Raw genomic sequence first — 57,671 nt, forward strand, 5'->3', positions numbered from 1 at the left:
TAATCCCACGTCTGTATCCTCTGCGGATTCGCGTTGTCTAATGTGCTATATTTCACTTCCTTGATCTGCCCTATCGGATCATATTGATATAGATCCCTGACAGATGTGCCATTGTATTCCGTATTAATACGCCGGCCTAGCACGTCATAATCATATTCCTCCCAATACTCAGAGGCATTCCCTTTCTTGTGATTAATAATCGTCACCTGATTCGCTGCGTCATATCCATACTCAGTTGATGTGCCGTTGGACATCGTCCGTTTCACTCTCCGCCCACCGGCATCATAATCGTATATAGCTAAAAATGTTTGTTCTTGAACGTGGTAGACGTAATGCAATTCTCCTTTTATTGTCCAACCGTATGCATATACACCACTTGATGGGGTCACCATCCATTCTACCTGTCCATTAGGAGTATAGCCATACCAGAATTGTCTATATGCGGGATGACTGCCTTCTATTGGCTGCTGGGATTCGAAGGTCTTTTCTCCAGCATCGTTATAGGCCATGTGGACGTCGCTGACGGAGGATTGCACACGTATCAGCCGTCCAGCCGCATCATAAGTCCGCGTCTCATCCGGCGTTGTATCGCTAAAATCAGAGAGGACTAGACGGTGGCGGTTGTCGTAGGTGTAGGTGATCTGGGTGCCGTCGCGTCGAGTAAACTTTATTACGTTCCCGGCTTCATCATAATCCCATTTTTCAAATGTGCCGTCAGGAAAAGTAAGTTGAGACTTTCTACCTGCATTGTTGTAGCTGTAGGTATGAACTTGTCCCTTTGCATCAGTGATGGTGTGAATCGCATCAAGGGGTGTGTAAGTATATGTAGTCGCTTCGTTGTTTTCATTAATTTCTTTAACTTTTCGACCTAAAGAATCGTAATCGAAAGTCTTGACTTTACCATCAGGGCGTGTGATTTTGACCAGATCTCCACGTGCGTTGTATTCGAATTGCGTTTGTCTTCCCAGAGGGTCAATCTCTCGAATTTTAAGGCCGGCCGCGTTGTATAGATACTGAGTTTGATTTCCATTGGGATCAATCACTTTAGCAACCCAGCCTTGAGGATTATAGAAAAACTTTGTAGTAGCTGGTTGAGCTGATTCATGTCCCACGATGCGTTCCTTGATTCGTCCTTCACCTTCGATTATACTATAGACCTTTAAGCCGTTCGGGTAGGTAACCAATCGTGGGATGTCTCCATAATTAGCACAATTACATCCAGTAGAGCCACCACTTCCGGGGACTGCATCATAATCGTAGGAGTAGGATGTAGTGCGTCCGAGCGGGTCAGTCTTCGATTTCAAGCGACCAAACTCATCATAGGTATAGCGCCATTCTTTATTAAGCTCATTCCTTTCTGCAGTCATATAACCCATCGAGCTATAGAAAAATTGTCGCCGCGTAGCATTGTGATAAATCATAGAAGTAATTTTGCCACGGGGATTGTATGAATAAGTCGTCTTATAACCCTTCGGGTCTGTTACGCTTTCAAGAAGCCCAGAAGGATGATAAGTATAGGTCGTCACATGTCCAAGAGGATCGATATCTTTTATCTTTAACTTAGTAGTTGGATGATACTCACTTGTCCAAATTTGACCGGCGCGATCCCGTCGAGTCGCTACTTGACCAGACGAATGATAGGTATATTCCTCGTAAGTGCCGTCAGGATAAATTACCTTCTTTAGCCTTCTCCCGTCTGAGGTGTCTTCGTAAAAATATTGCTTTTGGAAGCCCATCGGGTCTATCTCCTTTTGGGGATAGAACGGAAAATTATCGTCGGTATAGACGGTCTGCGTCTCTCGAGTGTATGTCACACCGTTGAGTGTGCCTGTAAAGGTCGTTTTCTTGATTGCCCCAAAATGAGGTGTGCGCTCGTAGATCGTGGTGCCAGCAGGGGTCGTCACTGTCTTCAACCAACCGCCTCCAGGCTCGTAGGTGTAACTCGTCGTCATGCCATAGACATCTGTGACGGAAGCAATCTGTGCAGAACCCACATAGTAAGTGTATATGCCTTGTCCCCAAGGACTTTGTGTGCCACGCCAGCCTTCTGCTTGATTTACAGTCGTGGGGTTTGTGGGTAACATAATTTCTGCGACTATCTTCTCGTCCCAAGTTTTTTCATATTTAGCAAAGCCTTCCACCCCTTTTCGATGGTATTCATAACGCACTCGCTTCATCTTTCCCTCATAGCGTGGATCGTCTGCAGCAACTAATAACGGGCGATGCCCTACCTCAGAAACGTAGGAATAGTGTGCTTTTATCGTTTTCATCACAGGCCCATTGCCATCGTCCACAAATTCATAGCCGTAATCTACCTCTATCAACGTGGGATATAGCTTCCCTTGAGCACATATATAATTGTATCTATATTTCACCTGACGACCGTCACTGGTGATCACACTTTTGATAAGGCCATTTCCTGGAGCGACAGTGATCTTTGTATTGCCAGAAGGGTTATCATTACTGTTATTACTCGTATTTGAGAAGGGGTCAGCAAGCCAAAGATGACCATTAATAAAAAATTTATATTGGTGATCGCCGGGCGGTATCAAAAACGTGCCTTCCCAACGGTCAGGGGCTACCTTCTCAAGCTCCATAACATTATTTGTCCAATTGTTAAAAGTGCCGAGCAAATTTACTGATTTAGCCGTAGATAAATTCACAGCGCTACCCACGGAATTCACGGAATTCTGAGTAAGCACAAATCGTATTGGAATTTTTCCTGACTCTAAATCCACCCCTCCATATTGAAATGAGAGGAAACGCCCTGTCTGAGCATTGATAACTTGTGTTAACCGATATGGAGGTGACGTTTCATAAATATAGTTAAGCCCATTACCTGCCTTATCCATATGAGCCATTACTCGATATGTATCGTTCCCCAAAAACTTGATTAAATACCGCTCGCCATTAGCTTTATAGAGCATATATAAGGTAGGATCCCCCTTGTAGTTGAATTGAATCCGATCGGGCATGTCACTAATCGAAGTGAGAAAGATGTCCGTCGGAGACTTTCGCTCGAATATTTGACTCATTCCTGCTGAATCAAATACCCTAAGCCGCGGCTGTCCGTTCTTGCTGAAAGCATAAAATATCGGCATGTGAAAGTTATGTTGCCAACTCCCTGATATGCCGAGAGGATAATTAGCCAAATTAAAAGCGTGATAGGCAGCATCCGTCGGATCATTCAATTCACTCTGAGTAAACAAATCATTTCCGTAGCCTTCATCAGAAGTATAATCTTGCGGCTTCTGATAACGGCTATGGCTAGTTCTTTTGAACTCCAACGGAATATCCCCGACCACTCCCCAGACACGAATATCTGTGACCGTACGCATCACATTTCCCGAACGAACCTCGATCGGATTCGGCCCCGTGGTGCCTGCTCCACAAGGCCCATTGTTATTATTGACTGGTTTGGGAGGATTTCCGCATGGATTGGGATTATTCGCGTGAGCATTGTTCGTGATCCCAGTTAAAAACACAGCGATCAGCGAGGCCTTAAAGATATGTTCTAATTTGTTTATAGTTTATATTCATAAGCTAGATTTCCTTTCTATATTAGTTTATTTGTTACTTAAGGCGAGTGAGGAAATGTCCTGTGATTGTGACGTCCTTGACGTTTTAGTTTTGCGTTGAACCTCAAAACGTCTATTCGATATTGAAATGATTTTGTTCTTAGCGGACTTCTTAACTAAATTGCGCATGGGCGAGCTTTCCTTTGTCATAAAACTTGCTTTTCTGACTCTAAACTCGGCATCGTAAGAATTCTGACCTTCAACCTCTAATGGAACCCAAAATTCTATAGACCCCTGTCTACCTTCAGGAGTGGCTAATGTCACCTGATAAAGCCCAGGAGTTAAGCCACACTCGAATGTAAAGCTAAGCTTTCCTGATTGATCTAGCTCGATCCATTGTTGATGGAATTTTCCATTAACTTTGCCTCCATCTATAGCTCCGACGAACGCACCTCCATGTCCACCCCTAGCCGGTAGAAGTTCAGGCCAATCAATAGAAACCTCTATTTTCTGCCCCTCTGCAATCAATAACCTCGGTAGACGACCATTTATAGATTGAAAGTTGGCTGTCCTTCCGTCAGTAACCATCCTAGCAAATCGAGGCCCTTGATTTTTGATGACAGGAACAGGCATAGATTGTTCTAAGATCTTAAACGCCTCAAAGGGATCTTTCCCTGCTATCTTCTCAGCCATCCGTTTTGCTTTTTCATATACATCCGGAAGGGTTGGGGCTGAAGAGACCTCTTCACCTCGCTTACTAGCCAACCTAGATAATGATTTTACCAAGTTTTTACCTAGACTCGATATTTGTCCTGAGACAACTTGAAGAAAGGGTTCTTTTATAGATTCAGATTTAACCATTTGCTCTTCTGAGGTGTTTTCATTATCCGCTCCATAATAATGCAGAATCACAATCAGGGATAAACATCCCAAGGCTATCCCTATCATTATCCATCGATTAATGAGGCCTTTTTTATGAGCTGGGTGTATTGTTTGTTTTTTCATAGGTTTGGGTTTGTAGTTCAGTTTTTAGTCTTTTGTTTGAGGTTTGAAGGTTTTGATGGGAAAGTGTAAAGAGGACTAAACTCAAGCAAAACAGAGTTGCTCCAGACGCTGCTTGCAGATAATGCGTATGGCTTGCCGCAGCAACGTGTTTTTTCTTGACTCTATGATGCGCAACAATGCTGAAGCTTTTACCTTCAGTCTTGAGTCTTAACCTTTATGTCGTGGCGATGAGACGTGCTAAGATTATGATTTCGCAGTGAAAAATCTGAGAACCAGTCACGTCTCAGTGTGAAAATCATGCCGTGGATGATACTTTATGATCGATTTGTTTTGTCAACCAAAAAAAATCACCAAACTATTGGATGACAAGTATTTACTATTTTTTAGTAAAAATCAAGCGCCTTGTATAGATAAGCAAAGAGAAGCCAACGATCGCGGCTTTAGGCTTTAAAACTGGTGTAGAAATAAGGAGGCTTGATGGTTTACAGAAAAATAAAGTCTTGAAAATGATTGCACCTAGCGAGTCATAGATTTTATAAGACTCCTCATCCTTTAACTTTGCAGAGGCTTATAGATTCAAGATTGGAGAGATTAGCACAGAGAATGCTGCTACACAAAAATTTTTTTAAAATTTGGCTAGGATAACTCAGCAATAGTCTATCATAATTTATAACGTGACATACAGCGACTCAACTAGCAGCCCCCAAGATGCAAGGGGGACAAGAACTCAGACTCATTGCACATGAGGTGCAAGAAGAACAGACTGCAGAGAAGGATGCCGAGGGAGTGGCAGAGATGAGCGGTGCTGACAGTGTAGCTCCTGACGATGGGTGGGGCTTGAATTTTGGATAATCAGAAAGTGACGGACCGCAGCAAGCCGTTGATGGAGATCTGAATTGAATTCATTGTTTTTGTCTCTTGTAGAGTCCACATCTGCCTCGTCGAGAAAACAACTTTGCATCCTCAAGAAGGCTAGAAAATTGAGGCTCTACTCGTGGAGCTTATTATCCGTTTCACATGCAACCTGAAACAGTCTGCTACACTGGCTTTTTGAGTGTCTTGAGCGGTCCAACGTAAACAAAGACGCTCAAGCCCCTTGACTTGCTGGGTAACATACATACCTTATGAAAAACCAGTCTCTGACAAAGCATATTTGGCATGCTCTCCGTGATAATTTTTTGCGTGGACTTCTCGTAGTGGTTCCGATCGGTGTAACCTTATGGATCGTTCAATTTGTCTATCAACTCATCAACGAACCTTCCGATCAAGTGTTGCGCTGGCTAATCAGTCATAGTTGGCTTCCCGGGTCTGATTATTTCAGAGAACATCACGGTGGCACCATTCCCGGCGGTGGGTTTTGGGTCACACTGATTTTCGTATTACTTGTGGGGATTGGCGTTGGAAACTTCCTGGGGCGCACCATCGTCAAAGCTGTGGATACGCTATTTTTAAAAATCCCCTTAGTGAAGAGCATTTATCAGGCTCTAAAGCAGACGATGCATGCTGTGCAAGAGATGAGCGGGGAGGGGAGTGCCATGAAGTTTAACCAAATGGTTCTTGTGCCGCTCCTGGAAAATCACGGCACAGCAATCTGTGCAGTAGGATTCGTTACCGGCCGCGTGAAATTGACAGAGGAGGATGAATATTGTTCTGTTTTTTTGCCCAATTCTCCGACGCCAGTCACGGGCTTTACTTTGCTTATTAAAAGGGACGCTCTGATCTGGGAGCATGGGTTAAGCGTAGAGGAAGGATTGAAGTTTATTATTTCGTATGGTTTGGCGACTACCCTTCGGAAAACAACCGACGTAGTGCCTCACGCCGAAAGTTGAAAATCTCCTCAAGCCTCTTTTTTACAAGTAACGGATGGACTATGCGCGAAAACGGATCAAACGGAAGAGCATAGTGCACGATATCGTCCATCTGCGTTTTGTCTGGGGTGATCGGCGTCAAGTGATGCTCATGGTGCCACAATCGGTAAGGACCAAAACGTTGTTCATCCACAAAATAATTTGGCTCTCGCACGTGCGTGATCTCCGTGACCCAAGTCAAGGGAATTCCAAAGAGTGGCGCGACACGGTAGGTAATAATAAGTCCTGGATAAATCTTAGGTGGTGGCTGAGACGTAATTTTGAAAGCCATATCGCGAGGCGTGATTTGCGGAAGGTTGCGCGGATCGGATATAAAATCCCATGCTCGACCCAGCGAAAGAGGAAGTTCTTGAGAAACTTTAAGCACATAGATTTTCATAAGGCCAAGAATTTTAAGGGCTGGGATGCAGCATTTTGCTAATCAAGGTCATTTTTCATAAATTTCAAAATTGAATACATGAACACACTGAGTTTTGCAGATCGAATTCCGCAAGAGACCTGGCAATCCCTACTCAAAGGGATTGAACGAGCAGACCAGATTGATTGCAAGGGGTTGCCTCTGGCTGCTCAAGCCTGGCTGATGAGCGAGCTTGTGAAAAAAAACGTAGCCGGCAAAAAACAGCGCCCTCTTTTTTGGATATGCGAAGATGTGAAAACTCAAGAGGCCCTTGCATCCGATCTCATCTCTTGGGGAGTAGACTGTGTTTTTTATCCGCAGAGCGATTGGAAAGAGGAAATGGGGGTGCCCGACCTACAGATCGAGCTGGAACAGTGGGCAGCGTGGAAGCGATTGATACGCCTCGATGCAGACGTCGGCCTGATCACTCAGGCTTCGTTGAACCAAAAACAGATCGATTTGGAAACTCTACAGCGCCTGGTGATTTGCCTTACACGAGGAGATCGCATTTCGATTGAAAGTTTTATTCAACAACTAATCGATGCCAACCTTTTGCGAGAGCGCAAAGTTTATCAAGTCGGGCATTGGACTCAGAGAGGTGCAATCCTAGACGTCTGGCCATGGGACTCACTACACCCTATTCGGATAGAATGGGAAGATGATACGATAAGCTCGATTCGTTATTTTGATCCTGATCTACAACGCTCGCTCAATCCTATCGATCGAGTCGAGATGTTGATCCACCATCCTTCCCAAGAGCAAGGAATTGCCCCCTCTTTAACCCCTATAGAAACCTTACTCCACTCACTCGTAAAAGAAAAAAAAGCTATCTGGTGCAATCGCTACGACGTCGAGAGCACAACCTATACGTGTGGTATCGAGTGCTTTGAGCACAGTTTCCTTCTTGCAACACGCCCATTCGAGCATGACCAGGTCTTGCAAGTAAACCGTCGCCGACTCTTTTTTACACATTTAAAACACTGGATTGAAACGCATTGGCAGATAGACGTCTGTTGTAACAATGAAGGGGAAGAACAACGCTTGCGCCAAATCATCGAGGAAGAGTTGACCGCCGAAACACTGAAAAAACTGCGTTTCCATCAGATCCCTCTCCTACATGGATTTACCTATCCAGAGGGAAGATGGGTCTTAATTACCGACGCAGAAATTTTCGGGCGATACCAGACGTTGCGTGTCTTAAGAAAAAAGGAACGTCTAGCACGAGTGCGCGGGCAATCGTTAAGTTTTTCTCTGAGCGAGCTGGCACAGGGTGACTACGTGGTGCATCTCCACCATGGAATCGGACGTTATCGTGGATTGCAAACTATCCCCTCAGAAGATTCAAATTCTGGAGAAGAAGCCATCGTCCTAGAGTATGCTGAGGGAGCGAAGCTATACGTTCCCTTAAGTCAATCCTACCTCATTTCGAGATATGTAGGAGTCAATAAAAAAGCTCCCCAACTTGACACCCTCGGCGGAAACCGATGGGAACGCGCTAAAAAGAATGCCGAAAAAGCTATATGGGATTATGCGGCCAAATTATTGAAAATTCAAGCAGAGCGAGAGACCTTGCAGGGGTATGCCTTCCCAGAGGACGATGATTGGCAAAGGGAATTTGAAATGAGTTTTATCTATGAACCGACCCCTGATCAATCCAAGGCTATTGCTGCAACCAAAGCTGACATGCAGTCCACTCGTCCCATGGATCGCTTGATCTGTGGAGATGTAGGTTTCGGAAAAACCGAAGTCGCCATTCGCGCGCTTTTCAAATGCGCCATTTCAGGCAAACAAGCCGCATTCCTCGCTCCTACAACAGTGCTTGCCCAACAACATTATCGCAACCTATGCGAACGCATGGCCGACTATCCCATCAAAATCGAGCTGCTAAATCGCTTCAAAACTCAAAAGGAACAAAAGATCATCATTGAAGCAATTGCAGACGGCAAAGTGGACATTGTTGTCGGCACACATCGTCTGCTCTCCCCTGATGTCCACTTCAAAGACCTCGGCCTAGTCGTGATTGATGAAGAGCAACGATTCGGTGTCATACAAAAAGAAAAATTCAAAGAACGACATCGGCTCGTTCATATTTTAAGTCTTTCTGCCACCCCTATTCCCCGCACGCTTTATCTCTCGCTGGCCGGGGTCAAAGATATGAGCGTGATTGAGACACCACCGGCTAACCGTCTCCCCGTGGAAACTATCATCTGCCCCTATGACGAGCGCATCATCAAGGCTGCCATCGAGCGCGAACTCTCCAGAAACGGCCAAATTTACTTCCTCCATAACCGCATTGGCTCGATCTATACCCTTGCAGACCGTATCCGATCCCTCCTCCCTGAATGTAAAATTGATGTCGGTCACGGAAGGATGCCTAAACACCAACTCGAAGAGGTCATGCAGCGCTTTGTGGATGGGAAAACGGATCTACTACTCGCAACCTCCATCATTGAGAATGGCCTCGATATTCCGAACGCCAACACGATCATCATCGATCGCGCTGATCGTTTCGGTCTTTCAGACCTGTATCAACTCCGGGGACGGGTCGGCCGTGCTCATCATAAAGGCTATGCTTACCTCCTCCTTCCTCGCCATTTGATGAGCGTCACCAACGCAAGAAAAAGAGTCAACGCCCTCCAACAATACTCCAAGCTCGGAGACGGCTTTAAAATTTCAATGCGCGACCTTGAGCTCCGTGGAGCAGGAAATTTACTTGGTGTTGAACAAAGCGGCCACATTTCTACTATCGGCTTTGACCTTTACTGCCGCCTACTAAAAGCCGCTGTCAGCAGCCTAAAAGGTGAACGTCCCGCCTGGCAAAACGAAACACGCTTACGGATCGATTTTATAAGCCTCTCAGAGCCGAGTCATCCTTCCACAGATGGCGTTCATCATGCCTATCTCCCCAAAACTTACTTCCAAGACCAAGAGGGAATCATTGAAAATTATAAACGACTTAACGAAGCCCTCACTCCTAGTGAACTGGATCAACTCTGCGAGGAGTGGCGTGATTGCTACGGCCCTTGGCCTCTCCCCGTCACCCTACTCCTTGAGATACACCATATCCGCATACTCGCTGCGCAAGCTCAAATCTCCCACGTCGAAACGCAAAACAACAAAATCATTCTCAAGCGAAATAACGATTTCATCATGATAGGCGGAAAGTTTCCACGCTTGACCGCCCAAGACCCCCTTCTTAAGTTACAAGAACTCAAAAAATGGATTCGCAGTTTTATACAAAACGAAAAACTACACCCCTCTTCAAGCCACTAATTACGCTGGCCGTGATCGTTGCGGTTCTGAGCGCTTCCCCATCAGTTGCCCAATTGATGGTCAATGGAATTGCGGCGATTGTTAATGACCGAGTGATCACTTTCACAGATGTGCGAAGAATCGCTGATGCCTCGGAAATGATGCTCCGCGAGAATTACAAAGGACCAGATCTCGATAAAAAAATAAAAGAGCTTCGCCTTAGCGCCCTAAAGACACTCATCGACCGAGAACTCATTATTCAAGAATTCAACAAACGCGGCCTAACAATTCCTGACAATTTTATCGAAAACCGTCTCCAACAAATTATCCGCGATAAATTCGGCGGCGACCGCGCTGCTTTCATAAGAACGCTACAAAGCAACAACATGACACTCGAGGCCTACAAACGTGAGCTCCGAGATGAAATCATTGTCGCAGCAATGCGGGCTCGCTACGGTGGAGGCACTCCCGTCATCTCGCCCAAGCGCATCGAGCAGTATTACAAAAACAACATCCACCAATTTAAGACAGACCGCGAAATGCGCATCAGTCTCATCTTCATTCGTCGTGGGCTATTCCCGGAAAAACAAAACCTCCCCGACGGCACTACTCAAGAAATCGATCCCAATCTTGCACTAGCCAACGAAATTCACGACAAATTGGAAACCGGATCGAGTTTTGAAGAGCTCGCCCGCACTTACAGTGAAGCTTCAAGCAAAGACCAAGGTGGCGATATCGGTTGGGTTACTAAAAACACCTTACGCCCTGAGCTCATGGCCGCGGCCAACACCCTATCTAAAGGTCAGATAAGCCCAGTCATCACAACCAACGAAGGCTACTACATCCTCAAGCTCACAGATCTAAAAGCTGAGTCGGTGACTCCGCTTTCCAAGGTTCGTGAGCAAATCCACAATCAACTTCTTCAAGAAGAACAAACCAAAAGAATGCAGGAATGGGTCGATAGCCTTCGAGCCAAGGCATTCATTAAAATGTTTTAGTCTCTAGTCTTATCAGGTGCCTTTCGAAACCCGTGAATTCCATCGGCATCACCCTAGGAGAGCCTGCTGGTATTGGCCCAGAGATAGTTCATAAAGCCTTATCTTCCTCCTCGATTCCCAAAGATTTCCACTACGCAATCTTCGGAGAAACTCATCCTCATAGGCCTGGTGAACTCACACTCGCCTCGGCTCGAGCCGCCTATCAAGCCCTTCAAGAGGCCATACAAGCCTGGAAGACAGGCCAAATCTCAGCCATTGTCACAGCTCCTATCCATAAAAAAAACATGTCCCGCATCGGCTTCTCGTTTCCAGGCCACACCGAATTCTTCTCTCATGCCTGCGGCTTACCATTGGACTCTGCCGTCATGGTCATGCATGACCCAAAGCTCAGTGTAGCGCTCCTTTCCGCACACATTCCTCTCTCAGAAGCACCGCGATTTTACACCAAAAAACGAATCCAGCAGGTAGCGAAAGTTTACTCCCAATTTCTCGCCTCCTTTTATCCGAATGGTTACCAAATCGCTTTAGCTGGGCTCAATCCTCATGCTGGAGAAGAAGGCTATATAGGCTACGAGGAAGTGATCGCTCAAAGTGCTATTTCAGAGCTACAAGCCGAGGGCATACCTATTTCTGGCCCATACTCGCCCGACACCCTCTACTACCGAGCAGCCCGTGGAGATTTTCAAGGCATCATCGCTGCCTACCACGATCAAGCGCTCATCCCTTTCAAACTCCTAGCTTTCAGCACAGGAGTCAACGTCACTCTCGGACTTCCACTCATTCGCACCTCCCCAGACCACGGCACCGCCCTCGACATCGCAGGCAAAAACATCGCCGACCCCTCAAGCATGATCGCCGCTATTCAACTTGCTTGCCACCTGGTGCGCACATCATTAAACAATACCCCCGTAAATCGCTCCTAATCTTACATCATGAACGTCACTGATCTTCGCGGCATTCTCACATATATCCCGCAGTTCCGTGAAAAAACCTTCGTCATCGCAATGGACGGTATCATCGCGGCACATGAAAACTTCACCAACATCGTCCTCGATTTAGCTGTCCTCCGCAGCTTGAACATTAAACTCATCCTCGTCCACGGCATCTCGCACCAATTGAAACAAATCGCACAAGCCACAGGCACAACCATCTCCAATGCAGACGGCACCGGCATTACCGATGCTACAACACTCGATCTAGCGATCACCGCTGCCAATCGCCTCACCCACGAAATCCTCGAAGGCCTCGCCTCCTCCGACCTCCGCGCCGCTAACACCAACGCCGTGATCGCCCACCCCCTTGGCATCATCAGCGGAGTCGATCACCAATACACAGGCAAAGTCGAACGCATAGACCTTGAATACATCACGACGCTCCTCGACAAAGGCATCATTCCCGTCCTACCTCCACTAGGATTCGATGGCGATGGACGCACCTTCCGCGTCAACTCCGACAGCGTCGCCCTCAGTGTGGCTGAATCGCTCAAAGCGACCAAAATCATATTCCTCACAGAGCACAACGGCCTCTACAAACAAGATAAACTCATCACCCAGATGTCCATTGCCGAAGCGGAAGAATACGCCAAAAAATATAAAAACGAAATTCCACAGGCGCTCGTCTCTAAACTCGATCACTCAATACGCGCCTGCCGCAACGGCGTCAGCCGCTCCCACATCATCAATGGCCGCGTAGATGAAGCCCTCCTCAGTGAAATTTTCTCCGCTGAAGGAGTCGGCACCATGATTTATGCCAACGAATATGCCGCCATCCGGCGCGCCCTTAAAAAGGATATCCGCAGCATACTCAGTCTGGTCCGCGAATCCGTCCAAGCCGAAGAACTTATTAAACGTTCCAAACAAGACATCCTCCAAAAAATCTCAGACTACTACGTCTATGAAATCGACCGTAACATCGTCGGTTGCGTTGCTCTACACCCTTACCCGAACGACAACAAAGCCGAAATGGCATGCCTCTACGTCTCTCGATCCCACGAAAATCAAGGCATTGGAAAGAAACTTATGCTTTTCGTCGAAAACCTCGCCCGAGAGCGCGGTTACAAACAAATTTTCGCTCTTTCAACACAGGCCTTCAATTACTTCCAACAAAAAGGCGGTTACCTTGAAGCCACACCCGATATCCTCCCTGAAGCACGACGCGAAAAATACGACAGCAGCAAACGTAATTCCAAAGTCCTCGTCAAAAATTTGACCTCATAAACTTTTCTTATCTATCAACTATTCATGGCCATAAAAGATACCCTTCTCCTTCCCACCACGGCTTTCCCGATGAAAGCCGATCTACCTAAGCGCGAACCCCAAATTCTCGCTCGGTGGCAGAAAGAAAACATCTATTCCCGAATCCAAGAAGCGCGCCGCGGCGCTCCCCTCTTCATTCTTCACGATGGCCCGCCTTTTGCTAACGGCGATGCCCATCTCGGCCATGCCCTTAATCGCACCCTCAAAGACATCGTCCTCAAATCCAAAACGATGGCCGGCTTCTCTACACCCTTCATCCCAGGTTGGGACTGCCACGGTCTTCCCATTGAACACAAAATGATCAAAGAAGCCGGCGAGCAATCTAGCGATCCTCTGATCATCCGCCAAAAAAGCGAAGCTTACGCTCGGCGGTATATCTCCATTCAACGCAGTCAGTTTGAACGCCTCGGCGCATTTGCAGACTGGCAAAATCCCTACCTCACTATTGACCCTCGCTACGAAGCTCAAATTCTACGCACCCTCGCTGATCTTTTAGAAAAAAACCTCATCTATCAAGGATACCGCCCCGTCCACTGGAGCACCGGCTGTCAGACTGCACTAGCTGAAGCTGAAATCGAATATACCCCGAAAGAAGATCTCTCTATCTACGTCCGCTTCCCTCTCACATCCGACTCAGCTAAAAAACTTCAACTCCCAGAAGACACATCCCTGCTCATCTGGACCACGACACCTTGGACTTTGCCAGCCAACCTCGCCGTAGCCGTAGCTCCACACCTTGCTTACCAAGCGTTTTCAACTGGCCAAGGGGCTATCATTGCCCTCGCGACTCTTGCTCCTCGAATCCCCCACCTCAGCACGGCTCGACCAATCAGTGCCCCAATCTTAGGTCAAGATCTCGAAGGCCTCACTTATCATCACCCCCTCCTTCCTCGCGCAGGTAAAATTTATACCGCCGCATTTGTTACCGACGACACGGGCACAGGTCTTGTTCATATTGCACCGGGACATGGCATGGACGACTATCACCTTGGCCAACAACACGGCCTGCCTCTCCTTTCCCCTGTGGATGAAAACGGCCGCCTCACCGCAGAAGCACAGATTCCAGAAGTTATCGGCCGATACGTTTTCGATGCCAACCCCACCATCCGTGATCTCCTCAGCCAGCGCGGTTTACTCTGGGCTGAGGAAACTTATCTCCACGATTATCCACACTGTTGGCGATCGAAGACACCTGTGATCTTCCGCGCTGTCAAGCAGTGGTTTATCCGCGTTGAGGCAATCAAACCTAAAGCTTTAGATTCCATTGAGCGCGTCCAATGGATTCCGAGTTGGGGACGCAATCGCATCCGTGCCGCTGTAGAATCTCGAGCTGATTGGTGTATCTCGCGTCAACGCACGTGGGGTGTTCCGCTCCCTGTTTTTTATGATGCTCAAGACCAGCCCGTGTGGTCTCCCGAAAGCGTTAGAAGGCTGGCTGATCTCGTGGAAAAACATGGGACAAATATTTGGTTTGAATGGTCTTCCGACCAGCTATCTGACGCTCTAGGCCTTCCTCAAGGTCTGAAAAAATCCCTCGATACCATCGACGTCTGGATCGACTCTGGCTGCAGTTGGCGCGCCGTTCTTCACCCGCAGCTTTTTCCTGCTGATCTTTACCTTGAAGGCAGCGATCAACATCGCGGTTGGTTTCAATCCTCTCTACTGCTTTCCGTGGCGATAACAGGTCAAGCGCCGTTTCGCAAGGTGCTCACCAGTGGATTCGTCGTAGACCTCGACGGAAAGAAACTTTCAAAATCCTCGACCTATCAGAAACCCGTTGACCTCCTAAGTCTCGTCAACCAATACGGCGCGGACATCCTCCGCCTGTGGGTCGCCAGTGAGGAATACCGCGAGAACGTTCCTTATTCAGAGGAAATTTTCAAACACGTCTCGGATACCTACCGCACCTTTCGCAACACAATACGGATTCTTCTGGCCAACTTAAACGGCTTCAATCCAGAGGCGCACAGCGTGCCCTACAACGAATGGCCTGAGCTCGAGCGTTATCTTTTCATGGAGCTGCAGACCGTCATCCAGACTTGTCGCGAGGCTTATGAGACGTTCGCTTTTCATCGCGTCTATCACACGCTGAATCAATTTTGCGTCACGCGTCTCTCCAGTCTCTACATCGACGTCCGAAAGGACCGCATGTATTGCGACGGTGAAACCAATCGCGCTCGTCGTGCTGCACAGACATTGATGTATCGTTGTCTAGACGCTTTATTGAAGCTTTTGGCTCCGATTATTCCTTTTACCACGGAAGAGGCTTGGTCGCACCTAGGGCACCCTGATTCAATCCACATTTCACTTTTCCCCGCAGTGGAGCAGATCCCAGAGTCAACGACTATCAGGCGACGATGGGAGAAACTTCTCGCGTTGAGAGACCGCGCTCTTGTCGCGCTCGAAGCGGCCCGACAGGCTAAACAAATTGGTAAAAGTTTAGAAACGCGTCTAGAAATCGTGACGAATGATTTTTCAGATGCGGATGCGGAATTGTTAGCCGAAATTTGTATCGTATCGCAAGTGGATTTGCACTCGGGCTCGGAGGAAACCATCTCCGTCCACCCTGCTCGAGGCACTAAATGTGAGCGTTGCTGGAAGTATGATGAAAGTGTCGGCACACACACAGATTATCCGACACTGTGCACCCGATGTGCGACAGTCGTCCGCGCCCTCCGAAGTGCCTAGGTCCGAATTTGGCCTTTACCGCGGATGAGGTATTTATAAGAGGTGAGCTCGGGGAGCGCCATAGGCCCGCGCGCGTGGATTTTATCGGTGCTGATACCGATCTCAGCGCCGAAGCCGAATTGGCCGCCATCAGTGAAACGCGTCGAGGCATTCCAATAGACAGTGGCGGAGTCTACTTCGTTTAAGAATTGCTCAGCTACCTGAGTATCCTCTGTGATAATCCCGTCGGAGTGATGCGAGCCGTAGGTTTCAATGTGCTCAATAGCCGCTTGCAAGCCGGAAACTACTCGCACCGCAAGGGTGAGGGAGAGAAATTCCGTTCGCCAAGTCTCTTCCATCGCAGATTCAAACTGTATCGAGCACGATTTTGCATGAGGCGATTCGTGCCACATTTTTTCGACTTCTGGCGTTGTCACGATTTTAACGTTGCGCTCAGCTAATGCTTGAAAAAGCAGGGGAATGGCTTGCCCTGCGATGGCTTCATCTATCAAGACTGTCTCGACAGCATTACAGACAGCAGGTTTTTGCGTCTTGGCGTTCAAAATAATTTGCTTAGCCATTTCGAGATCAGCAGCAGCATGCACGTATAGGATGCAAATCCCCTCGTAGTGCTTAATTACAGGCACGCGGGCGTTCTCCATGACTGTGCGGATTAGGCCTTTTCCTCCTCGTGGAATCAGAAGATCGAGTGAACCTTCAGCCTGCGCCATGGCTATGATTGCCGCGCGGTCAGTTGTGGGGATAAATTGCACAATCTCCGCTGCCGTAGATGAATGTGCTCGTGCTAGGCCGTCGCGCATAGCTTCGACCAGAGCCTGATTAGAATGAAATGCCTCTGATCCGCCTCGGAGTATGACGGCGTTGCCCGTCTTGAGACAAAGGATCGAAGCATCTACGGTGACATTCGGGCGCGACTCATAAATGATGCCGATATTACCGATTGGGACACGTTTCTTCTGGATGTGGAGGCCGTTGGGAAGGGTCCATTCACTTAAAATTTCCCCCAGCGGATTAGGAAGCTGTGCGACTTGTCGAACGCCTTGAACCATCTCTTGAAAAATGTTTTCCTTCAACCGTAGGCGATCCAGCATGGCTGGCGCTAATCCTGCTGCTTCTGCATGGGCAAGGTCTTTTTGATTGGCCTGGTGAATCTGCTCTCGACGTTCTTCAATTGCTTGAGCGATGGCATGTAGAAGGCGGTTGTAAAGGTCGGGATCGGCTGCGTATTGAGCAGCTAGGGTGCGCGCTGCGTGACGGGCGTTATGGGCTTTTTCAGCGATGAGGTTTGCTAGGGATTTCATGGGGATGATTTGTTGCTGGAGGTTTTAGTGGTGGATTGGATCAATGTGCCGATGGATCGGCCTCGAGCAAGCTGGATCAAGACGTCTGGCGTGCGACCGTTGGCGATCCGTGTAGGGATGCCGGCTTCCTGCGCAATCCGAGCGGCGAGGAGCTTGGTTGTCATTCCTCCGACAGAGCGAGTGTGAGGGGTGTTGCCAGCCATCGCTTCTACTTTGGGCGTGATCTGAGTTAGCCGACGGATGAGTTGCCCAGTTCCATTAGGTTTAGAATAAAGACCGTCTACCGTGGTAAGCAGAACTAGTAAGTCTGCCGGAATCATGGCGGCGACATGGGCAGAGAGGCGGTCGTTATCGCCGAATTTGATTTCTTCGTAGGAGACAACATCGTTTTCGTTGATGATGGGGATGATGTTAGGCAGCGAGAGAAGGTAAAGGAGCGTCTTGCGAGTATTGGTATAAAGCTGTCGGCTATCGAGATCGAGATAGGTGAGGAGAATTTGTGCAATGTGGAGGTTGTGGGTTCGGAAAGCTGTCTCGTAGTGATGCATGAGGAGGGGTTGACCGATAGCCGCGCAAGATTGGAGTTGCTCAATGATTGTGGGGCGTTTTTTGAGATTGAGCGTCGTCATTCCTGCACCGATGGCTCCTGATGTAACCAAGATTGGATGGATGCGCATGGAGCGTTTAAGAATGGCGATTTGACGGCTCAGGGTGTGGATCTGATCGAGGTCGAGCTGGCCGTTTGGAAGGGAAAGTATGCCGGTGCCGAGCTTGATAACCCAAGTCTTGGGGAGACGTGTTGTGCGTGACATCCGTGAAAAGTTGCCTAATTTGCCCTGCGGATACAATACCGTTATGATGCGTCGATCTCTGCTGTGGGGACTGATGGCGCTTTTTTTGTGGAGCGGGGTGATGACTTCTCCCGCTACCATGGAAGGTCAACCTCAAGCCAAGCTTCAAACGATTAAATTAAGGGTAGGGCAAGCACCTCTCATTACAGCGGAAGTGGCGCGAAGGCCGGGTGAAATGGCGATGGGGTTGATGTTTCGAAAAAGTCTCGGGGATAATGAGGGGATGCTTTTTGTCTTCGGACAAGAGCGCCGAGCGTCATTCTGGATGGCAAACACTTACATTCCACTGACGGTAGCTTACTTAGATCGTGAAGGAGTAATACTAGAGCTGCACGATTTGAAACCCTTGGACATGACGCCTGTCGTGAGTAAAAGCGATCGAGTCGCTTTCGCATTGGAAATGAATAGGGGGTGGTTTGCCTTGAACGGCGTGAAAGTCGGTGATCGGATTGTGCCGGAGGGCACCACGTGGGCACGCTTAAAGGCACCTCTGCCGAGGCAACGGCAGTTTGACCGTTAATCCTATCTGCAAATAAAAATGATTGCTGATTACCACACTCATCCACAAGGGCATCGCTTACAGCGGTATGATATGGAACTGCTGAAGCCATGGGCGGAGCGAGCGCTGGCTCAAGGGATTCGTGAAATTGCGTTCACAGACCATGATCGTTATTGCGACGGAGTAGCTTTAGAGGCCGTAGATCAGCTGGCCGAAGCCTATCCTCAAGTGCGATTTTTGAAGGGGATCGAGCTGGATAATGATCCTGTTACGGGTGAACGAGGTCGACGCTGGGTTGAAGAGCATTGGGAGGAACTAGATTATGTCTTGGGTTCTATCCATTATTTGCCGGGGGAAGCGGTAATGTTTGATTCACTGGAAGGCGCGTCGCAATTCGATCGACACGGTGTGGAGCGGGCGTATGAGTTGTATGTTGCGGAGCTGGAGAAAATGATGGCTTACGGGGCGGTGGATTGTTTTTCGCATCTCGATTTGGTGAAAATTCATGGACATCGGGTGAGTGAAGAGGTTAACCAAAAGCTGTTTGTTCCATTGCTGGAGCGGATCGCAAAGGCAGGTAAGTCTATTGAGATCAATACGGCAGGCTGGCGTAAACCTGTGGGAGAATGTTATCCAAGCCTTGAATTGATACGCGAGGCTGTAAAGCTCGGCGTGACGATCACGATTTCATCCGATGCGCATTCTTACGCGCAGCTCGGAGAGGGATATGAGCGGCTAAGGGAAGTGCTGCAGGCTGCAGGTGTGAAGGAGATTGCTCTGTATCAGCGGCATCAGCGGCGATTGACAGCCTGGGATAGAGAAACGTAGAATTCTGCTGTGATCGGTCACCGTAGATCATGGGGGTGGAGTAAGATATCGTGCGTAGTGGCAGGAACTGTGCTACTCGCTACGACAGGATATCCTTCTGGGGGCTTTAGTCCTGCGCTAATTCCGCTTCGTGACGACTTGTGGCCAGAAGAGGTCGAGTTAGTCGAAGAGGTAAAGGTTGATTTGATTTTGAATGGTAGGTCAATCGGACAAGCGACTTTAGCCAAGGGGAAAACGTTAAAGTTGCTCAAGGTGGAAAAGGATAAAGTGGTGCTTGAATTCAACCCTGCCGAGGTGCATGTGCCGCATGAAAAGACAGATATCGTTGCACGGGCAAAGTCGCGATATGACGGAGTTGGGGATAAAAAGATCGGGCAAGAAAACAAAGTAGACGAAGTAGCAAAACAAGGGATGCAACCTAAAAAGATCGATCATCACCCATCGATCTCCAACACAGAGGCAGCCCTTTCATCAAAAGAAAAAAAACTGCCAGAGGAAAATACGAAGACGGATGCCGAGAGCGAAAGCATTGATGGGGGAGAACCAGATACCGCAAAGGACCTGAATTTTAAGAATAAGCTTTTGGCCAAGTGCCGAGCGCGATTTGTCAAACTTGAAGGTAACCGAGTGAAGTCCTTTGATAAAGATCTGTTAGTCGATAAAGAATATATAGCAGTTTATTTTTCCGCGAGTTGGTGCGGGCCTTGCGTCAGATTCACCCCAAAGCTCGTGGCCATGTATAACAGTTTGACCGAGACGCAACGCAAGAAGTTTGAGCTAATTTTCATATCGCGCGACTACGGAGAAGAAGCGACGGAAAATTACATGATGAAATATAAAATGCCATGGCCGGCGATTCGTTGGGACGATGTCGATGATCGAAAAAAGAACCCATTTTTGGCCTTTGCCTCATCAGGAATTCCCCATCTGGTGTTGATCAACGCAGAAGGAGAGATTGTTGAAGACGCTGACGGGAATTACACGGTAGTCATGCAAAAAATCCCATCTCTTTTGAATTAAACGGGTTTGAGGAGGAACACTTGCGATTTGAAGGGCGAGATATAAGATTGGCTAATGGCTTGCTGTTGCCCGACAACTGTTACTAATGGACAGCCCAAAGCACAATCTCAACAGGAAGTAGAGAATTCTAAAGTCGAGGGCATCTCACTGCTAGAATGGTTGCGCTTGGGGTTGGCTTTTCTAGGAACGGCTCAGGTGATGATGTTCAGCTTGGCCGTGAATATCTCCGATCTAAATCAAGGAGAAGCCGACTGGCTTCATCACATCTTGGCTTGGGGAAGTCTTGCCATGATCCTCTTTTTGTGGCCTCCGCTTGGTCACAGAGTTTTTCAAGATTTCAAAAGTAAACGGATAACGATAGAGCTTTTTTTTGGCGTCGGAATATGGGGCTCATACGCTGCCTCTTTGATGGGATCATTCCACTCTGGAGCTGGAATTTATTATGAAGTGCCGTTCGTTTTATTTTTTATTTACTACCTGGGCAAAATTCTAGGTCGCCGCCGTGCCTCACAGGCCAAAGAATTAATATCAGGATGGATAGATTCATTCAATCGCGCCCAAAAGATCTGCGAAAACGGCAGGTTCGAGATCACACCGATCCGCAACTTGCGTCGAGGTGACATAATTTACGTCGCCATAAACGGGATCGTTCCCATAGATGGAAAACTCCTCAAAGGAGAAGCCTTAATAGATGAAAGCTCAATAAGCGGAGAACCCTATCCCGTCTCCAAAAAAGCAGGCGACCGCATCCTAGCTGGCAGTCAACCTCTTGATACAGGCATCGAGATGGAAGTGCTCACTTCACTGGATGAAAAACCTCGACAAATTGACCATCTGCTGGAACGCCTCCGGGCAATAGATATGAATGAAGCCAACTACCAAAAACGCGCAGACCGTTTTCTGAAATACTTCTTTCCTATTGTGATGACCCTTGCGTGCCTTGCTTTCGGTATTTGGACTTTAGTTGCATCATGGGAAGTAGGACTGTATCGGGCATTGACGGTTATTGTTGTCGCCTGCCCATGCGCCTTAGGCCTCGCTACGCCTATAGGCTTGTGGAGCGGTCTTCGTGCGTTAATGCGACGTGGTATCATCGTCCGCTCGCCTGATTTTATCGAACGTCTAAGCGAGGTAGACACTGTCGTCTTCGACAAAACAGGCACTCTTAGCGAGGACAGAATGCAGCGTATCGATTTCCGAAAAATAAGCGATTTCGAAGAAGAAAAACTAAAGCTCATGATCAGTGCCATTCAGCGTAAGACGCGACACCCCATTGCTAGGGCATTCGATGATTGGAGCACAAACGTGGATTCTAATCCCTACATCTGTCAAGAGATACGCATCCTTCCAGGCAAAGGTCTTGAAGGAGTAATTCATGATTCACACACAGGGACGTCTTACCGCTTGATTTTTGGAAATGAAGGCCTTTTACAACTCGAAGATAGAGAAAATATCAAAGCACTGACTGATTCAATCGGATCTTCTTCAAAAGAACTTGTCCAGATTTTTGTCAAACTAGACAACAGGCTAATTGCAATCATTACTCTTAAGGAAGTTCTTCGGCAAACAGCACAAAGAGCTTGGGATCTATTAAAACAGATAGGTTTAGATTGCCGCATCATGAGTGGTGATTCCGAGCAGCGCGTCCATGCCCTCCAGCTAGATTCATCTCCCCTTTGTGGCCTTTCCCTCGAAGATAAAATTGATGAAGTAAAGAAACTTCAACAACAAAATCACCGAGTGCTCTTTATCGGTGATGGCATGAATGATGCTGGAGCTATGCGCTACGCTCATGCGAGCATCGCCGTAAATTCTGCCCTTCCAGTCACCAAAGAAATTGCCGGAGCTGAGCTCAGCGAATCACGTTTGGATCGCATTCCAGAAGCCATTCGTATAAGCCGATTGATTTGTGAAGGATTAAACCGAAATTTTATTTTTGCTGCTGCCTATAATCTAGTCGGAGCATCTCTTGCAATTGCAGGATGGATAAATCCTGTGATTGCAGCTTTTTTGATGCTCGCAGCCAGCGTCACTGTCACTTCCAGAGCTTTGGCTTGGGGAGAAAAATTACAAAACTAAATTCATGCCCGAAGTCTCCAAACCTTCACACAATCAAGTCTGGCGCACCACCATCGAAATTTTAGGTTCACTGAAACTCGCTGTATTTCTTCTCATCTCGATTGCTATAGCTTGCGCAGCCGCTACGATTGCTGAATCTCGTTTTAACACAGCAGTCGCGCGACATTACATCTATCAAGCCCCGTGGTTTATCGTATGGCTGCTCCTACTGTGCGTAAACCTAGCCGCAGCCACTTTGACCAGATGGCCATGGCAAAAAAAACACACTGGTTTTTTGATTACCCATCTCGGCATCATCGTCCTTCTCATCGGTGCCTTGATAGGCCGATTGACTGGCTTCGAAGGGTTTGTCCATTTGCGAATCGGAGAACCACCCACAGGACGCGTGACGCTAAACCAAACCATGTTCCAAGTAGAAAGCCCTGCAGATGGATTGCTCTACGCCATAGACTTTCCTGTTGAGGTTCAACGTCCAACGCCTAAGAAGCCCCGCCGACTGGCCGTTCCGCATACCAACCTAAAACTTGTTATCAAGGATTACGCCGAACACATAGAGTCCCGTGAAGTTCTTGAAGCAGTCTCAAGCAGCTCCCCAGTAAGTGCCCCTGGCCTTGCTCTTGAGTTCACAAGCTCCATGATGCGGCAGTCCATTCCGATCACGTTGCTACAGCTTGAGGGCAAAAACGAAGACTCCTTTTTCGGACACGCACGCATCCGTTGGCTGCTTGATGATCCTCTCAAAAATTCGCCCTCTGACTCTGAGCCTTCTTTATCTCCCAGCCGCGAAACTCACGTCCTATTCGCACGTCGCACCCAGCACCCAATTATTCATTCTGAAAATAACCAACCATCAGGAATACAAGCCTACCTATTGCCTGTTAAATCAAGCCTCGTGAGCAGCACGCAGCCTAGCGACTGGAAAGTAATTCTAGAACTTTCATCCGAAGAAAGCTACGAATACCCGCTAAACGACATTATCAAAAAAACGCTCGAGGTCATTCCTGATGTTCTCCAAATCAAAGCCCATGGCTTTTGGCACGATTTCACGATGCACCAAGGTAGCCCCACCAATCGAAGTGATCGCCCAGAAAATCCTGCGGTTATCATTCAGCTGCAGATCAATGACGTCTCTGCGCTAAAAACTCGAATTCTAGGCCTACGCGAACTCCAATTCTGGCCTAGTTCCAGTCCGGAAGCCGTATCTTACCGCGTTCTGCGCAGCGGAAAAGAAACCTTATCGGGCGTTCTACGGAAAGGAGAATCTTTCGCACCTGGCTGGGCTGATTGGCAAGTCAAGCTAAATGAATATCTCCCGCATGCCGTCATTCGAAAAAAAAACCTCCCTGCATCGATCCCCTTGCAATCTTCTGGCATTGAGTCAAGCGCAGTTCCCGGTCTACTCGTAGCACTCACCGACTCACAAGGACAACGCCTCGATGAGCGCTGGATTGCCTCGGGCGAAATCGCTTCATTCTTTTCTGCAAATCAAGTTGTGCGGGTCGGTTTTGGATTAAAAACACGGCCACTCCCCTTCACAGTTAGGCTGGATCGCTTTGAAGTCCCCCGGGATGAAGGCACAGACACGCCTGCCAACTTTATTAGCCATCTAACCTTTCGCGATACACAAACGGGCTTGGAAACTTCTGCTAAAGCTCAAATGAATTATCCTGCAAGCTTCCCCGGCGGCCTTTGGAGATCCGCGCTAGGCTTAAATTACAAATTTTCGCAAGCCTCATGGAATCCTAATGACCTCGACGTCACCACATTGCAAGTCCTTTACGATCCCGGTTGGCCATTCAAATGGATCGGCTCATTAATCCTTTGCGTAGGCATCGGCATCCTCTTTATAGGACGTAAAGTAAACTTTAATCCCTCTACTCAATGAAATCTTATATTTTCCTGATCACTCTGCTCACCCTTACGATAGAAATACACGCAAGCTCACACTCTGTCCGCCCAACATCTAATTTATGGTCTGAATTAGCCGTCCAACACAATGGCCGCAAAAAACCATTCACCTCTTTTGCCCATGAAATCACTATCACCATAACCGGCAAAACCTACTGGCCTCCGATTCAAAAAAATGCCCAGCGTTTATCAGCATTGCAGGGAACAATCTCTCTCTTTCTGGAGCCGGCTCAGTTCCACAGCGCTACAGTGATATACATCGGATATTCGAAATTAAAAAACGAACTTGGACTCGATCCACAGACAATTCACTTCTCAATCTCTGATATCATCCCCAACGCACGTCTGGCTACTCTACTTCGCGAGGCAGAGTTGATGCGGTTTCGCAACCCTCGCGAACCTCTCCCAAGACTTCATAAAGAGGCCGAGGAGCTCGCCCAACGTCTTTCTACATTCGAAGCCCTTCTAAACGGTTCTTTGTTCAAAATCATACCGCACCCGACTTTGCGCAACGATGGAAGCTGGCTTTCGATTAACGAGATTTCCAACCACTACCCTAGCGATGAAGCAGATGCCCTGCGCCATCTATTTGAAAAGCTTCGGGAAGCCTACCTAAATTCCAAACCCGAATTCGGCACTCATCTCAAAACTTTCATCACAACTATACACCAACTCCGCCCCTCACACTACGCAGACCAAACCAAACTCAAAGCAGAGTATCTCTATAAAGAGTGGCACCCCTCTGGATGGGCTTGGAAACTCTATCTTGCTGCCGCCGCAGTTTTATTCTTCATTCGCAATGAAAGAAATAGAGGCCTTCTTTATCGTGCATCGTGGCTTTTGCTTATCATCGGTTTTCTTCTTCAGATCATTGCCTTTGCTCTCAGAGTCTATGTTTCAGGGCGAGCACCAGTCACAAACATGTATGAAACAGTCATCTGGGTCGCCCTTGGCACAATGGCCTTTGCCATTTTTTTCGAAGCCCGTTACCAAACAGGATACTTTATCTTGGCTGCAGCTCCGTTTGCCTCAATCGTCCTGATCTTAGCTGATCTTTCCCCAATCATTCTCGATCGTTCCATACAACCTTTGCAGCCAGTTCTGCGGAACAATTTCTGGCTTACCGTCCATGTTCTTACCGTCACACTAAGTTATGCTGCTTTTTTACTTGCCATGGCTCTAGCCCACATACGCCTGATTCGTCATCTTCTTCGATATGTGAGCGACCTTGATGCAAAACTCGACTTTTTCGTCTATCGCGCTTTACAAATCGGCGTTTTTCTTCTCGCTGCAGGCACTATTCTCGGCGGTGTCTGGGCTAATTATTCATGGGGACGTTTCTGGGATTGGGACCCAAAAGAAACGTGGGCTTTGATCACTCTTCTTATCTATTTAGCCGTGCTACACGGCCGTCTTGCTGGCTGGTGGAAAGGACTAGGACTCTCTGTGGGCAGCATCGTGGGCTTTTTAAGCGTCATCATGACGTGGTATGGAGTCAACTTCATCCTTGGTAAAGGCCTACACAGCTATGGATTCGGAAAGGGAGGCGGCACAGCAGTGACCATTTTTGTATTGAGTCAAATCCTTTTGCTTCTGGCTCTCTTGCTGCAAAGGCTCAAAAGCAAGGTGACGAAACGCTGATCTTCTGCTAATCGCCATCGCATGGATTGGCAACTGCTGTTTTATATTGCCACGACCATCGTAAAAAGCGCGATTGTGATCGCGGTGGTCTTAGGTGTCGTCTCTTATTCTGTAATGGCTGAGCGACGGATTAGTGCAGCTATACAAGATCGAATTGGGCCAAACCGTGTCGGGATTCCTCTGACCCGCTTTTCTCTTTGGGGACTTGGGCAACCAATCGCCGATGCCATCAAGTTTCTACTCAAAGAAGATTTCACCCCTGCTCATGTTAATCGTTTTTATTTTATTATCGCGCCAGTCCTTGCAGTCATTCCACCGTTGATCAGCATTGCGGTGTTGCCTTTCGGCAGCATCAAGCCGATAGAAATTCCAGCATGGGGACTGACATTGCCGCATCCCGGCGTCATTGCTGACGTCGACGTCGGCGTTTTGCTCATCTTTGCTATTGCGTCACTTGGCGTTTACGGAATTGTCCTGGCTGGCTGGGCTTCCAATTCTAAGTATCCATTTCTTGGTGGGATTCGATCTAGTGCGCAGATGATCTCTTACGAGATTGCGATGGGATTGTCTGTCGTGCCAGTATTTATGGTGATAGGGAGCCTGAATCTGTCTGAAATTGTCCGCTATCAATACGAAAACGGTTGGATGGTTTTGCCGTTTATTCAGAAAGGAGGAAATCCTGACCTGTTGCACTGGGCTTTGTGGCCTTCGATGATACTGTCATTCATTATATTTTTGATCTCTTCTTTTGCTGAAACCAACCGTGCCCCTTTCGATCTTCCTGAGAGCGAAACTGAGCTAGTGGGCGGTTATCACACCGAATATTCTTCAATGAAATTCGCGCTCTTCTTTCTCGGTGAGTATGCTGCGATGATCGTAGCTTCAGGTCTGATGGTGACACTATTTTTTGGAGGCTGGAGCTTACCTATCGAGTGGTTTGCTGGTCAGGAGGCTGCTTGGTGGATGTTACCTCTGCAAGCCCTAGTATTCTTGGTTAAAATTGCTTGTGTTATTTTCTTTTTCATGTGGGTGCGTTGGACGCTCCCGCGATTTCGTTACGATCAACTTATGAAGCTCGGCTGGTGCGTCCTCTTCGAGCTTGCACTGGCTAACATCGTCGTTGTCGCAATCATTCTGGCTTGGCTCCAAGCTTGATTCTGCATCCATTTTTTCCTTTTTTGGCTTCCTCTACGCCTGGTGACTTTTCACATTAAAGAAAGCCTGCAGGGCACTGAAATAGCTATACGGTAAAGAATTAAAAAGTTGGCACGCAGCTTGCTTTGCCCTTGCAACGTGAACTGAATCTTTCGTCTGAGGCACTACTTAACGAGTGTGTATCCGACGAAAGGTCAAATAGTATAACTAAATAAGACAACCATGAAAAAAATTGAAGCTATCATCAAGCCTTTCAAGCTTGAGGAAGTGAAGGCCGGTCTCAACGAGATCGGAGTCGAAGGCATGACCGTCACAGAGGTGAAGGGTTTTGGCCGTCAAAAGGGACATACAGAAATCTACCGTGGAAGCGAATACACGGTAGATTTCCTCCCAAAAGTTAAAATCGAAATCGTCTCTCCTGACGATAAAGCTGAGTTAATCGTCAAAACCATCACCAATACCGCCAAGACCGGCAAAATCGGTGACGGTAAGATCTTCGTTTCAACAATCGAAGAAGCCATACGGATTCGCACCGAAGAAACAGGCGAAAAAGCAATATAAATCTCAACTCGAAAATCAACTTATGAAAAAGATTATTTTTATCTTAACCGCCATAACGGGCCTTATTTCCTCTCCAATTCTAGCTCAAGAAGCTCATACAGAATTCAACATTCCAACTCATGAAGCCACTGTAGCTGCCGCTCCACCGAGCACAGACCTGCCGCAAGCGATCCAAGATCTAGAGCAAAGAATTGCAGACATTGAGGCTTACTTTAACAATGCAGCACGCCCATCCGCCGAGAATTCTAAAATCCCCGGCCCTGGGCCTGGGCACAATGCATGGCAGATGGTCGCAACAGCCTTGGTTCTCTTCATGACTCTTCCTGGGCTCGCTCTATTTTACGGAGGTCTAGTTCGATCGAAAAATGTCCTCTCTATTCTGGCGATGTGCCTGGGCATCACTGGTCTTGCCACGCTTATGTGGTGGGCTTTTGGATATAGCCTCACATTTGCTGGTGGAAACGCCTTTATAGGAGATCTTTCCCAAGCATTCCTAAACGGCATTTCACCAGCTGCCGTTGGTGCAGGCTCACAATGGATATCGGACTATAGTTGGGTCATGTTTCAGCTTACTTTCGCAATCATCACACCCGCGCTCATCTTCGGAGCGACTGCGGAAAGAATGAAATTTTCAGCAGTTCTACTTTTCACTGCTTTATGGTCAATTTTGGTCTATTATCCACTTGCTCACATGGTATGGGCAGCTAATGGCTTAATGTGTGGCCCACTAAACGCCCACGCCGCAATCAAAGCCATTGACTTCGCTGGAGGCACAGTCGTTCATATGAGCTCAGGATGGTCGGCACTGGTGCTCTGCATGATTCTTGGACCGCGATTAGGATACGGTAAGGAACCCATGCCACCCCACTCGATGGTTCTTGTTATGATCGGCACGGCTATGCTCTACGTCGGCTGGTTTGGCTTTAATGCTGGATCAGCGTTAGCGTCTGACGCGATCGCAAGCAATGCTTTCGCTACCACTTTTATTGCTGCAGCTATAGCTGGATTCACCTGGGGAATGCTTGAAAAAGTTCTCCGCGGACATGCTAGTGTCTTAGGATTCTGCTCGGGAATCGTATCCGGATTAGTTGTGATCACACCTGCAGCTGGATTTGTCACGCCGACAAGTGCGGTGATCATGGGCATCTTGGCTGGTGTCATTCCGTTTATTGCAGTCACTTACATCAAGAAAGCCCTCGGCTATGACGATGCACTCGACACTTTCGGAGTCCACGGTGTCGGCGGCACTCTCGGAGCGATTCTGACGGGTGTATTTGCTGACCCAAAAGTTAATCCCGTTGTTGAGTCCCTTAAGAACGGCCTTCTCGTAGCACAGATTCAATCCGTTCTACTCACGATCGCACTTAGCGTCATAGCGACCGCTATTATTGCTTACATAATCAAAGCGACCATCGGCTTGCGGCCGACACCCGAGGTTGAAACCTCAGGCCTTGATACAGCCGATCACGGAGAGAAGGGATATATTCTTTAACCTGAGATAAAAATCCCTTGCCAAAAAAGGGTGCGTGGCTTATATGCTACGCACCCTTCATCATTGAATAAATCATGTCCCTGAAAAAAATTGAAGCAATTATCAAGCCTTTCAAGCTCGACGAGGTCAAAAACGCACTCCACGAAATCGGCATCGAAGGATTGACAGTTACCGAAGTCAAAGGCTTCGGTCGCCAAAAGGGACATACGGAAATCTATCGCGGAAGCGAATATACTGTAGATTTTCTCCCAAAAATCAAAATTGACTTAGTCATACCCGCTGAAAAACAAGACTCAGTCATCCAAACTATCCTCAAACACGCCAAGACAGGCAAAATTGGTGACGGCAAAATTTTTGTCTCCACCATTGAAGATGCCGTACGCATCCGCACGGAAGAGCGAGGCGAAAAAGCTGTGTGACCTCTGCTGAACCCATTTAAAACCACCAATTAACCCAACGAATGCTCTGTTTCTCGCATAAGATTTTATCCCCTCTTGATGTAACAACATTAAGCGGCAATTCTTCGCACTACCCGCTGCGACCGATTGTCCGAAATCCTCATTGCGGCTACAACCTACTAAACTCATTGTATGCAAATATACGTCGGTAACCTCTCCTACCAGACAGGAGAGGGACAAATCTACTCCCTCTTTGCTCCCCACGGAGTCATCGAAAAAGTCCAAGTCATCATAGACAAGTTCACAGGACGATCTCGCGGCTTCGGTTTTGTGACTATGCCCAACGAGCACGAAGCTCAAGCAGCTATCGCTGCCCTCAACGGCATAGAACTCGACGGGCGCACGTTGAAAATCAACCAAGCCCGCCCTCGCGAAGAAAATGTCTCTCGACCACATCGCCCCCCATTCAATCGTTCAGGCAGCCGCCGCTATAGAAAAAGCAATTATTCAAGTTCTTAATCATACCATTAAAGGCGCTTATACTCACTTCTGTTCATCTAACAGAAATGACACGCGCTAGCTATGCCTAACACTCAACCCCCTCAAATCCTCACGATTACCCTCATTGGCAACGATAAAGCTGGCGTAATCGCTCGTACAACTCATCTCCTCTTCGAGTGCGGCGCTAATATCGAAGGCCTCGAAGAACAAGTCACCCGCGGTCACTTCAGCATGACTCTCCAGGCCTCCTTTTCTTCAACTTCTGTTCCCTTGGAGATAGTAGAAGCACGCCTACGGGCTCTGGCTGCAGAGCTTGAAATGGCCTTAACGATAAGGAGAGTCCACACAGGCCCTCAACGCATGGGCATCCTTGTCACAAAAGAACCTCATTGCCTCCGAGCCATCTTACAAGCCACTCTATCCCCCACATCAGGATCTCCTACTCTAAATACTCAGCCCGTAGTCGTTATCGGAAATCACCCCACTCTTGAACCCCTTGCCATAGAGGCCGGCTTACCCTTTTACCACGTAGACTTCACCGACCGTAAAGAAGCAGAAAAGAAAACACTCAACCACCTCTTAGATCACGACGTAGATTTCATCGTCCTCGCGCGATTTATGAAAATTCTCTCGCCTGACTTCGTATGGCGATGGAAAAACAAAATCATCAACATCCACCCTTCCCTCCTTCCATCGTTCCCCGGCGCAAATGCCTATCGCCAAGCTTACGAAAAAGGCGTTAAAATTGCCGGCGCTACAGCTCACTTCGTCACCCCACAGCTTGACGAAGGCCCCATTATTGCCCAAGAAGCCTTCACCATAGAGCCCGAAGACTCAATTAAAGACATTGTGGCTAAAGGCCAAGCAGCCGAATCCAAATGTCTTCTTCGAGCTATACAAATATACCTCGATCAACGCTACGACATCCATTGGGGTAAAGTCTTTGGGGTTTAATAAAAAAACTTTAATCCAAAAATCACGTTGACTTTAATAACGACCAAAATTATCGTTATTCGTTATGAAAATCTCCAAACGAACCGACTACGCTCTACGCGTCCTGTTCACATTGGCAGAGTTTCATCAAGACGCTCATCCCATCCCCATTGGAGATTTAGCTCGTCGCAACGACATCCCCAAACGCTTTCTGGAGCAAATTATGCTCGACCTGAAAGCTCACGGTTGGGTTAAAAGTATCCCAGGAAAAAAAGGTGGATATCTCTTAGCCTTAGACCCAGACCAAATCAGCATGGGAGAAGTAGTCCGAGCATTTGATGGCATGCTTGCACCGATTGGTTGCGTCTCTGCGACCAACTACGAAGCCTGCTCACAAGAGCGTTTCTGCCGTTTTCGACGCGTCTTTCTCGACATCCGCAACTATGCTGCCAAAATCATGGAGCGCGCTACGCTCGGCCGTGTCCTCAAACAAATCCCCGTTGCCCCAGAAGAGATCCTTCATGGACTCCATGGTGAAGGAATATAAACACGATAAAAATAGTCGTTAAATGAAACCTACCACACACATTATTTTGCTCTTATTGTATTCTGCCTCTAAGCTAAATGCTGCTTCAACGCAAGAAAGCCTAGCTGCAGAAGCGATTCGACAAGAGATCGCAAGCCTAAAACAACGTCTCACTGAGCTTGAAAAACGCCTCGACGCAATCTCTCAAAAAAAATCCACCTCTAGCAAGTTGCCTTCAACACACATCAGCGAGCAAGCGAAAAAACCTGCCCAAAAGCTTCCATCAAGGATCGTCATCCAATCCGACGATCAACAACACCAATTGCAAATCCGCGGTTTAGTCCAAGTCGATACTCGCAGTTACCTCAATCACTCGCATCTTGACACTTTTTTACTTCGGCGAGCTCGCATAATCTTAGATGCCGATATTTACAAACACTGGCATCTTAATTTACACACAGAGTTCGCTGGCTCCTCTCCGTCCATTATTGATGCAAATATCAATGCTCACCTTCACGACGCCTTTCAAATCCAAGCTGGCCGCTTCAAAACTCCCTTTGGCCTAGAATTCCTTCAACCCGATCCTCATCGTCTTTTTAACGAAACCTCTCTCGCCTCAAATCTAGTCCCAGGCCGTGATATCGGCATCCAAGTTCATGGCACACTGTGGAATCGTCTTTTCGAATATCAATTCGGCCTATTCAACGGCACCGCTGATGGCGCCAACGCTCCAAATCAAGATACTGATTCTCATCGCGAAATGGCCGCTCGTTTCTTTTTTCATCCGTTAAAAAATCTCTCTACAGCCTTTCAAAATTTTGGTCTAGGCATCGCTCTGACGCACGGTGAAAAGGAAGGAGCATCCGCACTGCCCTCATTCCGCACTGATGGACATCAAAGCTTCCTGCAATTCCAACCTTGGACCTCTGCAAGCGGCACGCACACCCGCTTCTCTCCACAACTATATGCCTATTGGAAAAACTTTGGTTTGCTCAGTGAATTCATCTATTCTGAGCAGGAGCTCGCTGACGTTTCCCACAGACGAAGCCGACTTGAAAGCTACGCATGGCATACAGCCGCACGCTGGATCATTACGGGAGAAGAAGCCGATTATCTGAATATACGCCCTGAACGCGAATTCAAACCATGGGGCTCCTCAAGCAACCGCGGATGGGGCGCGCTAGAACTAGCCCTACGAGTAGCTCAACTAGACACTCGTCATCCCGACTTTTCATCAATTCTCCTGCCCGGATCCTCCACTAAGGCGACCGCATGGGGCGTCGGATTAAATTGGTATCTCAACGATTACCTACGCATCGGGATCAACTATCTACATACTCATTTTGATCGCACCTATAACCCAAACGGCCAAGAGCCTAGAAGAGAAGAACAGCTCTTTCTGACCCGATTTCAATTCCTCTACTGATCCCATGAAAATCTTACTCCTCTGTATTCCATTGCTCGCCTTGAGCGCCTGCCAAGACAGTGCCGCCCTGCTCAACGTCTCGTATGATCCCACACGGGAATTCTTCACTGAATACAACCTCTATTTTTCAGACCTATGGGAAAAACAACACGGAAAACGTATCCTCATCAGCCAATCCCATGGAGGCTCGGGGAAACAAGCCCGAGCGGTCATAGACGGGATTCCAGCTGATGTCGTGACACTTGCTTTGGGCTATGACATTGACGCGATTGCAGCTAAAGGTCTGATCCGAAAAAATTGGCAACAACAACTCCCTTACAACAGCGCACCATACACCTCCACCATCATCTTCGTAGTCAGAAAAGGTAATCCTAAAAAAATTCGTGGCTGGGATGACCTTATCCGCAAAGATGTCGAGGTTGTCATTGCCAATCCACTAACATCAGGCGGCGCGCGATGGGCTTATTTAGCGGCTTGGGGACACGCTCAGATCACCCGTCAAGGGGACATCGACGCAATACGTCAATACATGAAAGCGCTTTATGCCAACGCCCCTATTCTCGACACCTCAGCACGCGGAGCAGCGATGAGTTTTGCCGAGCGATACATCGGCGATGTCCTTGTCTCATGGGAAAACGAAGCTCTACTTTTGCTGCGATATCACTCAGACGAACTCGAGATCGTCACCCCTCCTTACTCGATACTAGCTGAACCAGCCGTAGCCGTCGTCGACCGCAATGTAGATGAACGAGGAACTCGATCTTTAGCTGAGGCATATTTGAAAACCCTATATACTGAAGAAGCACAAGATATCGCAGCACGCCACTACTATCGCCCAAGATCTCAATCTATTCTCAAGCGTTACGCTCATCACTTCCCATCCCTAAGACTTTTTACCTTAGATGAAATGTTCGGAAGCTGGGCAGACGTGCACAAAAAACATTTTGCCTCAGATGGAGAATTTGACCGCATCATTCGTGAATTGGGCATGCAACAAGCTAAAAAATAACCTCTATATGACCCGCCAAACTCTTCCTGGATTCCATTTGACGCTAGGCCTCTCCGTTTTTTACCTCAGTTTTATTGCCCTCCTTCCTCTACTTGCTCTTACATTCAAAGCAGGCGAAGCAGGATGCAAAGCCCTATTAGAAACCCTTTTAGATCCACGCGTGCTAGCTGCGTTTCGATTAAGCTTCGGCCTATCTCTTCTCGCAACATTCTTCAGCTTGACCCTAGGCCTAATCACAGCATGGGTGTTAGTCCGCTATGATTTCCCGGGTAAAAGGTGGGCTGATGCTGTTGTAGATCTGCCTTTTGCCTTACCCACAGCTGTTGCAGGTATCGCTCTTACCTCTCTTTATGCCCCGCAAGGTTGGTTTGGCCGCTATTTTGAAATGGTCGGCATTAAAGTCGCTTACACTCCGCTAGGAATTTTCATTGCGCTTGTTTTTATCTCGCTGCCTTTTGTTATACGAACCGTCCAGCCAGTCATTCGCGAGCTACCACATGAAATTGAAGAAGCTGCAGCCACTCTAGGTAGCCGTCGAACCCAGACCTTTATTCGAATAATTTTACCCATGCTTTTTCCTTCACTTCTCATCGGAGGATTGATGGGCTTCGGAAGAGCGCTCGGAGAATATGGCTCTGTGGTCTTCATCGCTGGCAATCTACCTTTTAAGACAGAAATTATCCCTTTGCTGATTGTTACTAAACTTGAGCAATACGACTATACATCTGCCGCTGTGCTAGGAGCTGCTATGCTGTTAGCTTCCTTTCTGATCATGCTTTGCATCAATTTTGTCCAGCAACGCCACGCTACCTTTACATTTAAAAATTAACCCTCTCGCTCACCATGGGTTCCAAGTCCTACGCACATCTTTCAGCAACTGAAGATCCCACATGGCTCAAGTTTTCTCTCATCGGAATCACTCTTTGCATATTAACCATAATAGTAATAGCCCCTACGCTTTTGGTCTTTTATGAAGCTCTACGAAACGGCTTCGGACCTTTTCTAAAAACTTTCGCCGACCCCTACACGCAACACGCAATCCAAATGACCTTCTGGGTCGCCTTGCTCGCAGTCCCGATCAACACAGCATTTGGCATCTGCTTAGCTTGGACTGCCACGCGATATACATTTCCTGGAAAAAAAATCCTTCTAGCTCTTATCGACCTGCCGATTAGCGTCTCTCCTGTAATCGCTGGACTCATCTTTGTGCTGCTTTACGGCTTACATGGGTGGTTCGGTCCCTGGTTAATGGAGCACCACATACGCATCATATTTGCATTTCCAGGTATTTTGCTTGCCACACTCTTTGTTACGCTTCCTTACGTAGCTCGCACACTCATCCCACTCATGCAAGCCCAAGGACAAGCTGAGGAAGAAGCCGCACTTACTCTCGGCGCAAACGGTTGGCAAATTTTTTGGCATATCACTCTACCCAAAATTCGCTGGGGGCTTCTTTTCGCCATTATTCTCTGCAATGCTCGTACGATGGGTGAATTCGGGGCTGTATCAGTTGTCTCAGGCCATATACGTGGAATTACAAACACCATCCCACTACATATCGAAATACTACATCACGAATATCACACTTCATCCGCTTTTGCCCTAGCTTCACTCCTAGCAGCCCTCGCTATTGCAACCCTGATCGTTAAAAGCATCGCTGAAACTCTTTCCCTCAGACAGCAAAATTCTTCATCCACCTAACCACCCCCACCATCACCATGAGTATCCAAGTCTGTCACATCAGTAAAACCTTTTCCACACAATGCACAGCACTGCGTGACGTCAGCTTAGAAGTAGCAACAGGAGAACTGCTCGCACTACTTGGCCCAAGTGGCTCGGGTAAGACAACGCTCCTTCGCATCGTAGCCGGACTAGAATTCCCAGATCCAGGCTCAGGAAGCGTTTTCTTTCATGGCGAAGACGTCACCTATCGCTCCGCTTACGAACGCCGCGCAGGCTTTGTATTTCAAAATTACGCCCTATTCCCCCACATGACCGTATTTGACAATATCGCCTTCGGCCTTCGGATACGCCCACGTGCCCTCCGCCCTTCCAAAGAAGCCATCCGCGACCGCGTCCTTCAGCTTTTGGAAAGCGTCCAGCTCAAAGGTCTTGAAAAACGTCTCCCATCTCAACTCTCAGGAGGCCAACGCCAGCGCGTCGCTCTCGCACGCGCCCTAGCTATTGAACCTCGCGTCTTACTCCTCGATGAACCTTTCGGCGCCCTCGACGCTCGTGTTCGAAAAGACTTGAGAAAGTGGCTCCGAGAATTCCATAACTCCGTCAGACTCACCACCCTCTTCGTCACCCACGATCAAGAAGAAGCTTTTGAGCTTGCCGATCGAGTTGTCATCATTCATGAAGGCTCCATTCAACAAATCGGCACCCCCGCATACGTCCGCAACACACCAGCCAATCCATTTGTAGCCGACTTTTTGGGTATGGATATCTAGCAGCTTACCTAAAAGCCAACTTTGTAATTAAAAAACTCATCGCTGCTCTTTTTGCCGTTTGCTAACTAGCTTCTGTCATGGATCCAATCCAAAGCATAGGCATTTTTGCCCTCAACTTTATTCAAGCTACAGGCCAGATATGTTTCCTTCTAGCCGACACTTTCCGCTGCACCTTCGCCTATCCATTTCGCTTCCGCCTATTCTGGCGTCAACTCTGGTTCATTGGTGTCCAATCCCAAGGCGTAGTCCTCATCACCGGTGCCTTCACCGGTGCAGTCTTCGCTGCACAAACTCAATTCCAATTCGGCCGGTTAGGCATGAACTCTGCCGTAGGACCTGTCGTCTCGGTAGCCATGTGCAGGGAGCTTGGCCCTGTCCTTTGTGCCTTGATGGTCGCAGGCCGTGTTGGCTCAGCAATAGCCGCTGAAATCTCCACCATGAAAACCACAGAGCAACTCGATGCTCTACGGGCTCTCGGTATTTATCCTGTCCAATATCTAGTCGTCCCAAGATTTGCTGCGATGGCACTTTCCATGCCCATCCTGACTTCAATGGCAATCTTTTTAGGAATAGGCAGCGGTTACCTAGTCGCAGTGCCAATTCTTGGCGTTGACGGAGTCTACTATTGGGAAAATACAGTCAAATTCACAGTGATGAAGGATGTATTAATCGGCCTTACAAAAGCTTTTATTTTCGGTATGATCATATGCATGATCAGTGCTCACCGCGGCCTCCACGCTGCACCAAACGCAGAAGGCGTCGGCCAAGCCACCACTCAAGCAGCCGTTCAATCCTCCATCGCATGTCTCATCGCTAATTTCTTCTTAACCTTCCTGCTAAATACCATCCTTCCAGATTGACCCAACCCATCCCCATTCCACTGATAAAATGATACGGCTACAACACGTCACCAAATCTTTCGGCACGCAGCGCGTTCTCACAAATCTCTCCTTAGAGATTCCTAACGGCGAAAACCTCGTCATCATCGGACGCAGCGGCACCGGAAAAAGCGTTACCCTCAAACTAATCCTCGGCCTCCTTCACCCCGATTCCGGCGACATCTTCGTAGATAATTACCACGTAAACACCCTCTCCGAAGAAGAATTAGCCCCAATGCGCCGCAATCTAGGCATGGTCTTTCAAAACGGCGCTCTCTTTGACTCAATGACTGTCGGTGACAACGTCGCCTTCCCTCTGCGTGAAGACAAAAAACTCTCTCCATCAGAAATCCGCGATGAAGTCCACCACGCCCTATCCCTCGTCGGTTTAGCCAACGCCGAAATGAAAATGCCCTCTGAGATATCCGGCGGCATGCGTAAACGCGTAGCCCTCGCTCGTGCCCTTGTCCGTAAACCCAAAATCATGATGTATGATGAACCGACCGCCGGCCTCGATCCAATCCTATCCGACAGCATCTCACGCCTGATAAAAGACGTCGCTGATCAGTTTAACATGACCGTAGTTGTAGTCACTCACGATATGGCCAGCGCCTACCTGATCGCCGATCGAATTGCTTTGCTTCACCAAGGGCAAATCTATAAAATCGCTAGCCCAGAAGAAATCCGCCAATCCACCGATCCTATCCTCTACAATTTCGTCCGCGGCATCTCCACCAACCAAGACCTCTGATTGCTTCTCTATTTCAAACTCTCCCCACACCCACTATGATCTAACCCATGACCAACCCGACACTCGAGCGATCAGTAGGTTTCTTTATCCTTATCGGCCTAATAGCCATAGGATGGCTAATCATACAATTCGGTCGCCTCGGAGAAACTTATCAACAATCCTACATCATCACCGTCGAATTTCCCAACGCAAGCGGCCTCCTAAAAGGATCCCAAGTCATGATGGCCGGCGCACTCATAGGCAGAGTCCTCAACACCCCACAACCAATCAAAGATGGCGCAGCCATACAAGTAATCATGCGAATCCGCAAAGACGTAAAAATTCGCCGCAACGCAAAATTCCTCATCGGAAGCATGGGCATGCTCGGAGACCGCTTCGTCGACGTCCAGCCACAACCCGTTCCCGAAGGTGAAGAAGTCGATTTCATCCGTGACGGCGACACCATCATAAGCGGAGGCCGCACCTCCGATCTATCCGACCTGACTAACGCAGCAAAACCCCTTATCGAACGTCTAAACGACATCGCCAAGCGCCTCGACTCCATCACCACAAAACTCGACACCTCTATCCTCACAGAGCAATCTACCAAAGATCTCCGAGAATCTTTCGCCCACTTAAAATCACTCCTCGCCAACACCGACAAAACTATCCAAGAAGCCCAATCCCTCATCCGTGACGCCCGCCAACAAAAAGGAGCCCTCTCCAAACTCATCTACGACGAATCCCTAGCCAACGACCTCGCAGCCTTCGTCGCCAACCTACGTCGAAAAGGCATCCTCTTTTACTCGGACGAATCAGGACGCTCTGAGACTCCCCCCGCTCGCCTCCCCGAACGCGACCCCCGAAAAAAAACACGCCGCTAAAATGTCTTCCTCATCCACAACACCCCTCGGCGCAGTCATCGTTGCTGCCGGCTCCTCCAAACGCATGGGCTTCGATAAGCTCCTCACCCCCATAGCCGGTGAACCCCTCCTTTCCCACACTCTCAAAGCCGTTACCCAATGCCCCTCGATCACCTCCATAGTTGTAGTCATACGCCCAGAAACCCAAAACACCATCCACTCAATCCTCTCCACAATTCAATCCCCCACCCCAATCCTTCTTACCCACGGCGGGGCAGAACGCCAAGATTCCGTGCGTCTCGGCATAACTGCCCTCCCACCAGACTATCCCTACGTTCTCATCCACGACGCCGCACGCCCTTTCATCGACGAAAACCTCGTCCAAAAAGTCCTCCAAGCCGCCATCACCTGTGGAGCCGCAGTCTGCGGCCATCCTAGTCGCGACACACTCAAGGAAATTAACCCCGACCAACCCCCCATCACTATCCATCGCACCCTAGACCGTTCCCGCATCTGGGCTGTCCAGACCCCACAAATTTTTTATCGCCCCCTCATAGAAAAAGCCTACGACTTCGTCCATAGAAACAACCTCCACGTCACCGACGACACCGCTGCTGTCGAGCTTCTAGGCCATCCCGTTCAAATCGTATCACACGACCGTTGCAACCTCAAAATCACCACCCCAGACGACTGGCGCCTAGCTGAACTTCTCCTATCCTCATGAACTTCCAAGCCCTACGTTCTCACCCCGCTTTCCCCCTTGTTTTCCCTTACCTCCTTTTTGCCACCTGCGGACTCCTTCACAACCTTCATCCCCTAGCCATCTACATCACCTACCCCCTCAAAACAATACTCGTGTCCTGGGCGCTTCTCGTCTTCTGGAAAACTTACCCCATCTCGCGACTCAATCTCAAAATAACCCTCGGCTCAATAGCCGTCGGACTCCTTTGCCTCATCGCCTGGATCCTTCCCTACGAGCACCTCATTCCTGCAGACCAGCTCACCACCGCCTACAACCCCTCAGCACATTTCAAAAATCAACTACTCGTTATTTCCCTACTCACAATCCGCCTAATCGGTGCATCCTTCACCGTTCCTCTAATGGAAGAACTTTTCATCCGCGGATTCCTCCAACGATACCTCATCAAATCCGATTTTCAAAATGTCCCCATCGGCACTTACACCCACTTCTCATTCTGGACGACTACTGCACTCTTCGCATTAACCCACGGCTCCGAATGGCACGTCGCCCTACTCGCTGGAGTAATCTTCGGTGCCTGGTATATCTTCACAAAAAACCTGACCGCAGTTATCCTCGCTCATGCCACCACCAACTTCACCCTAGGACTCTACGTCATCCTCTCCGGAAAAACGCATTTCTGGTAACCACTCCCATGCGCCACCAACGCGTCTTAATCCTCTCTGCCAGCGCAGGCACAGGTCATGTCCGCGCCGCTGAAGCCCTCGAAAGAGCATTCAAGCAACGCCCCACCGTAGCTGAGGTCGCTCACGTCGACGCCCTCCGTTTCACCAACAAAATCTTCCGCGATTTCTACTCCCGCCTCTACACCCAACTCGTCGAAAACGCCCCCACACTCCTCGGTTGGTGGTATAAACAAAGCGACGAACCTTGGAAGACCGACCGCATGCGTTTCATGCTCGATCGCCTAAACCTCGGCCCCCTCATCGAATTCATCGAAGACTTCTCCCCTCACACCACCATCTGCACACACTTCCTCCCAGCTGAAATCATCTCTCACCTCATAGAAAAACAACGCATCTCCGCACGCCTATCGATCACCGTCACCGATTTCGACTTCCACGCCATGTGGCTCACCAAAACCTTCCACAGATACTTCGTAGCGCTAGAAGAAACAAAAATCCACCTATCAAAACTAGGCCTACCCCCCGAACGAATTGCCGTCACAGGCATCCCCATCCATCCCGAATTTAGACCATGCCCCATCGAAGAACGCCCCGCACTCCGCCAAAGCGTCGGCCTCAAGCCTCACCTCCCCACCTTACTCCTCTCCGCAGGCGCCCTCGGAGTCACCCCAGCACAAGCTATCCTAGAAACACTCAGAGACCTCACAATTCCCGCTCAAATTGTCGTAATCTGTGGCAAAAACGAAAGCCTCCTACAATCCATTCTCCAAACCATAGAACGCAATCCATTCCCTTCCCACTTACACATCACCCCACTCGGCTACACCCAACAAATGCACACCTGGATGCGCGTCGCCGACCTCTACATCGGCAAACCCGGCGGCCTCACCATCTCCGAAGCCCTTTCAACCGGCCTCCCCATGGTCATCACCTCTCCCATCCCCGGACAAGAAGAACGCAACAGCGACCACCTCCTCGAAAAAGGTGCCGCCATAAAATGCAACACCCTCACCACCCTACCCTACAAAATCGAATCCCTTCTCAATCACCCCACACGCCTCCAATCCATGCGCCGCGCCGCACTCCAGCTAGCCCAACCCCACGCCACCCAAAAAATCGTCTCTATCCTACTTCGCGATCACACTGAAAAAACAGATCCCATCCTCATCCCAAAAGAACAACAACGCGCCATGGCTCTCCGCGCCAGACTTCAAAAATAACCTACCAATTTGCACCTGCCTATTTTTTAGACTAACATTTCAACATGCGCCTAACCTCCATCCTAGCCATGTCGCTACTTTCACTCTTCTCCTTCTCCCAGGCAAAGCCTCTAGACATCGGCTCTACCGTGCCAGAAGTCGAGGCCATAGATCAAGACGGCAAACCCTTCCCCCTCAACGAGACCCTTCGCACCGGCACCACACTCGTCTTTTTCTACCCCAAAGCCAACACCCCCGGCTGCACCGCACAAGCCTGCAGCCTGAGAGATCAATACCAAACCCTCCTCCATCTCAACCTCAAAATCATCGGCGTAAGCTGCGACTCCCCCCAAAGCCAAAAAAAATTCAAAACCCAACACAACCTCCCCTTCCCACTCCTCGCAGACGAAAAAGGACAAATCACCAAAGCCTTTGGAGTCCCCACAACTCTTGGATTCGCCGCACGACAATCATTTCTCATCCGCAACGGCAAAGTAGTCTGGCGCGACCTCCACCCACAGACCTCCCGCCACGCACAAGATGTCTTGCAAGCCCTAGAGACCCTCGGCAAATAATCCCACCGTAGGCCGTCGGCCCGCCTATGGTGAAAATCGACCTCCACCTTCACTCACTCTATTCCGATCGGCCAAGCGAATGGATCCTACGCCGACTTGGCCTCCCCCAAAGCTACAGCCCGGCAGAAGTGCTTTATCAAAAGCTCCACGCCGCAGGCATGACCTACAAGACCATCACAGACCATCACCGCATAGACGGCTGTCTCGAGCTATTAGCAAAGCATCCAGAGGACACCTTCATCAGCGAAGAAGTCACCACCTACTTCCCCGATGGATGCAAAATTCACCTCCTCGTTTGGAATATCAACATCTCCCAACACGAAGAAATCAACGCCCTCCGCGAAAACATCTATGAACTTTCCGCATACCTCCGCCTCCACCACATCCCTCACGCCGTCACACACCCTCTCATCTCTCTCAACCAAAAATTCACGATCGAACATTTTGAAAAACTCATCCTCCTCTTCTCCACCTTCGAATCAATCAATGGCAACCGCGAACCCCTCACCCAAGAAATCGCCACCCTCTGCCTACTAAGCCTCACGCCAGAAAAAATCGAAGAACTCGCAAATCGCCATAACCTCACCCCCACACACCCGCATCCTCACCTCAAAAGTTTCACCGCAGGATCAGATGACCACGGAGGCCTAGCCGTCGCTGCTGCCTTTACCGAAGCCCCACAAGCACGCACCCTACAAGAATTTTTCCAAGCCATCCAAGAACGGCGCACACAAAACCACGGTTCGCGCGGCGATCCACTCCGCCTTGCAAACAACGTTTACAACACCATCCTCGGCTACGCCCGCACCAAACTCACCAAACAAGCACCTAAAGCCACTCAACTCCTCACTCGCATCGTCGATCGTTTCCTTTCCGGAAAAAATCCCACAAACTTCTCCTTTTCAGAAAAACTCACATTCGCCACCGAAGCAATTCGCTCCGGAGCCATTCTCGACTGGATCAACCCAAACTCCGCTTCCCTCACACAAGACCTCGCCACCTTCTTCTCCTCTCCTGAAACCCATGCCGCCCTCGAAAAAGCTATCCGCGAAGAAGCCACCGAAAGCCGCCGCACCTTCCGCATGGCTTCTTACCTCGCCAACACTCTGATCTATCGCTTTGCCATCCAAATCTTCGACCGCATACGAGAAGGCCGATGGTTCGATGCTCTCCAGCCCCTCTCCGGTTTCCTTCCAGTCTTAGCCAGCATCGCCCCTTACCTCGTTGCATTTCGCCAATTCTGTCCCGATCGCCCCTTTCTCCAACAAGTATCCAAAACTTTTCTAACCCAAACCCCAGAAACGCTAAAGCGACATAAAACCGCATGGTTCACCGACACACTCGAAGACGTAAACGGCGTCACACGCACCATCCGAGCACTCACTGCCGCAATCCACGACCTCGGTCATCCAATTGAAATTATCTCTTGCCACGCCCACATCTCCATCCAAAACCTCCCGATCCGCAATTTCCCCCCTCTCGGAGAGTTCCCTGTGCCTGAATATGAACTGCAGCGTGTCAGCTTCCCACCCCTCCTGGACATCCTAGACACGATTTACACCCAACAATTCACCGAAATCATCGTCAGCACACCTGGCCCCGTCGGCCTCGTTGGTCTCCTTGCCGCACGACTTCTCGGACTGCCTCTGCATATGGTCTATCACACAGATTTCCCACAATATGCACTCTATCTCAGCGACGACCAAATGATGGAATCGCTCACCTGGTCTTACATGCAATGGTTCTATGGCCAAGCTGATCGCCTCTATGTCAACACCGAAGCCTATCGCCAAGCTTGGGAAAAACGCAGTATCCCATCCCACAAAATTTCCATACTACCGCGCGGCATCGACACCCACCTCTTCCACTTTCAGAAACGCAACGCAGACTTTTGGAAGTCCTACGGAGCCACCAACCCCGTCGTCCTCTACGTCGGCCGCATATCCAAAGAAAAAAATCTCGCCTTCCTGGCCTCTGTGTGGCCAATCGTGCAAACCCTTATCCCAACAGCAACCCTAGCATTCGTCGGAGACGGCCCTTACCGCGCTGAATTACAAAAACTGATCCCCTCCGCTCTTTTCACCGGTCCGCTCATCGGCGAAACACTCGCCACAGCTTACGCTTCATCCGACCTTTTCCTCTTCCCAAGCACAACCGACACCTTCGGCAACGTAGTCCTCGAAGCGCTGGCTTCGGGCCTCCCAGTCATCTGCTCAACAATCGGTGGCCCAGCTGAACTACTTCGTCGTTGCCGCCTCGGCCAAGCGATTTCTACCGACGACCCGTCCTCCTGGGCTCATGCCATCGTAGAGACTTTACACAACCCCCCCCACGAATCAGCCCGTCTTGCTCAATCTGAGCGGATCCGCAAAGAGTGGGATTGGAAACAAGCCGCAGCCCAATTCGTTCAGCTTCTCACTGAGCCCATACCCAAAGCCTAGGCAGACAACGCATACATTTGAAGCTAACTCACACCCAACCCCGAAAAAGCACGACGATCGTTAATCTGATACAGCTCATCATAACTAACCGTATTCTTCGGAAGTCGCCGAAACCAGTCCAGCTGCCCATTGTTTCGTAACGTCGTATATAACTGGATCGCCTTGCCTTCAGCATCCCGTGCCCCAGAAACCACCTCTTCCGCATCGAGAGCGCCGTTGATCTCCGCCTGATAAACCAAATTCCGACTCAGACGGCTGGCTGTTAACCGACTGCCGATCACAACCGAATCCTCAACTGTAGAATAGCCATCCGTCTGTGTCCGAAACAACACCGAACGCCGAACTCTTTCGATAGGCGCGGAAGATTCGATCATTAAAGTCTGAGTAGCCGGATCATAAGCCTGACCGACTTCAAAAAACTGCCGCATCGCTTCCGACTCACTCCCCTCGCCTACTAGCTTGAGACAATTCTCGAAATACTTCGACACGGTGCCAAAATCCCACCAAAGAGTCTCCTGACCCACATCTTGAACGCCAACGCGCGCTCGCGATGAAAGTCTAGGAATAAGACGCTGAATCCTTTGCCAATGAGCCTCTGCAGCCGAAAACGGCAATCCTTTTTTAGCCATGATTTCTTGATACGTCTGCAAATCGAGCGTAAGCGGCATCCAAAAATGCGGATCCGCGTCCATCTTCGTGGATTGCCTTTGTAGTTCGGTTTGAAATTCCTCAAGAAGGAGAGCCAGAAATTCTGCTGAAAGCCCAAAGGAACCTAGACTGACCGCCATGCCACCCGAGATGTGAATTGCGTCTTTCTCAACCAACGAACGCATCGTTGCAAAGTCGATTTTTTCAAGTTGTTGTGCTGATTGCGAGGCTGAGTCGATCGCAAGAAGACCGTATGCGGAAAGGTTGCGCGCTTCCCAAAGCGCACGATCTATGGGCGGTGAAAGCACCTGTCCGATAATATCGACGGCATAAGAGGAAAGATTTTGGAGCCCGCGTGAAGGAATAAAAATCTGATCGCCCCAAAACACCGACAAGCGACCCTTTCGCACAGGAGCAAAGAGCACAGTCTGCTTGATGACCGCTTCAAGTAGCGTGTAAGCAAATACCCCGGAACCGCTTGGAATCGGCACAGGCAGCTTAACTGCAGGCTTATTATTTTCCTCGCTTCCAGGCAAGGGTGCTAGGCGTGTGCCTTTGCCAGCCGTGTGATAAAGTGCGACCGATTCTCCACGGCAGAGGCGCTCCATAAGACTCGGATGTCCCGAGGCCAAAGCTTGTTCATTGGCTTTCTGCCAAGCATAAAGAGTGCCCAGACCGTTTCCTGCGCCGCCAGGCCAATCCTCGTGCACCACATAGAGCGTTGCCCATGCGTGCCCAATAGCACTCAAGGTCTCAGCCAGCCTTGCTCTCCAAAATGCCGCTTGCGCTGAGTTCGCTACCGAGAGAATGAGAACGTCGAAACCTTGGCTCTGAGCACAGGCACATGTGATTGCGTCTAAGTTTTCACGAACAGACATGCCGACACCCTAGCAAGGGTAGAACATGCGGCGAGAAAAGAATGCTGCCGTGAAATCCGAATCCAAAATGTTTGTGAGCTAAATCGTCTCCTTAAACACTGGCTCTGCTCAAGCACTATGCCATGCGAGGAAGACGTCGCTCGACTGCAGCCCAGTCTATGTAGTTGATGAATTCGTCAATGTAAGCCGCTCGCGCAGTATAGAAATCTGCATAGTAGGCGTGCTCATAGACATCCAGCGCAAGCAATGGGGTGACGCCCCAGACTGGAAAAGTGTTTTGTGCATCGCCAATGTAGTTAAAAAGACGGCCGCTTGTGTGATCAAGGCCTGTCCAGACCCAGCCGCGCGCTGCTATCCCAGTAGCTTTAAGGTCTTTTTTGTAATTATCGAAGGAGCCAAAGGATTCATTTATGAGTTCTAGAATTTTGCCCGAGGGTTTGCCGTCGCCGCCGAGGATATCGAAATAGATCTCGTGATTGATCAGACCCCCGTAGGCAAAGGTGAAATCTACTTTGAGGCTGCGAAGAGTGGAAAAGATTTGATTTGCCATGGCTGGATTAGTCGGATCAGGAGCACCTATTTTTTCCAGCTCTTCTAGGATGGCATTCGTTTTATTCACATAGCCCGTATAGAGCTTCATGTGCTCTTCGTGGGTTTTATCAGAGATTTTTCCAGTTTTTCCTTTGACTTTAGCGAGGAGTTCATCCTGACGGTTGGGATATTTGTAGGCCATATTTTTTGGGGGTTAAACGGCCTTAAGTTTAATCCCAGTAGAACGTTTGTCAAATAGGCGCCTTACGGCATTGAGCCTTGGTTTTCGACTCCTACTTGTGAGGCGATGAAAATTTCTTATTATGGACTTTTGTATGTCGCTATCTCCACTGCAACAAGAGATATTAGAGCTGAAACGGGCAAAACGTGCGGTTATTTTGGCTCATAACTACCAAGCGCGAGAGATACAAGAGATAGCAGATTTTGTGGGAGACTCCTTAGGACTTTCTTATCAAGCGCAGGCTACCGAAGCAGAGCGGATTATTTTTTGTGGGGTGCATTTCATGGCCGAAACCGCGAAGATCGTGAATCCGACTCGAAGGGTATTTATCCCCGACCCACAGGCAGGATGTTCACTTTCAGACTCATGCCCTGCAGAGGCTCTTGCAGAGTATCAAAGAAAAAATCCAGGACTCTATACCGTGGCTTACATAAATTGCACCGCCGCGGTAAAAGCACTTAGCGATGTGATATGCACTTCCGGAAACGCTGTCACAATCGTAAACCGTGTTCCGGCAGATCGAGAGATCCTTTTTGTGCCCGATCAAAATTTAGGAGCATGGGTGATGGAAAAAACGGGAAGACCCATGCGGCTGTGGGAGGGAAATTGCTACGTGCACGTCGAATTTACACACGATCGACTGTTAGAAATCAAAGCTGCCTATCCAGACGCACCTATTGTGGCACATCCGGAATGTATGAGGGCAGTTAGAATGTTGGCTGATGAGGTGTGTTCGACCGAAAAAATGGTGCACTACTGCCGCGAGCATCCCGCTCAAGTGTTTATCATTGCGACTGAGTCAGGAATGTTGCACCGCCTACGCAGAGAGATCCCAAATAAAACCTTTATCCCAGCTCCCACAGAGCGCTGCGCGTGCGCGGACTGCCGCTATATGAAGATGATCACTTTAGAAAAACTTCACCGCACTCTGATTGAGGAATGTAATGAAGTGAATATCCCACCTGAAATTCAGGAAAAAGCCCGTATTCCCCTCCTCCGAATGCTCGAATGGAGCCGTAATTAACTTCGGCGATGAAAACTTCAGTCCGTTTTTTACTAGTCGCCCTGGTCTTTGCGATATTCGTAGCGATCGGGTCACTTTACATGCGCTTTTATGTAGCACCTAAAACGCACGGAATCATTCTATTTATTGCAAACGGCTACGACATTTCCCTTATCAATCGCGCACGCCTACAGGCTGCAAAGAAAGGCCAATCCCTACACATGGATCGCTTACATCAAGTCGCTTTGCTCACTACGCGTGGATTAAATGAAAACGTCGCGGATGATGCAGCTTCGGCTACTGCATTAGCATCCGGAGAACTTAGCCCCAATTCCATCGTCGGCTACAACTCTCTTGGTCGTCGCCTCGACACGCTTATCTATGCAGCCCAACGCGCCGGACGTCTCACCGGGCTTGTCACCACAAATGAACTCACCGCAAACACTCCTACCGCTTTCTACAGCACCAAATCTAAGGACCCCGAAAGCGCATATCAAGCTGCCGCTGAATTGATTGACACTTCCAACATCGACATCATCCTCGGAGGAGGCAAAGCTTATTTCACCCCAGCAAGCGTTAAAAATCCTTACGGCCGCCTCGATCGAAGAGACCTCATCTCAGAGGCCGATAAACGCGGATACGAGATCGTGATGACTCGAAAAGCCCTCGAGGCCATCCCGCGCTGGCCACAGCGCCGCGTATTTGGACTTTTTGCTGATCACGCATTCATCTACTCAAGCTTGACACAAGGCACTATGGACCAGCCTAGCCTAGCAGACCTTACCCGACGCGCCATCGAGCTCATGGATCTTCATCTTGGGGGTTACTTCCTGGTTATAGATCATGGTCTGATTGAAAATGCCTCGCGCCGTAACTTGACTCAGCTCGCTCTCAACGAAATCGCCGCACTCGATGAAGCCATACGAGTCGCTATCGCCTACGCCGGCAGAAAATCTCTCATCTTATGCACCAGTAATTTCAGCCTAGGTTCTCTCGACGTCCGACGCAGTCAACTCATCGAATCAACTCCCCCTACAGAAGATATCACTTACGACTGGCTCTCAGGGCCAGGCGGCAAACTTTCCTCACCTCATCCCTCTTCCCCTGCCACAACCCTTCAAGACCTCTATTTACGCATTCAATCCCCCAACGACCTCGCCCTACTCACCCCACAACCCGCCATCCACTACTCCGACGAAGCTGAAATCACCTCTCGCCCCTCCTGGATTGCCTCTCGCGGCTTCGGTGAAGACTACTTCCGTGGGTTCCTCGACGCGACGGAAATTTACAATCTCATCGTTCGGCTCTACTAAACCTCACTTACTGATCTTTCCATCACACACGCCCCCATTGCGCCTCAGCAATCCCTAAAAATCCTCCCCTAAAACCCATCGGACCGGCGAGATTTGAACTCGCGACCCCTTGCACCCCAAGCAAGTGCGCTACCAGGCTGCGCTACGGCCCGTGATCAGCACAGGGTAGTCTCCCTGCTACTCTCCACCCTCTCTACAGAAAATCCACCTCAAAGCAATTCTTTTGTGGTAGACAAAAACTCCTTCTCTAAGGAAAACTATCGCCCAAAAACTCTCCATATCTTATTTACAATCCAATCCACCAACCCACCTCAACTATGACCACAAAATCCCGCGGACTCGAAGGCGTCATCGCAGCTGAAACTTCCATCGGCGACGTGCAAGGCGAACAAGGCATCCTCCACTACTGTGGATACGATATCAACGAGCTCGCAGGCAAAGCCACATACGAAGAAGTAGTCTACCTACTATGGAACGAATCCCTGCCCACTCGCCACGAGCTCGAAAAACTCACTACCGCTCTACGTGCCGAACGCGAACTCCCCCAAGGCATCATCGACTACATCACCTCAGCCCCTCGAAACGCCGCCCCCATAGACGTCATGCGAACAGCAGTCTCCATGCTCGGCTGTTACGACACCCAGCGATACGACCTCGATATGGACGCCAACCGAGCCCATGCCATCAAGCTCGTCGCTCAAGTCGGCATCATCGCTGCATACTTCCACCGAGCTCGTCAAGGTCTTCCCCTCCCCCCTATCCGAAAGGATCTCGGCGAAGCTGCCCATTTCCTTTACCTCCTCACAGGCGAGACGCCCTCCGCTGAAGCAGCTCGCACGCTCGATGTAGCCTATGTTCTCCATGCAGAACACGGATTCAACGCCTCCACTTTCACAGCTCGCGTCGTTGCCTCCACCCTCTCCGACATCTATTCTGCCGTATCCGCAGCCATCGGCGCACTCAAAGGCCCTCTCCATGGCGGAGCCAATGAAGGCGTAATCCACATGCTCAAAGAAATTGGCACCTTGGAAAACGTTGACCTATGGATCGAAAACGCCCTCGCACAAAAGAAAAAAATCATGGGCATCGGCCATCGCGTCTACAAAGTCCTCGACCCACGAGCACCTCACCTCAAAGCCATGGCGACCGAGCTCTGCAAAAAACTCGGTGAACCCAAGTGGATACAAATGTCAGAGCGCATCGCACAAATCATGAAAGAAAAGAAAAACCTCAACGCAAACGTCGATTTCTACTCCGCCACAGTCTACTACTCACTCGGCATCCCCACCGACCTCTTCACCCCGATTTTCGCTATCGCACGCACCGCAGGATGGACTGCACACATCCTCGAGCAATACGCCAACAACCGCCTCTTCCGCCCCTTGAGCGAATACACCGGCCGCCCTTATGGCCGCACATTTGTCCCAATTGATCAACGCTAACTCCCCACCCTCACCTCACCCCCCTATGAAAGTCGTCATCCTCTGCGGCGGAAAAGGCACACGCCTTCGTGAAGAGACAGAATATCGCCCCAAACCCATGGTCCCCATCGGAGGCCAACCCATCCTCTGGCACATCATGAAATACTACGCCCATTTCGGCTACAGAGAATTCATCCTCTGCCTCGGCTACAAAGGCGAAATGATCAAAGACTACTTCCGCAACTACCACTGGAACACCTGCGACGTCACCCTCAACCTCGGCCCCACCCCACGCTACCAATTCCACAACCAACACAACGAACAAGACTGGATAGTCACCCTCGCCGACACAGGCATCGACACCATGACAGCCGCCCGCATCAAACGCATCCAACGTTACATCCCAGAAGGCCAGCCCTTCATGCTCACATACGGCGACGGCCTTTCAAACATAGACATCCACGCCCTCATCCGCTCCCACCGACAAGCTCAAAAAACCTGCACCCTCTCCGCCGTGCACCCAGCCGGACGATTCGGCTCACTCAAAATCGAACAAACCGGCACCGTATATACCTTCCACGAAAAACCCCAAATGGAAACCGCCTACGTCAACGGCGGCTACATGGTCTGCGAATACACCATGTTCAACTACCTCCCAGACGATCCCACCGTCATGCTCGAGCAACAACCCATGCTCCAACTCGTCCGAGACGGCCAACTCAACGCCTACAAACACGAAGGCTGGTGGCAACCCATGGACACTTACCAAGAAATGCAACACCTCAACAACCTCTGGGAACAAAACAAAGCACCCTGGAAAATTTGGTAACAACTCTTCCCCACACCCCCATCGCATTATCATTTACAAGCCCCACAAAAATCGGCAACGTCAACCCATAACCACCCTAATAACAACATGACTAGCAACCTCGCCTCACGTGTCACCGGCCTCACCCCCTCCCTAACCCTCACCATCGACAGCAAAGCCAAAGCCTTGAAAGCCGAAGGCATCGACGTCATCGGCTTCGGAGCTGGCGAACCCGATTTCGACACTCCAGAGCACATCAAAGCTGCTGCCATGGGCTCCCTAGACGCAGGCTTCACAAAATACACCCCCGCAGCCGGCATCCCTGAACTCCGCCAAGCAATTGCCGAAAAACTCAAAACCGATAATAACCTCGACTACAAACCCACCCAAATCATCGTCACCAACGGCGCAAAACACGCCTGCCTCAACGTCATCCTCGCCACAGTAGAGCCAGGCGACGAAGTCATCATCCCAGCGCCCTACTGGCTCTCCTATCCAGAAATGGTCAAGCTCGCCGGCGGCACCCCCATCTTCGTCCAGACCTCCGCCGAAAACGGCTACAAAATCACCCCAGCCCAATTCGAAGAAGCCATGTCCCCTGCCACCCGAATGATCATTCTCAACTCCCCCGGCAACCCCACCGGCACCCTCTACACCGCAGAAGAACTCAAAGCCCTAGCCGAAGTCGCCCTCTCAGAAGACATCCTCATCCTCTCCGATGAAATCTACGAAAAACTCGTCTACGACAATCATAAACACACCTCCACAGCAAGCCTCTCCCCAGAAATCTACAACTCCACCTTCACCGTCAACGGCTTCAGCAAGCCCTACGCCATGACAGGCTGGCGCATCGGCTACGTCGCCGCTCCCGAATGGGCAGCCAAAGCGATCGAATCCATCCAAAGCCATTCAACCTCAAACGTCACTTCCTTCGCCCAAAAAGGCGCACTCGTCGCTTACAAAGGGCCACAAGACTGCGTCACCGCCATGCTGCAAGAATACGATGCACGCCGCAAAAAAATGATGGCACTCCTCGACACCATCCCGCACCTCTCCTACGTCAGACCACAAGGCGCATTCTACATCCTCGTTGATATTTCCAAAACCAAACTCACTTCTACCGATTTTGCCGAGCGCCTACTCGATCGCCAAAAAGTCGCTGTCGTCCCCGGCATCGCCTTCGGCAACGACCAGACAATCCGCCTCTCCTACGCCACATCCATCGAAAACATCGAAACCGGCGTCAAACGTATCGCAGAATTCATCCAAACTTTAGGCCTCTAACACAGACCTAAAGTCCCAAACCCCATGCCTTCAGCGCCCAAAAAGGCTTCTCCATCAGCCACCGTCACCGTTCGCGTCCCTGCTACCACTGCCAACATCGGCCCCGGCTTCGACACCCTAGGCATAGCACTCAAACTCTACAACACCCTAACCGTAAGCCTTACCGACACTGCTCCCACGCACCCCCCGTTCATCAACTCCATCGCCACAACCTTCTTCAAGCAGACCCAAATTCCACCCACACCTTTCACACTCAAAATCAAAGCTGAAGTCCCCATCGCCCGTGGGCTAGGCAGCTCCGTCACCATCCGTCTCGGCCTCCTTGCAGCACTCAATACCCTTCACCACTCACCCCTCCTAGCCCAGCAAATCCTCTCGCTCGTAATCCAACTCGAAGGACACCCCGACAACGCTGTCCCCGCTCTCTTCGGCGGCTTTGCCGCTGCAACTCGCGAACGTTACGTCAACTTTCCCGTCTCCCCGCGACTCCACTTCATCGCCTACATCCCCAAATCAGAACTCTCCACAACCCAAGCCCGCTCCGTCCTCCCACGAAAAATCCCAATCGCAGATGCAGTAGAAAACCTTCAACACACCGCCCTCATCACCGCCGCATTCGCCACGGGAAACTACCCCGCCCTTCGCGATCTATTCCAGGATCGCCTTCACCAGCCCTACCGCGCTCGACTCATCCCGGGATTTCAAGCCGTCTGCGAAGCAGCCCGAGCAGCCGGAGCCCTCGGTGCCTACCTCTCCGGAGCCGGCTCCACGATCATGGCCATCACGCTAGAAAAACCCCAAGCCATCGCCCAAGCCATGGCTCGAGCCGCTTCAAAAGCAGGTCTAAAAGGCTCTGTGCTCCCACTAAAAGCCGATAATGAAGGCCTCACCTTCCTTTAGAAGTCCCTGCCAACCCTTCTAAAGCTCCACGCAACCATTCAGCCCCCTTTCGCCTTTATTTCGTCATCAACCAAAAATAAACTCCACTCCTGCCTATCACCATGCCGAAACCTAAAGCCAACAAAACTCCTGCATCCCTAAAAGTAGCCCGTCGCGTCCTCACTCTAGAGTCCGAGGCGATCCGCCAACTCAAACGCCAGCTCAATCATTCATTCGACGACGCAGTCCAGCTTCTCCTACGCTGCCTCCAACAACGCGGCAAAATCATCGTCACAGGCGTCGGCAAATCCGCCCTGATCGGCCACAAAATAGCCGCCACCCTCTCCTCTACCGGTTCTCCAGCCGTCGTCCTCGACTCCACAAATGCTTTGCACGGTGACATCGGACTCATAGCTGAAGGCGATGTAGCCCTCCTCCTCTCCTACAGTGGCGAGACCGAGGAGCTGGTGCGCATTTTACCTGTGCTCAAACATCTCTCTACCCCGATTATCGCCATCACACGATCCACACACTCGACCCTGGGAAAACACGCCGACATCACCCTACGCTGTGAGGTCTCAAAAGAGGCATGCCCCCTCAACCTCGCTCCCACAGCCTCCACAGCAGCGATGCTCTCTCTTGGCGATGCACTCGCCATGGCACTCCTCGAAGCCCGTGGATTCAAGCGCGAAGACTTCGCCCGTTACCATCCAGCAGGCTCGTTAGGAAAACAACTCCTACAAATCCGCCACGTCATGCGTTCCCGAGATAAAATGACGATCCTGGATGAAAAAACCCCGATCACAACCGCGATGAAAGCCATGGCCGAAGCACGCACTGGTGCTGTCATCGTCACCGATTCACGCGGTAGAGTTACAGGAATTTATACGCAAGGCGACTTCACACGCACCTTCGTTCGCGATCCCAGTATCATCCAGAGAGGCACTCTAAAAGAGGTCATGACACGCCGCCCGATCACTGTCCCAGTAGATAAACTCGCCGTCGAAGTCCTTGCCCTCTTTCGCGAACACGATATCGATGACCTCATCGTAGTCGATGCACAACATCGCCCCGTCGGATTGATAGATGCACAAGACCTAGCCAAACACCGCCTAGTCTAGACCTCCCCTGTCCCAATCCCAAGCAACTGCCGCACTTCAACATCCCGCCTCATAACCTCCGACAACGAGTCTCCGAGAATCGTATAATGCCCCATCTTGCGGCCAGGCCTAGCTTCAGTCTTGCCGTAAAGATGCAATTTCAAGCCCGGAATTTTAAGCACATCGATCCAGTTGGGAGAGCTGCCCTTGAGCCACAGATCACCGAGAAGATTAGTCATAATCGCCGCAGCACATAAAGCTTGGGTCGAACCTAGTGGCAAGCCACAAACAGCACGCAGCTGCTGCTCAAACTGACTCGTCACGCATGCATCAAACGTATAATGGCCAGAATTATGCGGTCGTGGCGCAATTTCGTTGATAAGAATATCATCACGAGGCGTCAAAAAAAACTCAACTGTGATTAGCCCAATTAAATCCAGCTTCTGAGCAAGCTCTCGAGCCATCAGCCGAGCTTCCTCTTCAATCCTAGAAGGCAAGCCCGACGGATAGACAGATAGATCCAAAATGTGGCGGGAATGTCGGTTACGAGTTATCGGAAAGATGGCCACAGGCTCGTGCGGCACCCGTGTGATAACAGTTGAAAACTCAATCACATTTTCTACCCAAGCTTCAACAATGCCGCGAGATGTCCCATGTTGTCTCCAAATTCGCGCCAGGTCTGAATCGCGTGTAATTTTTTGTTGTCCTTTACCGTCATAGCCAAAATCGCAAGTTTTCAATACTGCAGGAAGACCGATTTCTTTAACTGCTGCACGAAGAGCCTCCTCACTTTCGACAATTCGATAATTCACAGTCGGAAATCCCGAGCTTGAAAGAAAGTTCTTTTCGCGTTCCCGATTTTGCGCGATGTAGAGAATCCGCGGATCCGGATAGCATGGCCGCAGCTTCTGAACGTATTGCAATGTGGAAAGCGGAATATTTTCAAACTCGTAGGTGATGCAATCCACCGATTCCGCAAATTCTCTTAATACTTCCTCATCATCAAACGGTGCGATAAACTCACGATCTGAAATTTGCCCTGAGGGGCTATCCAAAGAAGGATCAAAAGTGTGCACACGGTAACCCATTCTACGGGCTTGAAGCGCAAACATTCGCCCGAGCTGTCCACCGCCTATTAATCCAAGCGTAGCACCAGGAAGAATAGGTTTCCTCATAGCTTCTGCTTCAAGACGCGCTCCGTCTGCTTTTTTCGATAATCCGCAAGACGTTTTGCTAGCGTTGGATTCTCTAGACTCAGTATAGCAACGGCTGCGAGAGCTGCATTGATCGCGCCAGATTGGCCGATAGCAAAGGTCGCAACAGGAATCCCGGCTGGCATCTGAGCGATCGACAACAAAGAATCAAGCCCCTTCAAAGCACGAGACTCCACAGGCACACCTAGCACCGGCAAGGGCGTGAGCGAAGCCGTCATGCCCGGCAGATGAGCGGCTCCACCGGCTCCAGCTATCAGAATTTTCAAGCCTCGAGAAGCTGCGGCAGTTGCATACGCATACAACTTTTGAGGAGTGCGATGCGCGGAAACAATTTGTTTTTCATAAGGAATATCAAAAAGCTCCAAAGTCTGTGCTGCGTGTTGCATGGTAGGCCAATCCGATATCGAGCCCATAATAATGCCCACTAGCGGAGCGCGCTTCTGTTTCGCAGACATAAAATTTCAGCCTGAAGCGAGGATATCTTCGATACTTCTTAAAATTCCCTCAACAGGCCAAAGTCGCCCTATACCCTCGTATCCACAGGCCAGCAAACCCTCATCCGGTCCGATGAAACGAACGCCTCGAGTGCGAAGAAGCTCCACATTTTGCTGAGTCGCTGGATGAAGCCACATTTTGCCGTTCATCGCCGGCGCCAAGAGAGTGGGGGCTTGCGTTGCTAGAAGAATTGAGGTGAGAAGATCAGATGCAAAGCCATGAGCATATTGAGCGATGAGATGCGCCGTAGCAGGAGCGACGACGATAAGATCGGCCCAATCCGCAATCTCTATATGTAAGGGGATTGGGCGAAGCTCCCATTCTGCTTCATCAGTGTAGGCAGGGTTGCGGGTTAAAGAAGCTAAGGAGAGTGGCGAAATAAAACGAGTAGCTTGCTGCGAAAAAACAGCTTGCACCGCATGCCCTTGCTTGGTGAGTGCACTGGCAATCTCCGCAGCGCGAAAAGCGGCGATAGACCCCGTGATGCCCAATACGATCCGGCTCATGATGGAGTCAAGTGAAGGGTGAGACGCTTGCTGAGATAACGTTCAGCACGAACTATAGCACGAAACTTTTGAAGATCTTCCTCTGTTGAGCCACTGAGGATGGTGTATCGAAAAAGAGGCCACTGGCTCATTTCATATCGTCCAGTCTCAAGGCGGCGTTGGATCTCTTCTTCAGTCTCTGTGCCGCGCTTGCGAAGCCGCCGCTCTAGCTCTGCAAGGGTCGGTGGCATGATAAAAACATCGACTAGCGCGTTTCGAATTTTGGGATCTGGATTATTACGAATTGAGGCAGCTCCTTGCACATCGATATCGAGTAGGACATCAACACCACGATCGAGAATATCGAGCACGTATTTTTTTAACGTGCCGTAGTAATGATTGTGAACGCGCGCATACTCGAGCATTTCGCCGTTTTCGACTTTTTTGAGAAATTCTTCTTGGCTTAGAAAATAATAATCCTCTCCGTGTATCTCTCCCGGCCGCGGCGGTCGTGTCGTGCAGGAGACAGAATAGTAAAGATCGGGGGTGTGACGCATGTTGTCACAAAGCGTGCTCTTCCCTGTGCCGGAAGGAGCAGAGACGACAAAAAGAATTCCTTCCCGGGTGAAAGAATGAGCTTGCGGCGCAGATTGCATGCGAAAATTAAGTTAGGTGTTTTTGCACAAGAGCGGCTAAAGTTTTTCCATCAGCGCGCCCTTCGGTCTTTGCTTGCAGGG

Annotated in this window: 52 protein-coding genes and 1 tRNA gene (1 of these 53 running past the window's edge); 40 read left to right on the forward strand and 13 right to left on the reverse strand. The window is 49.6% G+C overall.

Annotation, left to right across the window (positions count from 1 at the left end):
• Both NZM04_04960 and NZM04_04965 read right to left on the reverse strand, forming a co-directional pair.
• Positions 1 to 3,485 (reverse strand): hypothetical protein (locus NZM04_04960; GenBank protein ID MCS7063384.1); only part of this gene is annotated, 3,485 nt, incomplete at its 3' end.
• Positions 3,486 to 3,566: 81 nt separating this feature from the next.
• The gene (locus NZM04_04965) at positions 3,567 to 4,523 is read right to left on the reverse strand and encodes a hypothetical protein (GenBank protein ID MCS7063385.1); all 957 of its coding nucleotides are present in this window, start codon (positions 4,521 to 4,523) and stop codon (positions 3,567 to 3,569) included.
• A gap of 708 nt (positions 4,524 to 5,231) precedes the next feature.
• On the opposite strand from NZM04_04965, the gene NZM04_04970 reads away from it, so the two are divergent.
• Positions 5,232 to 5,375 carry a hypothetical protein gene (locus tag NZM04_04970; protein MCS7063386.1) on the forward strand — a complete coding sequence of 48 codons (144 nt, stop codon included), beginning with the start codon at positions 5,232 to 5,234 and terminating at the stop codon, positions 5,373 to 5,375.
• Between the two features lie 272 nt (positions 5,376 to 5,647).
• Positions 5,648 to 6,352 carry a DUF502 domain-containing protein gene (locus NZM04_04975; GenBank protein MCS7063387.1) on the forward strand — a complete coding sequence of 235 codons (705 nt, stop codon included), beginning with the start codon at positions 5,648 to 5,650 and terminating at the stop codon, positions 6,350 to 6,352.
• On the opposite strand, the gene NZM04_04980 is transcribed toward NZM04_04975, so the two are convergent.
• Positions 6,306 to 6,770, reverse strand: coding sequence for an SRPBCC family protein (locus tag NZM04_04980; GenBank protein ID MCS7063388.1), 465 nt, complete (start codon positions 6,768 to 6,770; stop codon positions 6,306 to 6,308). The genes NZM04_04975 and NZM04_04980 overlap by 47 nt on opposite strands.
• Before the next feature lie 78 nt (positions 6,771 to 6,848).
• On the opposite strand from NZM04_04980, the gene mfd reads away from it, so the two are divergent.
• From mfd to ileS, 5 genes are read left to right on the forward strand one after another with little or no spacing between them, the layout of a single operon-like run.
• A complete protein-coding gene (gene mfd / locus NZM04_04985) occupies positions 6,849 to 10,061 on the forward strand; it encodes a transcription-repair coupling factor (GenBank protein MCS7063389.1) in 3,213 nt (1,070 codons plus the stop codon).
• Positions 10,007 to 11,038, forward strand: coding sequence for a peptidylprolyl isomerase (locus tag NZM04_04990; GenBank protein MCS7063390.1), 1,032 nt, complete (start codon positions 10,007 to 10,009; stop codon positions 11,036 to 11,038). Before mfd ends, NZM04_04990 begins: the two co-directional genes overlap by 55 nt.
• A 32-nt stretch (positions 11,039 to 11,070) precedes the next feature.
• Positions 11,071 to 11,961, forward strand: a complete 891-nt coding sequence (gene pdxA / locus NZM04_04995) for a 4-hydroxythreonine-4-phosphate dehydrogenase PdxA (GenBank protein ID MCS7063391.1) — start codon at positions 11,071 to 11,073, stop codon at positions 11,959 to 11,961.
• A gap of 9 nt (positions 11,962 to 11,970) precedes the next feature.
• Positions 11,971 to 13,254, forward strand: coding sequence for an amino-acid N-acetyltransferase (gene argA / locus NZM04_05000; protein ID MCS7063392.1), 1,284 nt, complete (start codon positions 11,971 to 11,973; stop codon positions 13,252 to 13,254).
• A gap of 24 nt (positions 13,255 to 13,278) precedes the next feature.
• Positions 13,279 to 15,981, forward strand: coding sequence for an isoleucine--tRNA ligase (gene ileS, locus NZM04_05005; GenBank protein MCS7063393.1), 2,703 nt, complete (start codon positions 13,279 to 13,281; stop codon positions 15,979 to 15,981).
• Here the strand turns inward: ileS and NZM04_05010 are convergent.
• The gene (locus NZM04_05010) at positions 15,978 to 17,282 is read right to left on the reverse strand and encodes a glutamate-5-semialdehyde dehydrogenase (GenBank protein ID MCS7063394.1); all 1,305 of its coding nucleotides are present in this window, start codon (positions 17,280 to 17,282) and stop codon (positions 15,978 to 15,980) included. The genes ileS and NZM04_05010 overlap by 4 nt on opposite strands.
• On the reverse strand, positions 17,279 to 18,094 hold the full coding sequence (gene proB / locus NZM04_05015) for a glutamate 5-kinase (protein ID MCS7063395.1): 816 nt from the start codon (positions 18,092 to 18,094) through the stop codon (positions 17,279 to 17,281). The genes NZM04_05010 and proB overlap by 4 nt, the downstream gene beginning before the upstream one ends.
• A gap of 43 nt (positions 18,095 to 18,137) precedes the next feature.
• On the opposite strand from proB, the gene NZM04_05020 reads away from it, so the two are divergent.
• The 26 genes from NZM04_05020 to NZM04_05145 all read left to right on the forward strand — a co-directional run bounded on the left by NZM04_05020 (position 18,138) and on the right by NZM04_05145 (position 44,634).
• Positions 18,138 to 18,653: a DUF192 domain-containing protein gene (locus tag NZM04_05020; GenBank protein MCS7063396.1), complete on the forward strand. Its 516-nt coding sequence runs from the start codon at positions 18,138 to 18,140 to the stop codon at positions 18,651 to 18,653.
• A gap of 18 nt (positions 18,654 to 18,671) precedes the next feature.
• A complete protein-coding gene (locus NZM04_05025) occupies positions 18,672 to 19,460 on the forward strand; it encodes a histidinol-phosphatase HisJ family protein (protein MCS7063397.1) in 789 nt (262 codons plus the stop codon).
• 69 nt (positions 19,461 to 19,529) lie between these two features.
• Positions 19,530 to 20,480, forward strand: a complete 951-nt coding sequence (locus tag NZM04_05030; protein ID MCS7063398.1) for a thioredoxin-like domain-containing protein — start codon at positions 19,530 to 19,532, stop codon at positions 20,478 to 20,480.
• A gap of 54 nt (positions 20,481 to 20,534) precedes the next feature.
• The gene (locus NZM04_05035) at positions 20,535 to 22,559 is read left to right on the forward strand and encodes a heavy metal translocating P-type ATPase (GenBank protein ID MCS7063399.1); all 2,025 of its coding nucleotides are present in this window, start codon (positions 20,535 to 20,537) and stop codon (positions 22,557 to 22,559) included.
• Between the two features lie 4 nt (positions 22,560 to 22,563).
• Positions 22,564 to 24,444, forward strand: a complete 1,881-nt coding sequence (locus tag NZM04_05040) for a cytochrome c biogenesis protein ResB (GenBank protein MCS7063400.1) — start codon at positions 22,564 to 22,566, stop codon at positions 24,442 to 24,444.
• A complete protein-coding gene (ccsA, locus tag NZM04_05045) occupies positions 24,441 to 26,108 on the forward strand; it encodes a cytochrome c biogenesis protein CcsA (GenBank protein MCS7063401.1) in 1,668 nt (555 codons plus the stop codon). The genes NZM04_05040 and ccsA overlap by 4 nt, the downstream gene beginning before the upstream one ends.
• A 21-nt stretch (positions 26,109 to 26,129) precedes the next feature.
• Positions 26,130 to 27,263, forward strand: coding sequence for an NADH-quinone oxidoreductase subunit H (locus NZM04_05050; GenBank protein ID MCS7063402.1), 1,134 nt, complete (start codon positions 26,130 to 26,132; stop codon positions 27,261 to 27,263).
• Between the two features lie 222 nt (positions 27,264 to 27,485).
• Positions 27,486 to 27,824, forward strand: coding sequence for a P-II family nitrogen regulator (locus tag NZM04_05055; protein MCS7063403.1), 339 nt, complete (start codon positions 27,486 to 27,488; stop codon positions 27,822 to 27,824).
• Between the two features lie 22 nt (positions 27,825 to 27,846).
• On the forward strand, positions 27,847 to 29,316 hold the full coding sequence (locus tag NZM04_05060) for an ammonium transporter (protein ID MCS7063404.1): 1,470 nt from the start codon (positions 27,847 to 27,849) through the stop codon (positions 29,314 to 29,316).
• 80 nt (positions 29,317 to 29,396) lie between these two features.
• Positions 29,397 to 29,735, forward strand: coding sequence for a P-II family nitrogen regulator (locus NZM04_05065; GenBank protein MCS7063405.1), 339 nt, complete (start codon positions 29,397 to 29,399; stop codon positions 29,733 to 29,735).
• 171 nt (positions 29,736 to 29,906) lie between these two features.
• Positions 29,907 to 30,233 (forward strand): RNA-binding protein, encoded by a 327-nt coding sequence (locus NZM04_05070; protein ID MCS7063406.1) that lies wholly within the window; start codon positions 29,907 to 29,909, stop codon positions 30,231 to 30,233.
• Between the two features lie 63 nt (positions 30,234 to 30,296).
• Positions 30,297 to 31,169: a formyltetrahydrofolate deformylase gene (locus NZM04_05075; GenBank protein ID MCS7063407.1), complete on the forward strand. Its 873-nt coding sequence runs from the start codon at positions 30,297 to 30,299 to the stop codon at positions 31,167 to 31,169.
• Between the two features lie 64 nt (positions 31,170 to 31,233).
• The gene (locus NZM04_05080) at positions 31,234 to 31,695 is read left to right on the forward strand and encodes an Rrf2 family transcriptional regulator (GenBank protein ID MCS7063408.1); all 462 of its coding nucleotides are present in this window, start codon (positions 31,234 to 31,236) and stop codon (positions 31,693 to 31,695) included.
• A gap of 22 nt (positions 31,696 to 31,717) precedes the next feature.
• Positions 31,718 to 33,100 (forward strand): porin, encoded by a 1,383-nt coding sequence (locus NZM04_05085; GenBank protein ID MCS7063409.1) that lies wholly within the window; start codon positions 31,718 to 31,720, stop codon positions 33,098 to 33,100.
• Positions 33,101 to 33,104: 4 nt separating this feature from the next.
• Positions 33,105 to 34,109, forward strand: a complete 1,005-nt coding sequence (locus tag NZM04_05090; GenBank protein MCS7063410.1) for a sulfate ABC transporter substrate-binding protein — start codon at positions 33,105 to 33,107, stop codon at positions 34,107 to 34,109.
• Positions 34,110 to 34,116: 7 nt separating this feature from the next.
• Positions 34,117 to 34,938 carry a sulfate ABC transporter permease subunit CysT gene (gene cysT, locus NZM04_05095; protein MCS7063411.1) on the forward strand — a complete coding sequence of 274 codons (822 nt, stop codon included), beginning with the start codon at positions 34,117 to 34,119 and terminating at the stop codon, positions 34,936 to 34,938.
• Positions 34,939 to 34,952: 14 nt separating this feature from the next.
• Positions 34,953 to 35,810, forward strand: a complete 858-nt coding sequence (gene cysW / locus NZM04_05100; protein MCS7063412.1) for a sulfate ABC transporter permease subunit CysW — start codon at positions 34,953 to 34,955, stop codon at positions 35,808 to 35,810.
• Between the two features lie 17 nt (positions 35,811 to 35,827).
• Entirely contained in the window at positions 35,828 to 36,562 is a 735-nt protein-coding gene (gene cysA / locus NZM04_05105) for a sulfate ABC transporter ATP-binding protein (protein ID MCS7063413.1), read from the forward strand.
• 77 nt (positions 36,563 to 36,639) lie between these two features.
• Positions 36,640 to 37,422: an ABC transporter permease gene (locus NZM04_05110; GenBank protein MCS7063414.1), complete on the forward strand. Its 783-nt coding sequence runs from the start codon at positions 36,640 to 36,642 to the stop codon at positions 37,420 to 37,422.
• A gap of 28 nt (positions 37,423 to 37,450) precedes the next feature.
• Entirely contained in the window at positions 37,451 to 38,191 is a 741-nt protein-coding gene (locus NZM04_05115; GenBank protein MCS7063415.1) for an ABC transporter ATP-binding protein, read from the forward strand.
• Between the two features lie 47 nt (positions 38,192 to 38,238).
• Positions 38,239 to 39,054, forward strand: coding sequence for an MlaD family protein (locus NZM04_05120; GenBank protein MCS7063416.1), 816 nt, complete (start codon positions 38,239 to 38,241; stop codon positions 39,052 to 39,054).
• A 1-nt stretch (position 39,055) separates the two neighbouring features.
• Positions 39,056 to 39,757, forward strand: coding sequence for a 2-C-methyl-D-erythritol 4-phosphate cytidylyltransferase (ispD, locus tag NZM04_05125; GenBank protein MCS7063417.1), 702 nt, complete (start codon positions 39,056 to 39,058; stop codon positions 39,755 to 39,757).
• The gene (locus NZM04_05130; protein ID MCS7063418.1) at positions 39,754 to 40,419 is read left to right on the forward strand and encodes a CAAX prenyl protease-related protein; all 666 of its coding nucleotides are present in this window, start codon (positions 39,754 to 39,756) and stop codon (positions 40,417 to 40,419) included. The genes ispD and NZM04_05130 overlap by 4 nt, the downstream gene beginning before the upstream one ends.
• A gap of 8 nt (positions 40,420 to 40,427) precedes the next feature.
• A complete protein-coding gene (locus tag NZM04_05135) occupies positions 40,428 to 41,639 on the forward strand; it encodes a UDP-N-acetylglucosamine 2-epimerase (protein MCS7063419.1) in 1,212 nt (403 codons plus the stop codon).
• Between the two features lie 44 nt (positions 41,640 to 41,683).
• Positions 41,684 to 42,193 (forward strand): peroxiredoxin, encoded by a 510-nt coding sequence (locus NZM04_05140; GenBank protein ID MCS7063420.1) that lies wholly within the window; start codon positions 41,684 to 41,686, stop codon positions 42,191 to 42,193.
• A 26-nt stretch (positions 42,194 to 42,219) separates the two neighbouring features.
• Positions 42,220 to 44,634, forward strand: a complete 2,415-nt coding sequence (locus tag NZM04_05145; GenBank protein ID MCS7063421.1) for a glycosyltransferase — start codon at positions 42,220 to 42,222, stop codon at positions 44,632 to 44,634.
• Positions 44,635 to 44,657: 23 nt separating this feature from the next.
• On the opposite strand, the gene NZM04_05150 is transcribed toward NZM04_05145, so the two are convergent.
• Positions 44,658 to 46,160 (reverse strand): hypothetical protein, encoded by a 1,503-nt coding sequence (locus NZM04_05150; protein MCS7063422.1) that lies wholly within the window; start codon positions 46,158 to 46,160, stop codon positions 44,658 to 44,660.
• Positions 46,161 to 46,275: 115 nt separating this feature from the next.
• Positions 46,276 to 46,893, reverse strand: a complete 618-nt coding sequence (locus NZM04_05155; protein MCS7063423.1) for a Fe-Mn family superoxide dismutase — start codon at positions 46,891 to 46,893, stop codon at positions 46,276 to 46,278.
• A gap of 133 nt (positions 46,894 to 47,026) precedes the next feature.
• Here NZM04_05155 and nadA point away from each other — a divergent pair, with 133 nt between their 5' ends.
• Both nadA and NZM04_05165 read left to right on the forward strand, forming a co-directional pair.
• Entirely contained in the window at positions 47,027 to 47,956 is a 930-nt protein-coding gene (gene nadA / locus NZM04_05160) for a quinolinate synthase NadA (GenBank protein ID MCS7063424.1), read from the forward strand.
• 8 nt (positions 47,957 to 47,964) lie between these two features.
• On the forward strand, positions 47,965 to 49,248 hold the full coding sequence (locus NZM04_05165) for an alkaline phosphatase (protein MCS7063425.1): 1,284 nt from the start codon (positions 47,965 to 47,967) through the stop codon (positions 49,246 to 49,248).
• Positions 49,249 to 49,326: 78 nt separating this feature from the next.
• On the opposite strand, the gene NZM04_05170 is transcribed toward NZM04_05165, so the two are convergent.
• Positions 49,327 to 49,400: transfer RNA gene (locus NZM04_05170), tRNA-Pro, on the reverse strand.
• Positions 49,401 to 49,565: 165 nt separating this feature from the next.
• Here NZM04_05170 and NZM04_05175 point away from each other — a divergent pair.
• The 5 genes from NZM04_05175 (at position 49,566) to NZM04_05195 (ending at position 54,761) form a co-directional block, all read left to right on the forward strand.
• Complete coding sequence (locus tag NZM04_05175) at positions 49,566 to 50,690, forward strand: citrate synthase (protein MCS7063426.1); 1,125 nt, start codon at positions 49,566 to 49,568, stop codon at positions 50,688 to 50,690.
• Positions 50,656 to 51,498, forward strand: a complete 843-nt coding sequence (gene rfbF, locus NZM04_05180; GenBank protein ID MCS7063427.1) for a glucose-1-phosphate cytidylyltransferase — start codon at positions 50,656 to 50,658, stop codon at positions 51,496 to 51,498. The genes NZM04_05175 and rfbF overlap by 35 nt, the downstream gene beginning before the upstream one ends.
• An 87-nt stretch (positions 51,499 to 51,585) precedes the next feature.
• Positions 51,586 to 52,761: a pyridoxal phosphate-dependent aminotransferase gene (locus tag NZM04_05185; protein MCS7063428.1), complete on the forward strand. Its 1,176-nt coding sequence runs from the start codon at positions 51,586 to 51,588 to the stop codon at positions 52,759 to 52,761.
• A 24-nt stretch (positions 52,762 to 52,785) separates the two neighbouring features.
• A complete protein-coding gene (gene thrB / locus NZM04_05190) occupies positions 52,786 to 53,661 on the forward strand; it encodes a homoserine kinase (GenBank protein MCS7063429.1) in 876 nt (291 codons plus the stop codon).
• A 101-nt stretch (positions 53,662 to 53,762) separates the two neighbouring features.
• Positions 53,763 to 54,761: a KpsF/GutQ family sugar-phosphate isomerase gene (locus NZM04_05195; GenBank protein MCS7063430.1), complete on the forward strand. Its 999-nt coding sequence runs from the start codon at positions 53,763 to 53,765 to the stop codon at positions 54,759 to 54,761.
• Here NZM04_05195 and NZM04_05200 read toward each other — a convergent pair.
• The 5 genes in view from NZM04_05200 to NZM04_05220 are tightly spaced (at most 7 nt apart) and all read right to left on the reverse strand, a layout consistent with a single transcriptional unit that may run on beyond the window.
• Positions 54,758 to 55,915: a 5-(carboxyamino)imidazole ribonucleotide synthase gene (locus NZM04_05200; protein MCS7063431.1), complete on the reverse strand. Its 1,158-nt coding sequence runs from the start codon at positions 55,913 to 55,915 to the stop codon at positions 54,758 to 54,760. The two genes, NZM04_05195 and NZM04_05200, sit on opposite strands and share 4 nt — an antisense overlap.
• Entirely contained in the window at positions 55,912 to 56,409 is a 498-nt protein-coding gene (gene purE, locus NZM04_05205; protein ID MCS7063432.1) for a 5-(carboxyamino)imidazole ribonucleotide mutase, read from the reverse strand. Before purE ends, NZM04_05200 begins: the two co-directional genes overlap by 4 nt.
• Before the next feature lie 6 nt (positions 56,410 to 56,415).
• Complete coding sequence (locus NZM04_05210; GenBank protein MCS7063433.1) at positions 56,416 to 56,955, reverse strand: phosphopantothenoylcysteine synthase; 540 nt, start codon at positions 56,953 to 56,955, stop codon at positions 56,416 to 56,418.
• Positions 56,952 to 57,590 carry a guanylate kinase gene (gene gmk / locus NZM04_05215; GenBank protein ID MCS7063434.1) on the reverse strand — a complete coding sequence of 213 codons (639 nt, stop codon included), beginning with the start codon at positions 57,588 to 57,590 and terminating at the stop codon, positions 56,952 to 56,954. The genes NZM04_05210 and gmk overlap by 4 nt, the downstream gene beginning before the upstream one ends.
• Before the next feature lie 7 nt (positions 57,591 to 57,597).
• On the reverse strand, positions 57,598 to 57,671 hold the end of the coding sequence (locus NZM04_05220; protein MCS7063435.1) for a GatB/YqeY domain-containing protein. The gene runs 379 nt beyond the window's last position; the window shows 74 of its 453 coding nt (coding positions 380–453); its start codon lies beyond the right edge, outside the window — the gene reads right to left on this strand; it ends in the stop codon at positions 57,598 to 57,600.

This window comes from Candidatus Methylacidiphilales bacterium (genome assembly GCA_025056655.1).
GTDB lineage: Bacteria > Verrucomicrobiota > Verrucomicrobiia > Methylacidiphilales > JANWVL01 > JANWVL01.

Bases quoted from the DNA above. Each gene is read 5' to 3' on its own strand.
- NZM04_05090 (MCS7063410.1), top strand. From the start codon at position 33,105: ATGAAAATCTTACTCCTCTGTATTCCATTGCTCGCCTTGAGCGCCTGC.
- NZM04_04980 (MCS7063388.1), bottom strand. From the start codon at position 6,770: ATGAAAATCTATGTGCTTAAAGTTTCTCAAGAACTTCCTCTTTCGCTG.
- NZM04_05150 (MCS7063422.1), bottom strand. From the start codon at position 46,160: ATGTCTGTTCGTGAAAACTTAGACGCAATCACATGTGCCTGTGCTCAG.
- thrB (MCS7063429.1), top strand. From the start codon at position 52,786: ATGCCTTCAGCGCCCAAAAAGGCTTCTCCATCAGCCACCGTCACCGTT.
- NZM04_05040 (MCS7063400.1), top strand. From the start codon at position 22,564: ATGCCCGAAGTCTCCAAACCTTCACACAATCAAGTCTGGCGCACCACC.
- NZM04_05080 (MCS7063408.1), top strand. From the start codon at position 31,234: ATGAAAATCTCCAAACGAACCGACTACGCTCTACGCGTCCTGTTCACA.
- NZM04_05145 (MCS7063421.1), top strand. From the start codon at position 42,220: ATGGTGAAAATCGACCTCCACCTTCACTCACTCTATTCCGATCGGCCA.
- gmk (MCS7063434.1), bottom strand. From the start codon at position 57,590: ATGCAATCTGCGCCGCAAGCTCATTCTTTCACCCGGGAAGGAATTCTT.
- NZM04_05130 (MCS7063418.1), top strand. From the start codon at position 39,754: ATGAACTTCCAAGCCCTACGTTCTCACCCCGCTTTCCCCCTTGTTTTC.
- cysW (MCS7063412.1), top strand. From the start codon at position 34,953: ATGGGTTCCAAGTCCTACGCACATCTTTCAGCAACTGAAGATCCCACA.
- NZM04_05195 (MCS7063430.1), top strand. From the start codon at position 53,763: ATGCCGAAACCTAAAGCCAACAAAACTCCTGCATCCCTAAAAGTAGCC.
- NZM04_05025 (MCS7063397.1), top strand. From the start codon at position 18,672: ATGATTGCTGATTACCACACTCATCCACAAGGGCATCGCTTACAGCGG.
- NZM04_05185 (MCS7063428.1), top strand. From the start codon at position 51,586: ATGACTAGCAACCTCGCCTCACGTGTCACCGGCCTCACCCCCTCCCTA.
- NZM04_05060 (MCS7063404.1), top strand. From the start codon at position 27,847: ATGAAAAAGATTATTTTTATCTTAACCGCCATAACGGGCCTTATTTCC.
- NZM04_05085 (MCS7063409.1), top strand. From the start codon at position 31,718: ATGAAACCTACCACACACATTATTTTGCTCTTATTGTATTCTGCCTCT.
- cysT (MCS7063411.1), top strand. From the start codon at position 34,117: ATGACCCGCCAAACTCTTCCTGGATTCCATTTGACGCTAGGCCTCTCC.
- NZM04_05010 (MCS7063394.1), bottom strand. From the start codon at position 17,282: ATGAAATCCCTAGCAAACCTCATCGCTGAAAAAGCCCATAACGCCCGT.
- NZM04_05155 (MCS7063423.1), bottom strand. From the start codon at position 46,893: ATGGCCTACAAATATCCCAACCGTCAGGATGAACTCCTCGCTAAAGTC.
- ccsA (MCS7063401.1), top strand. From the start codon at position 24,441: ATGAAATCTTATATTTTCCTGATCACTCTGCTCACCCTTACGATAGAA.
- rfbF (MCS7063427.1), top strand. From the start codon at position 50,656: ATGGCCGCACATTTGTCCCAATTGATCAACGCTAACTCCCCACCCTCA.
- NZM04_05020 (MCS7063396.1), top strand. From the start codon at position 18,138: ATGATGCGTCGATCTCTGCTGTGGGGACTGATGGCGCTTTTTTTGTGG.
- NZM04_05175 (MCS7063426.1), top strand. From the start codon at position 49,566: ATGACCACAAAATCCCGCGGACTCGAAGGCGTCATCGCAGCTGAAACT.
- purE (MCS7063432.1), bottom strand. From the start codon at position 56,409: ATGTCTGCGAAACAGAAGCGCGCTCCGCTAGTGGGCATTATTATGGGC.
- NZM04_05210 (MCS7063433.1), bottom strand. From the start codon at position 56,955: ATGAGCCGGATCGTATTGGGCATCACGGGGTCTATCGCCGCTTTTCGC.
- NZM04_05115 (MCS7063415.1), top strand. From the start codon at position 37,451: ATGATACGGCTACAACACGTCACCAAATCTTTCGGCACGCAGCGCGTT.
- NZM04_05055 (MCS7063403.1), top strand. From the start codon at position 27,486: ATGAAAAAAATTGAAGCTATCATCAAGCCTTTCAAGCTTGAGGAAGTG.
- mfd (MCS7063389.1), top strand. From the start codon at position 6,849: ATGAACACACTGAGTTTTGCAGATCGAATTCCGCAAGAGACCTGGCAA.
- NZM04_05070 (MCS7063406.1), top strand. From the start codon at position 29,907: ATGCAAATATACGTCGGTAACCTCTCCTACCAGACAGGAGAGGGACAA.
- NZM04_05165 (MCS7063425.1), top strand. From the start codon at position 47,965: ATGAAAACTTCAGTCCGTTTTTTACTAGTCGCCCTGGTCTTTGCGATA.
- cysA (MCS7063413.1), top strand. From the start codon at position 35,828: ATGAGTATCCAAGTCTGTCACATCAGTAAAACCTTTTCCACACAATGC.
- NZM04_05120 (MCS7063416.1), top strand. From the start codon at position 38,239: ATGACCAACCCGACACTCGAGCGATCAGTAGGTTTCTTTATCCTTATC.
- NZM04_05035 (MCS7063399.1), top strand. From the start codon at position 20,535: ATGGCTTGCTGTTGCCCGACAACTGTTACTAATGGACAGCCCAAAGCA.
- NZM04_05200 (MCS7063431.1), bottom strand. From the start codon at position 55,915: ATGAGGAAACCTATTCTTCCTGGTGCTACGCTTGGATTAATAGGCGGT.
- NZM04_04970 (MCS7063386.1), top strand. From the start codon at position 5,232: ATGCAAGGGGGACAAGAACTCAGACTCATTGCACATGAGGTGCAAGAA.
- NZM04_05135 (MCS7063419.1), top strand. From the start codon at position 40,428: ATGCGCCACCAACGCGTCTTAATCCTCTCTGCCAGCGCAGGCACAGGT.
- ispD (MCS7063417.1), top strand. From the start codon at position 39,056: ATGTCTTCCTCATCCACAACACCCCTCGGCGCAGTCATCGTTGCTGCC.
- proB (MCS7063395.1), bottom strand. From the start codon at position 18,094: ATGTCACGCACAACACGTCTCCCCAAGACTTGGGTTATCAAGCTCGGC.
- NZM04_05140 (MCS7063420.1), top strand. From the start codon at position 41,684: ATGCGCCTAACCTCCATCCTAGCCATGTCGCTACTTTCACTCTTCTCC.
- NZM04_05075 (MCS7063407.1), top strand. From the start codon at position 30,297: ATGCCTAACACTCAACCCCCTCAAATCCTCACGATTACCCTCATTGGC.
- argA (MCS7063392.1), top strand. From the start codon at position 11,971: ATGAACGTCACTGATCTTCGCGGCATTCTCACATATATCCCGCAGTTC.
- NZM04_04965 (MCS7063385.1), bottom strand. From the start codon at position 4,523: ATGAAAAAACAAACAATACACCCAGCTCATAAAAAAGGCCTCATTAAT.
- NZM04_05050 (MCS7063402.1), top strand. From the start codon at position 26,130: ATGGATTGGCAACTGCTGTTTTATATTGCCACGACCATCGTAAAAAGC.
- nadA (MCS7063424.1), top strand. From the start codon at position 47,027: ATGTCGCTATCTCCACTGCAACAAGAGATATTAGAGCTGAAACGGGCA.
- NZM04_04990 (MCS7063390.1), top strand. From the start codon at position 10,007: ATGGATTCGCAGTTTTATACAAAACGAAAAACTACACCCCTCTTCAAG.
- NZM04_04975 (MCS7063387.1), top strand. From the start codon at position 5,648: ATGAAAAACCAGTCTCTGACAAAGCATATTTGGCATGCTCTCCGTGAT.
- ileS (MCS7063393.1), top strand. From the start codon at position 13,279: ATGGCCATAAAAGATACCCTTCTCCTTCCCACCACGGCTTTCCCGATG.
- NZM04_05110 (MCS7063414.1), top strand. From the start codon at position 36,640: ATGGATCCAATCCAAAGCATAGGCATTTTTGCCCTCAACTTTATTCAA.